The 57,227-nt window shown below is 60.4% G+C and carries 59 protein-coding genes, 1 tRNA gene and 1 riboswitch (2 of these 61 running past the window's edge); of the genes, 34 read left to right on the top strand and 26 right to left on the bottom strand.

Annotated features, from left to right (window positions below; all coding sequences use genetic code 11):
- From hisH to JNM85_04225, 6 genes are all read right to left on the bottom strand, one after another.
- Positions 1-302, bottom strand: partial view of an imidazole glycerol phosphate synthase subunit HisH gene (gene hisH / locus JNM85_04250; protein MBL8087267.1) — the 5' portion only. Its footprint begins 484 nt before the window's first position; only the first 302 of its 786 coding nucleotides appear in the window; its start codon is at positions 300-302; its stop codon lies off the left edge, out of view.
- Between the two features lie 1,299 nt (positions 303-1,601).
- A complete protein-coding gene (locus JNM85_04245) occupies positions 1,602-2,726 on the bottom strand; it encodes a DegT/DnrJ/EryC1/StrS family aminotransferase (protein MBL8087266.1) in 1,125 nt (374 codons plus the stop codon).
- An 8-nt stretch (positions 2,727-2,734) separates the two neighbouring features.
- Positions 2,735-3,382 (bottom strand): N-acetyltransferase, encoded by a 648-nt coding sequence (locus JNM85_04240; protein MBL8087265.1) that lies wholly within the window; start codon positions 3,380-3,382, stop codon positions 2,735-2,737.
- A 4-nt stretch (positions 3,383-3,386) separates the two neighbouring features.
- On the bottom strand, positions 3,387-4,346 hold the full coding sequence (locus JNM85_04235; protein MBL8087264.1) for a Gfo/Idh/MocA family oxidoreductase: 960 nt from the start codon (positions 4,344-4,346) through the stop codon (positions 3,387-3,389).
- Complete coding sequence (locus tag JNM85_04230) at positions 4,343-5,671, bottom strand: nucleotide sugar dehydrogenase (protein MBL8087263.1); 1,329 nt, start codon at positions 5,669-5,671, stop codon at positions 4,343-4,345. Before JNM85_04230 ends, JNM85_04235 begins: the two co-directional genes overlap by 4 nt.
- 70 nt (positions 5,672-5,741) lie before the next feature.
- Entirely contained in the window at positions 5,742-6,515 is a 774-nt protein-coding gene (locus JNM85_04225; GenBank protein MBL8087262.1) for a hypothetical protein, read from the bottom strand.
- A 74-nt stretch (positions 6,516-6,589) separates the two neighbouring features.
- Here JNM85_04225 and JNM85_04220 point away from each other — a divergent pair, with 74 nt between their 5' ends.
- Complete coding sequence (locus JNM85_04220; GenBank protein ID MBL8087261.1) at positions 6,590-8,143, top strand: menaquinone biosynthesis decarboxylase; 1,554 nt, start codon at positions 6,590-6,592, stop codon at positions 8,141-8,143.
- 5 nt (positions 8,144-8,148) lie between these two features.
- On the opposite strand, the gene JNM85_04215 is transcribed toward JNM85_04220, so the two are convergent.
- Positions 8,149-9,354, bottom strand: a complete 1,206-nt coding sequence (locus tag JNM85_04215; protein MBL8087260.1) for a DNA-processing protein DprA — start codon at positions 9,352-9,354, stop codon at positions 8,149-8,151.
- Positions 9,355-9,441: 87 nt separating this feature from the next.
- Between JNM85_04215 and JNM85_04210 the strand changes: the two genes are divergently transcribed.
- The 10 genes from JNM85_04210 to acpS all read left to right on the top strand — a co-directional run bounded on the left by JNM85_04210 (position 9,442) and on the right by acpS (position 21,297).
- Entirely contained in the window at positions 9,442-12,519 is a 3,078-nt protein-coding gene (locus JNM85_04210) for an alpha-mannosidase (GenBank protein ID MBL8087259.1), read from the top strand.
- 2 nt (positions 12,520-12,521) lie between these two features.
- Positions 12,522-13,637, top strand: a complete 1,116-nt coding sequence (gene hemW, locus JNM85_04205; protein MBL8087258.1) for a radical SAM family heme chaperone HemW — start codon at positions 12,522-12,524, stop codon at positions 13,635-13,637.
- Between the two features lie 180 nt (positions 13,638-13,817).
- Entirely contained in the window at positions 13,818-14,501 is a 684-nt protein-coding gene (locus JNM85_04200; GenBank protein MBL8087257.1) for a PEP-CTERM sorting domain-containing protein, read from the top strand.
- 92 nt (positions 14,502-14,593) lie between these two features.
- On the top strand, positions 14,594-16,150 hold the full coding sequence (locus JNM85_04195; GenBank protein MBL8087256.1) for a family 20 glycosylhydrolase: 1,557 nt from the start codon (positions 14,594-14,596) through the stop codon (positions 16,148-16,150).
- Positions 16,135-16,827, top strand: coding sequence for a 7-cyano-7-deazaguanine synthase QueC (queC, locus tag JNM85_04190; protein ID MBL8087255.1), 693 nt, complete (start codon positions 16,135-16,137; stop codon positions 16,825-16,827). Before JNM85_04195 ends, queC begins: the two co-directional genes overlap by 16 nt.
- A complete protein-coding gene (locus JNM85_04185; protein ID MBL8087254.1) occupies positions 16,824-17,516 on the top strand; it encodes a 7-carboxy-7-deazaguanine synthase QueE in 693 nt (230 codons plus the stop codon). Before queC ends, JNM85_04185 begins: the two co-directional genes overlap by 4 nt.
- A 31-nt stretch (positions 17,517-17,547) precedes the next feature.
- On the top strand, positions 17,548-18,330 hold the full coding sequence (locus JNM85_04180) for a hypothetical protein (protein MBL8087253.1): 783 nt from the start codon (positions 17,548-17,550) through the stop codon (positions 18,328-18,330).
- The gene (locus tag JNM85_04175) at positions 18,305-18,928 is read left to right on the top strand and encodes a hypothetical protein (GenBank protein ID MBL8087252.1); all 624 of its coding nucleotides are present in this window, start codon (positions 18,305-18,307) and stop codon (positions 18,926-18,928) included. The genes JNM85_04180 and JNM85_04175 overlap by 26 nt, the downstream gene beginning before the upstream one ends.
- An 18-nt stretch (positions 18,929-18,946) precedes the next feature.
- Positions 18,947-20,935: a 4Fe-4S dicluster domain-containing protein gene (locus JNM85_04170; GenBank protein ID MBL8087251.1), complete on the top strand. Its 1,989-nt coding sequence runs from the start codon at positions 18,947-18,949 to the stop codon at positions 20,933-20,935.
- Positions 20,932-21,297, top strand: coding sequence for a holo-ACP synthase (gene acpS, locus JNM85_04165; GenBank protein MBL8087250.1), 366 nt, complete (start codon positions 20,932-20,934; stop codon positions 21,295-21,297). The genes JNM85_04170 and acpS overlap by 4 nt, the downstream gene beginning before the upstream one ends.
- Here acpS and JNM85_04160 read toward each other — a convergent pair.
- The 5 genes from JNM85_04160 to JNM85_04140 all read right to left on the bottom strand — a co-directional run bounded on the left by JNM85_04160 (position 21,270) and on the right by JNM85_04140 (position 26,039).
- A complete protein-coding gene (locus JNM85_04160; GenBank protein MBL8087249.1) occupies positions 21,270-22,643 on the bottom strand; it encodes a deoxyribodipyrimidine photo-lyase in 1,374 nt (457 codons plus the stop codon). The genes acpS and JNM85_04160 overlap by 28 nt on opposite strands.
- 81 nt (positions 22,644-22,724) lie before the next feature.
- Positions 22,725-23,315 (bottom strand): PEP-CTERM sorting domain-containing protein, encoded by a 591-nt coding sequence (locus JNM85_04155; protein ID MBL8087248.1) that lies wholly within the window; start codon positions 23,313-23,315, stop codon positions 22,725-22,727.
- 47 nt (positions 23,316-23,362) lie between these two features.
- Positions 23,363-23,896, bottom strand: coding sequence for a hypothetical protein (locus JNM85_04150; GenBank protein MBL8087247.1), 534 nt, complete (start codon positions 23,894-23,896; stop codon positions 23,363-23,365).
- 2 nt (positions 23,897-23,898) lie between these two features.
- Complete coding sequence (locus tag JNM85_04145; GenBank protein MBL8087246.1) at positions 23,899-24,510, bottom strand: YceI family protein; 612 nt, start codon at positions 24,508-24,510, stop codon at positions 23,899-23,901.
- 95 nt (positions 24,511-24,605) lie between these two features.
- Positions 24,606-26,039: a tyrosine phenol-lyase gene (locus JNM85_04140; GenBank protein MBL8087245.1), complete on the bottom strand. Its 1,434-nt coding sequence runs from the start codon at positions 26,037-26,039 to the stop codon at positions 24,606-24,608.
- A 407-nt stretch (positions 26,040-26,446) separates the two neighbouring features.
- Here JNM85_04140 and JNM85_04135 point away from each other — a divergent pair, with 407 nt between their 5' ends.
- From JNM85_04135 to JNM85_04105, 7 genes are all read left to right on the top strand, one after another.
- Positions 26,447-27,325, top strand: coding sequence for a DM13 domain-containing protein (locus tag JNM85_04135; GenBank protein MBL8087244.1), 879 nt, complete (start codon positions 26,447-26,449; stop codon positions 27,323-27,325).
- 29 nt (positions 27,326-27,354) lie between these two features.
- Positions 27,355-27,795 carry a hypothetical protein gene (locus tag JNM85_04130; protein MBL8087243.1) on the top strand — a complete coding sequence of 147 codons (441 nt, stop codon included), beginning with the start codon at positions 27,355-27,357 and terminating at the stop codon, positions 27,793-27,795.
- A 64-nt stretch (positions 27,796-27,859) separates the two neighbouring features.
- The gene (locus JNM85_04125) at positions 27,860-28,396 is read left to right on the top strand and encodes a sigma-70 family RNA polymerase sigma factor (protein ID MBL8087242.1); all 537 of its coding nucleotides are present in this window, start codon (positions 27,860-27,862) and stop codon (positions 28,394-28,396) included.
- 51 nt (positions 28,397-28,447) lie between these two features.
- The gene (locus JNM85_04120) at positions 28,448-28,675 is read left to right on the top strand and encodes a hypothetical protein (GenBank protein ID MBL8087241.1); all 228 of its coding nucleotides are present in this window, start codon (positions 28,448-28,450) and stop codon (positions 28,673-28,675) included.
- A 40-nt stretch (positions 28,676-28,715) separates the two neighbouring features.
- Positions 28,716-29,072 (top strand): hypothetical protein, encoded by a 357-nt coding sequence (locus tag JNM85_04115; protein MBL8087240.1) that lies wholly within the window; start codon positions 28,716-28,718, stop codon positions 29,070-29,072.
- 123 nt (positions 29,073-29,195) lie between these two features.
- Positions 29,196-29,384 carry a hypothetical protein gene (locus tag JNM85_04110; GenBank protein ID MBL8087239.1) on the top strand — a complete coding sequence of 63 codons (189 nt, stop codon included), beginning with the start codon at positions 29,196-29,198 and terminating at the stop codon, positions 29,382-29,384.
- Between the two features lie 256 nt (positions 29,385-29,640).
- A complete protein-coding gene (locus JNM85_04105; protein ID MBL8087238.1) occupies positions 29,641-30,252 on the top strand; it encodes a hypothetical protein in 612 nt (203 codons plus the stop codon).
- A gap of 1 nt (position 30,253) precedes the next feature.
- On the opposite strand, the gene JNM85_04100 is transcribed toward JNM85_04105, so the two are convergent.
- Positions 30,254-31,225, bottom strand: a complete 972-nt coding sequence (locus JNM85_04100; protein ID MBL8087237.1) for a hypothetical protein — start codon at positions 31,223-31,225, stop codon at positions 30,254-30,256.
- Between the two features lie 266 nt (positions 31,226-31,491).
- Here JNM85_04100 and JNM85_04095 point away from each other — a divergent pair, with 266 nt between their 5' ends.
- Entirely contained in the window at positions 31,492-33,666 is a 2,175-nt protein-coding gene (locus JNM85_04095; GenBank protein ID MBL8087236.1) for a redoxin domain-containing protein, read from the top strand.
- A gap of 260 nt (positions 33,667-33,926) precedes the next feature.
- Here JNM85_04095 and JNM85_04090 read toward each other — a convergent pair.
- Positions 33,927-34,002, bottom strand: a tRNA-Ala gene (locus JNM85_04090).
- Between the two features lie 72 nt (positions 34,003-34,074).
- On the opposite strand from JNM85_04090, the gene JNM85_04085 reads away from it, so the two are divergent.
- Positions 34,075-35,136 (top strand): acyl-CoA/acyl-ACP dehydrogenase, encoded by a 1,062-nt coding sequence (locus JNM85_04085; GenBank protein ID MBL8087235.1) that lies wholly within the window; start codon positions 34,075-34,077, stop codon positions 35,134-35,136.
- Here the strand turns inward: JNM85_04085 and JNM85_04080 are convergent.
- The 11 genes from JNM85_04080 to JNM85_04030 form a co-directional block, all read right to left on the bottom strand.
- Positions 35,133-35,564, bottom strand: a complete 432-nt coding sequence (locus JNM85_04080) for a biotin/lipoyl-binding protein (protein MBL8087234.1) — start codon at positions 35,562-35,564, stop codon at positions 35,133-35,135. The genes JNM85_04085 and JNM85_04080 overlap by 4 nt on opposite strands.
- Positions 35,565-35,574: 10 nt before the next feature.
- Entirely contained in the window at positions 35,575-36,876 is a 1,302-nt protein-coding gene (gene mtaB, locus JNM85_04075) for a tRNA (N(6)-L-threonylcarbamoyladenosine(37)-C(2))-methylthiotransferase MtaB (GenBank protein ID MBL8087233.1), read from the bottom strand.
- Positions 36,877-36,883: 7 nt separating this feature from the next.
- Positions 36,884-37,630 carry a methyltransferase domain-containing protein gene (locus JNM85_04070; protein MBL8087232.1) on the bottom strand — a complete coding sequence of 249 codons (747 nt, stop codon included), beginning with the start codon at positions 37,628-37,630 and terminating at the stop codon, positions 36,884-36,886.
- Between the two features lie 25 nt (positions 37,631-37,655).
- Entirely contained in the window at positions 37,656-38,474 is an 819-nt protein-coding gene (locus JNM85_04065; GenBank protein MBL8087231.1) for a helix-turn-helix transcriptional regulator, read from the bottom strand.
- 156 nt (positions 38,475-38,630) lie between these two features.
- Positions 38,631-39,794 carry a homogentisate 1,2-dioxygenase gene (locus JNM85_04060; GenBank protein MBL8087230.1) on the bottom strand — a complete coding sequence of 388 codons (1,164 nt, stop codon included), beginning with the start codon at positions 39,792-39,794 and terminating at the stop codon, positions 38,631-38,633.
- Positions 39,795-39,836: 42 nt separating this feature from the next.
- Positions 39,837-40,559 carry a hypothetical protein gene (locus tag JNM85_04055; protein ID MBL8087229.1) on the bottom strand — a complete coding sequence of 241 codons (723 nt, stop codon included), beginning with the start codon at positions 40,557-40,559 and terminating at the stop codon, positions 39,837-39,839.
- Entirely contained in the window at positions 40,556-41,125 is a 570-nt protein-coding gene (locus JNM85_04050) for a sigma-70 family RNA polymerase sigma factor (protein MBL8087228.1), read from the bottom strand. The genes JNM85_04055 and JNM85_04050 overlap by 4 nt, the downstream gene beginning before the upstream one ends.
- Positions 41,126-41,249: 124 nt before the next feature.
- On the bottom strand, positions 41,250-41,822 hold the full coding sequence (locus JNM85_04045) for a hypothetical protein (protein MBL8087227.1): 573 nt from the start codon (positions 41,820-41,822) through the stop codon (positions 41,250-41,252).
- On the bottom strand, positions 41,815-44,031 hold the full coding sequence (locus tag JNM85_04040) for a UvrD-helicase domain-containing protein (protein ID MBL8087226.1): 2,217 nt from the start codon (positions 44,029-44,031) through the stop codon (positions 41,815-41,817). Before JNM85_04040 ends, JNM85_04045 begins: the two co-directional genes overlap by 8 nt.
- 12 nt (positions 44,032-44,043) lie before the next feature.
- Positions 44,044-44,898, bottom strand: coding sequence for a hydroxymethylglutaryl-CoA lyase (locus JNM85_04035; protein ID MBL8087225.1), 855 nt, complete (start codon positions 44,896-44,898; stop codon positions 44,044-44,046).
- On the bottom strand, positions 44,895-47,207 hold the full coding sequence (locus JNM85_04030; protein ID MBL8087224.1) for a hypothetical protein: 2,313 nt from the start codon (positions 47,205-47,207) through the stop codon (positions 44,895-44,897). The genes JNM85_04035 and JNM85_04030 overlap by 4 nt, the downstream gene beginning before the upstream one ends.
- Positions 47,208-47,369: 162 nt before the next feature.
- Positions 47,370-47,434, top strand: a riboswitch (S-adenosyl-L-homocysteine riboswitch).
- Between the two features lie 57 nt (positions 47,435-47,491).
- On the opposite strand from JNM85_04030, the gene JNM85_04025 reads away from it, so the two are divergent.
- The 13 genes from JNM85_04025 (at position 47,492) to infA (ending at position 56,187) form a co-directional block, all read left to right on the top strand.
- Positions 47,492-48,907 (top strand): adenosylhomocysteinase, encoded by a 1,416-nt coding sequence (locus JNM85_04025; protein MBL8087223.1) that lies wholly within the window; start codon positions 47,492-47,494, stop codon positions 48,905-48,907.
- 128 nt (positions 48,908-49,035) lie between these two features.
- Positions 49,036-49,878 carry a PEP-CTERM sorting domain-containing protein gene (locus JNM85_04020; protein MBL8087222.1) on the top strand — a complete coding sequence of 281 codons (843 nt, stop codon included), beginning with the start codon at positions 49,036-49,038 and terminating at the stop codon, positions 49,876-49,878.
- A gap of 333 nt (positions 49,879-50,211) precedes the next feature.
- Positions 50,212-50,391 (top strand): 30S ribosomal protein S14, encoded by a 180-nt coding sequence (gene rpsN, locus JNM85_04015; protein ID MBL8087221.1) that lies wholly within the window; start codon positions 50,212-50,214, stop codon positions 50,389-50,391.
- Positions 50,392-50,425: 34 nt separating this feature from the next.
- Entirely contained in the window at positions 50,426-50,821 is a 396-nt protein-coding gene (gene rpsH, locus JNM85_04010; GenBank protein MBL8087220.1) for a 30S ribosomal protein S8, read from the top strand.
- 14 nt (positions 50,822-50,835) lie between these two features.
- Entirely contained in the window at positions 50,836-51,399 is a 564-nt protein-coding gene (gene rplF, locus JNM85_04005; protein MBL8087219.1) for a 50S ribosomal protein L6, read from the top strand.
- A gap of 14 nt (positions 51,400-51,413) precedes the next feature.
- Positions 51,414-51,767 carry a 50S ribosomal protein L18 gene (gene rplR / locus JNM85_04000; protein MBL8087218.1) on the top strand — a complete coding sequence of 118 codons (354 nt, stop codon included), beginning with the start codon at positions 51,414-51,416 and terminating at the stop codon, positions 51,765-51,767.
- A 19-nt stretch (positions 51,768-51,786) separates the two neighbouring features.
- A complete protein-coding gene (rpsE, locus tag JNM85_03995; protein MBL8087217.1) occupies positions 51,787-52,344 on the top strand; it encodes a 30S ribosomal protein S5 in 558 nt (185 codons plus the stop codon).
- Positions 52,331-52,624: a 50S ribosomal protein L30 gene (gene rpmD / locus JNM85_03990; GenBank protein MBL8087216.1), complete on the top strand. Its 294-nt coding sequence runs from the start codon at positions 52,331-52,333 to the stop codon at positions 52,622-52,624. The genes rpsE and rpmD overlap by 14 nt, the downstream gene beginning before the upstream one ends.
- A gap of 2 nt (positions 52,625-52,626) precedes the next feature.
- Positions 52,627-53,067 (top strand): 50S ribosomal protein L15, encoded by a 441-nt coding sequence (gene rplO / locus JNM85_03985; GenBank protein MBL8087215.1) that lies wholly within the window; start codon positions 52,627-52,629, stop codon positions 53,065-53,067.
- On the top strand, positions 53,064-54,425 hold the full coding sequence (gene secY, locus JNM85_03980) for a preprotein translocase subunit SecY (protein MBL8087214.1): 1,362 nt from the start codon (positions 53,064-53,066) through the stop codon (positions 54,423-54,425). Before rplO ends, secY begins: the two co-directional genes overlap by 4 nt.
- A gap of 54 nt (positions 54,426-54,479) precedes the next feature.
- Entirely contained in the window at positions 54,480-55,127 is a 648-nt protein-coding gene (locus JNM85_03975) for an adenylate kinase (protein ID MBL8087213.1), read from the top strand.
- A complete protein-coding gene (gene map / locus JNM85_03970) occupies positions 55,124-55,873 on the top strand; it encodes a type I methionyl aminopeptidase (GenBank protein ID MBL8087212.1) in 750 nt (249 codons plus the stop codon). The genes JNM85_03975 and map overlap by 4 nt, the downstream gene beginning before the upstream one ends.
- 62 nt (positions 55,874-55,935) lie before the next feature.
- The gene (gene infA, locus JNM85_03965) at positions 55,936-56,187 is read left to right on the top strand and encodes a translation initiation factor IF-1 (protein MBL8087211.1); all 252 of its coding nucleotides are present in this window, start codon (positions 55,936-55,938) and stop codon (positions 56,185-56,187) included.
- A gap of 12 nt (positions 56,188-56,199) precedes the next feature.
- On the opposite strand, the gene JNM85_03960 is transcribed toward infA, so the two are convergent.
- Positions 56,200-56,499: a hypothetical protein gene (locus tag JNM85_03960; protein MBL8087210.1), complete on the bottom strand. Its 300-nt coding sequence runs from the start codon at positions 56,497-56,499 to the stop codon at positions 56,200-56,202.
- 71 nt (positions 56,500-56,570) lie between these two features.
- On the opposite strand from JNM85_03960, the gene JNM85_03955 reads away from it, so the two are divergent.
- Positions 56,571-57,227 carry the 5' portion of a glycosyltransferase family 4 protein gene (locus JNM85_03955; protein MBL8087209.1) on the top strand. It continues 420 nt past the right edge of the window, so only the first 657 of its 1,077 coding nucleotides appear in the window; it begins with the start codon at positions 56,571-56,573; its stop codon lies off the right edge, out of view.

Genomic DNA, 57,227 nt, shown 5'->3' with positions numbered 1-57,227 from the left:
CGATCGAATGCGCCAACCCCCGGCAGAATGATCTTCGATGCGCTGGCGATCACGTCCGGATCGCGCGTGATATCGGACTCGTGGCCAAGACGCCAGAGCATGTTCTTGATCGAGCCAAGATTGCCCATCCCATAATCCACGATGGCGATCATGATCGGTTTGAGGATACCGCCGCTAAGCGGTTTGCGCACCTCGGCCGCAAGCGCATCGGTACGACATGACGAGATAGACCGCGTACATTGAAGCGTAGACCCAGCCGTACGTCTCCATGGTGTACACGGGATCGTGAGTTCGCACGCCATTGGTAAGCGTGATGGCCACGAACAGCAGCAGGACGAGTTGCCACACGAGATCCCAGCGTTGCTTCTCCGCTACGATCAAGGTTCGGCTCAATGGACTGGCGATGAAGGCGAGCAAATAGTACGGCGTTAGGGCTTGGATGAACGGCACCGCCTGCACCCACCTTTGACCGAAGATCAGAGGGACGATGTAGGGCGCGGTGAGGTAGAGCAACGCAAACAGCGGAATCGACACGGCGAGCAGACGCTTGGCGGTATTGGTCCAAAGGGCACGACACTCGCCATGCTCGACAAACGCGATACTCGCTCGCTGTTTGAAGACGTCGGCGAAAGCGGCCGCCACGACTGCCAACGGAGCCGCGAAGATCATCTGTGTGAAGCCGAACCGGCCCAGCACCTTGTCGCCAAAAGCTGCGTTCAAGAAGAACGTGGGGAGGCTCAGCGAGACTGCGTTCACCAAATCCGCGGGGACCGAAAACTTGGGGAAGTCGCTATACCGCTTCATCATGTGGCGCATGCGGTCGAAGCGGATCTCACGGAACCGATGGGCGTCCTCGCGTCGCGCCTGCCGAAAGAACAGATAAGTGGCGATCCCCTGTCCCAACACTTCCCCGAGGATGAGCCCGCCGCCAACGACCTTCTGAAATCCAAGCGCGGCCTTACCAAACAGGGTCAGCGTCGAGCGCGTGACCTTGTTACGGGCGAGCCGAGCGTACTGCTGCTTGCGGTTGAACCAGTAGTTGAACGACTGATAGGCCGCGTTGGTGATCAGCATCATCGGAACCAGGTACAGCCAGGGGCCGATGGCGGGCGACTCCAGCAGGGCCACAATCTGGCCATGAAAGAGCACGATCCCCAGTAGCAAAATGAGACTCGCGACCGTACTGAGTAGCGCGCTGACCGCAAAGATGTTGACCGCATCTTCGTCTTCCTCAGGGAGCATAATCGCCAACTCGTAGCGGCCCGAGACGAGGACACCCAGAGGGCTGACGATACGCGTGAAAAGGTTGAGCAGACCGAACTGCGTCTCGGAATAGAGCCGAGCCAAGATCGGCATGAAGAGCACCGGCAGGACCTGGGCGATCCCCGTCCCCGTCATCAGAGTGAGGACGTTCTTGGCGAACTCGGATCGAGGGCCGACCTTGGCCATTCTAACCGCACCCAAGGCTAACTTGACCTTGCGCTGTTCCGGTGCGGTGAACCTCATAATAGTAGCTTGGACGCAAAGTCAGGGCAAAGTAAACAGAAACTAGTCAAAAGAATTCAATGGCTGCGCACGGCAGCCATTGAATTCGAGCTGCGTCAGCCCAGAAGCGGCCGTCGAATCGAATCGACGACTCGCTGCTGGGTCGCTTCTTCGATGGTCGGCCAGATCGGCAGACTGAGCACTTCGGTGCTGTACTGATCGGAAACGGGAAGTGGTCCCACCGGCAGATCCTTGTACACCGGGAGCTTGTGCAGTGCCACCGGGTAGTAAACGAACGATCCGATGCCGTCATCCGCCAATCGCTGCTGGACCGCGTCGCGTCGGCCACCCTCGATCCGGATCGTGTACTGGTGGAAGACGTGGTTGGTGTACTCCTCGACCGTCGGGGCGAGGACGCCATCGATGCCTGCGAGCGCGGCACTATATCGCTCTGCGGCTCGGCGTCGCAACGCATTCCACTCGTCGATGTAGCGGAACTTGACGCGGAGGATCGCCGCTTGGATCTCATCGAGTCGCGAGTTGACGCCTACGACCTCGTTGTAATACTTCTTGCGAGCGCCGTGGACGCGTAGCATGCGCACGGTGTCGGCCACCGCCGCATCGTTGGTGATGAACATGCCGCCATCGCCGAATGCGCCAAGGTTCTTGCTCGGGAAGAAGCTGAATGCGCCACCATCGCCGATCGCGCCGGTCTTCTTGCCTTTGTACTCGCTGCCAAAGCTCTGCGCGCAGTCTTCGAGCACCTTGAGGTTGTGCTTCTTGGCGATCTCCATCAGCGGGTCCATATCGACCGAGTGGCCGTACAAGTGGACCGGCAAGATCGCCTTGGTCTTGGGCGTGATCAGCGCCTCGATCTTGCTGACGTCGATGTTGTACGTGCGTGGGTCGATGTCTGCGAACACCGGAGTCGCGTGGAAGTGGCTGATCGCTTCACCAGTGGCAAAAAACGTGAACGGAGTGGTGATCACCTCGTCGCCCGGCTTCAGCCCCAAGGCATGGATTCCGAGGATCAGCGCATCGGTTCCTGAGTTCAGGGCGACCGCGTGATCGACTCCCATGTAATCGGCGACTTCTTGCTCGAACGCCTTGACATTCGGGCCCATGATGAACTGGGTGTTGTCGATGACGGAGGTAATCGCCTCCATCAGCTCGTCGCGGATGAGGGCGATTTCAGGCTTGAGGTCGAGAACGGGGATTTTGGTAACTGCTTCGGTGCTCATAGTGGTGGTTAGGGCGTTTGCTTCGGAAAGCGGCGGACGATCGAGTCGTCTTCGTAGAGTCGGTACTCGTCACCGGTCGAATCCGTGGCCGACTGGTACTTCCGTCCTTCGGCATCGGTGAGTGTTGCGCCGGTGAATTCAATTCGGTCACCGTACGCGCTCATATAACCGAGCGGCCGGGCCGGGGCCCCTGCGACGATGGTGAAGGGCGGGACGTCACGGGTTACGACCGCTCCCGCGGCGACAAACGCGCCTTCATGGAGGGTTACCCCGCAGACGATGGTGGCGTTCGCACCGATGCTGGAGCCGCGCTTGACCAAGGTGGTGGCGTAGTCCGCACTCGTGTTGCGTGGGAACTCGCACCGGGGCGTCCGGACGTTGGTGAAGACCATCGACGGTCCACAGAACACAAAGTCCTCGAGGATCACGCCTTCATAGAGCGAGACATTGTTCTGTACCTTGCACCGATTCCCGATGACGACGTTGTTTGCCACGAGCACGTTCTGACCGAACACGCAGTTCTCACCAATCACGGCTTTGGCGCAGACGTGGCTGAAGTGCCAGATTTTGGTTCCGGCCCCAATCTGGGCACCGTCATCGACGATGGCCGTCTCGTGGGCGAAGTAGGGGGTTTGTTCAGGTGCGAGAGTCGCCATAGTTTTATCCTTGGGTCACGACCGAGCGCGGTGCGGTGGGGGAAGCTTGCTCTAAGATTCTGACGACCTGGGCCGCGCTGTCTCCATCGCTATTGGGTCGAGTGCCGTTCTGGCAGCAATCGAGGAAATGTTCTAGTTCAAGCTTGAGGGGTTCGCCTGCCCCCCGGAAGACCTCTTCCTGTCCTTCGTCCACATTCTGGAGGTTCGCGTCGATCCGCTTGCGGCTGAGCACGGCCGCTTGCTCGAGTTCGTTGTAAGTGAGCATCCCTTCGGTGCCGATGACGATCGTCTGGCGTCGCAGTTCCGGCCAGAGCCACGAGCAGTGGAGGTGTGATTGCACCCCGCTGTCGAACCGCACGTGGAGGTAGAAGTCGTCTTCGATGCCGTCGGTCAGCGTCGCGAGCCCGGAGCCCGTGACCGATGTTGGAACCGAATCGGCGAGGAACATCGCCACCGCGACGTCGTGGACTCCCAAGCTCCAGAGCACATTTTCGACGGCGCGGGCGCGACCGAGATTGAGCCGCTCTTGGTGGATCGAGACGAGGTCTCCGATAAGCCCTTCCGATATAGCGCGTCGCAGGTACTGAACGGCCGGTTGGTAGAGCAACAGATGGCCGACCATGAGCACCCGGTCATGCTCCTTCGCCAGGGCGCACAGTCGGTCCGCGTCGGTGCTGTTCAGAGTCAGCGGCTTCTCCACAAAAGCGTGTAGCCCCGCTTCGATGCACTGAGCGGCGACGGCGGCGTGAGTTTCTGCAGGAGTCGCGATCGTGACCGCATCGAATTGCCGATTGGCCAGCGCCTCGGCGACGTCCCGGTACGTTGGGATTTCTGGATAAGTCGCGTTCATGGCCGCGCGGGTCGCTTCTGACCCGTCCAGAATCCCGCCGAGAACTTCGAGACCGTGTAGCGTGCGCACGATGTTTTGGCCCCACTTGCCTGCGCCGATCGCGAGGAGCTTCACAGTCGCACCACCTTGGGGTCGGCGATGTTCTTGCAGGAGTTGCGCGTATCGAAAACGAGCTTCGACTGGGCAACGATGTTGGCGTAGTCTACGTTCGCGTGCTGGGTCGTGACGATGACGAGGTCGGCGTCGGCGACGAGGCTGTCGGTGTAAGGCGTGGTCTTGATCGCCAGTCGGTCGTGCGTTTCGAACTCCTCAACCCACGAGTCCACGACGGTCACCTGTGCGCCACGTCCGACGAGCAACTGGTACACGTCAATGGCGGGCGACTCGCGCCAGTCGTCCAGATCGGCCTTGTAAGCGATCCCCATCATCACAATCTTCGAACCGCGCATCGGTTTGCCGGCATCGTTCAGGACGCGTGCGGCTTTGTCCACGGTGAATTCCGGCATGGAGCGGTTCATGCGGCCCGCGAGGGCGATGAATTCGGTACTGAAGTTGTATTCCTTCGCCTTCCATTCCAGGTAGTGCGGGTCGATGGGGATGCAGTGTCCGCCGACTCCGGGGCCAGGATAGAACGGCATGATGCCAAAGTCCTTGGTGTAGGCCGCGTCGAGCACTTCCCACACGTTCACATCCATCCGATCACACAGCTTGGTGAGCTCGTTCACCATCGCGATGTTCACCGCGCGGAAGGTGTTCTCGTACACTTTGCACAGTTCGGCGGCCTTGGCGCATGAGACGGGCACGACGTGCTTGATCGTCGCTGAATAGAACGCGACTGCGACTTCCAGGCTCTCTGGGCCGACACCGCCGACGACCTTGTGGGTGTTTTTGGTCGTGTACCGCTTGTTGCCGGGATCGACCCTCTCGGGTGAGTGGGCGAGGAAGAAATCTTGATTCACGCGCAGACCGCTTGCTTGCTCCAGAATCGGGAGCATCACTTCTTCGGTCGTGCCCGGGTACGTGGTCGATTCCAGGCTCACGAGCTGACCGGGGCGCAGCTTAGCGGCGACTTCCATCGTGACCGATCGCACGTACTGAAGGTCCGGCGCCAGGTTCTTGTCAAGCGGCGTCGGGACGCAGATCACGATCACGTCGCACTCAGGCAATCGGTCGTAGCAGGTAGTGGCGGTGATGAACCCTTCGCTCACGAGTTGCTTCAGCTCGGCGTTGTCGACGTCGCCGATGTAGTTGTCGCCCGCGTTGACGCGGCCCGCGCGGATCGGATTGTGCTCGATCCCGAGGACCTTGAACCCGACCTTCGCCTTCTCGACTGCGAACGGAAGCCCGACGTAGCCGAGACCGACGACGGCAACGACCGCCTCCTTAGTCTGGATGCGATGCAGCAGCGGTGACGACGAAGTGGTAGAGGGAGTGCTCATAGCGGGGTATTCGGGTTGCAGATCGCAACCCTTCGCCCCTAAGAATACCCGGTGAGTCCCCTTCGTCGAACTAAAGGTTTAGGAGGTCGCGGTTCTTGATTTCGTCCACGATGGGGACCGCCCGGACGCGGTTCTTGGGGAGGGTCGGGCCTTCGGGTAGGACGAGTGCGCCAGCCGGATCCGGCGTTAGGATGCGAAAGCTTGCGATCATCCGATCAAAAGTCTCTTGATAGTCCTCCAACTGACGTAACGGCGCCCAGAATCCGATATCGACCACGCAATCCTCCGTCGCAGCCAGATACCGCTCGACGGCGAAGCGGACGGTCTTGCCGGTGATCGCCTTGCGGTCGGCGGTGTAAACGAGACGGATCATCGGCCCGATGGGTGTGCTGACGGGCTCGTCGTCCAACGCAAATGCCTGCTCGATGCTGTACCGCTTCTCGGCGGCTTTGCGTACCGCACCAAGAGCGCTGCCCCGGCTGGGGTGAACGAAGACCTCGGCGTAGGCATCGACCCGCAGGGTTCGCGCACTGAGCGTGTCAAAGATGCGTAAGTCTGCGTAGTTGAAGGGGACCCGGAACTTCGTCATGCCAGAACTTGCGGGCATTGCGACGATCATCCAGTTTAGGAGGATGTCGGGCTCTCGCCAGCACCACGTCCGGGGGCATTGCATGGCGACGCCAGATTGCGGGACGCGAACTTCGGTCCACGCGGGCGTGGGCTCGTCGGTCGCCACATCAACTTTGGAGAAACCCCGCTCCGTCGCCACGTCTTGCTCTTGGCATCCCGCGGCAGACATCAGCAGCGCCACCACTGCGCAACCCATCCAGGATCTCAGCTTCACATCCTTGATCTTCGGCTTGGCGCGCCCCCACGTGCAGACGGGCGGGGTCCGACTTCCGTAAACTGAGGTGATCTATGGCCTACCGTGACTTTCAACACTTCCTGGAGACCTTGGAATCCAACGGCGAACTGAAGCGGATCACGGAACCGATCAGCCCGTACTTAGAGATCACGGAGATCGCCGATCGAGTGATGAAATCGGACGGTCCCGCGCTACTGTTCGAACAGGTCGTCGGGCCGCCCCACCGATGCGGCACCCCTAACCCTAAGAGTGCGGTGATGAACTACGGCTCGATCCATCCCGAGCACGCCCCGTCCGGTAGCGTCCGCTACGACATGCCCGTCGCGATCAACACGATGGGGTCGCGCCTCCGCATGTCCATGGCGCTCTCGTCTGACGACTTCGAGGAGCACGCCGATCGACTGCGAAAGCTGCTGCAGGCACCAGCGAACATGCCACGCGGACTCGGTGAGAAGCTGAAGATGGCGCTCGAACTGGGTGGCGAAATCAAGACGGTCGGGCCGAAGACGGTCTCGACCGGGGTCTGCCAAGAGGTGGTGATGCAGGGAGATGAGATCGATCTCACCAAGTTGCCGATCCTCACGTGCTGGCCAGAAGATGGGGGGCCGTACGTCACGCTGCCGCTCGTATTCACGCACGACCCGAACACGGGCAAACGGAACGTGGGCATGTATCGGGTTCAGTTGTATGACCGGAATACGTGCGGGATGCACTGGCAGATGCACAAGACCGGACAGCGCCAGATGGAAGACGCGGCTGCCGCGGGGAAGAAGCGATTCGAGGTGGCAGTGGTGCTGGGCGGCGATCCGGTCTACAACTTCTGCGCGATCTCGCCGTTACCACCGGGTATCGACGAGATGCTCTTCGCGGGATTCTTGCGCCGCCAGAAAGTCGAGCTGGTGAAGGCGAAAACGGTCGGTGTTATGGTCCCCGCCGATGCCGAGATCGTACTGGAAGGGTACGTCGATCCGACCGAGAAGCGCCTCGAAGGTCCCTTCGGCGACCACACCGGCTACTATTCACTGGCAGAGGACTTTCCGGTGCTGCACGTCACGTGCATGACCATGCGCAAGAAGCCGGTGTGGCCCGCGACGATTGTGGGCGTCCCGCCGATGGAAGACGGCTGGATGGGTAAGGCGGTCGAGCGAATCTTCATGCCAATGATTCAGCTCACCGTCCCCGAGATTCTCGATATGAACCTCCCGGTGGATGCATGCTTCCACAACATCGCCTTCGTGAAGATCAGGAAGAAGTACCCTGGCCACGCCTACAAGGTCATGAATGCGATCTGGGGTTTGGGGCAGCTCTCGTTCACCAAGATGGTGTTCATCTTTGATGAAGACTGCGATGTCCAGAACGTGGGGGAAGTGCTGTTCCGGCTCGGCGCGAACTGCGACCCGATGCGCGACGTACTGCACTCACGTGGCCCGATCGACCAGCTCGATCACGCCGCGACCTACGAAGGGTTCGGCGGCAAGATCGGGTTCGATTGCACCCACAAATGGCCGGGCGAGAACGGATTCCACCGTGATTTCCCGAAGCTGATCCGCATGAGCGACGACGTGAAGGCGCGGGTAGACGGTCTCTGGTCCAAGCTCGGGCTGTAGGCCAGCTACGCAGACTGAGGGGATAAGCCGGGCCCGACGGGCACGCGCTGAGGGACGTCTTCTTCACCAAAAAACTCTGCGAGCGACCCGTCCGGGCAGTGGGAGCGCCGCAACGACTCGAGGACGCCCGCGCGGAGGGACTCGACTTCCAGCGAAGTGGGGAGCCCGACTGCGCCCATCGCCAGGAATGCAGCGGTGCCGGATCCCGGCTGCGCGGTAGGGGGCGAATGGACCAGCAAGGGGCACAGCCTACGGCGTAAGGCTTCGCACGCACCATGCCACGTTCCGCCCGCGCCGTGCCGCACTGCTACCAGAATTGCCGCTTCCGAGGCGGCGTAGACGAGCACATTCCTCTCCATCGCCCCCGCCGTACTGAACGCCGTGGAGGCGGGCCAGAGGGTAACCTGCACCACGCCCTCCCGTAGGGTGGCGTGATCGAATCCGCATGGCAAGATCTCGACTGCGTGGCACCGGGATAGTGATTTGCGCGCACCCGCCCGCCCATCCGCCGAGACCCCCTCACGACCACTCTCGCACGCACCCAACCCTGCACTCGTATCGTGGTCACCGGCGCAGAGCGCTCCTAGCACAGCTTCGCGGTCTGCTCCCGCCGCTCCGCCCGAAATGACGACTGCGCCGAGCCCGGCCGCAGCCGCGCCTGCCGCGCGCGCGAACGCGATCTCTGCGGCGCTGAGCTCGCGGGAGCCAACGATGGCAATGCCGCTCCACCGCTCCGCCTCGGACACTCCACCTCCGAGCGAAGTGAGGTCCCCGCGCGCATACATCACGGGAGGGGCCGCGGAGCCCAGCCCACGACAAGTACTGACCACACCCGACGTACCAAAGCCACCAAGCTCCCCGAACACACCGCCCGGGCCACTCCCAGCACTCGCCCTTCGCGTACCAAGCCAGCGTGCAGGGTACTGGGGGCAGAGCTGCGTGATACACCCGCCCGATTCCACTAGGGAGGCCGCCCATTCCCACCGATCTGTGAGCATCAGGACCGCTGCCTCTTCCCAAAGGTACGACTGGCGGCACCGCTCGGCAAGCGTGTGCGCCCATGACGAACCGGCGCTGCGTCCTCGCCCCGCCCCTGCGCGTAGATTCCCCAGCACCGTACTCGCACGCGCTACGGCCGCTGGGCTACGCGAGCCTGTCACCCCGGGGCCTCCGCGCAAATACAGCGTGGCGCACGCCACCTTCACCGCCATCCTAGCGTCCACTCAGTTAATATACACCAATCTCCCACTATTCGCCATTCCGTTTTGGACACGAATCAGTTAGAATGGGACCGTCCCATGCTGAAGCACCCGAGCTTGACCCTTGGCCGCGCGACCCTGTGGTACCGCGACCAACTCCAACCCAGCCTAGAAATCGCCCGCGCCCCGCTGACGGTCGAATTCTGTCCCACCGCGCACCCTGACCAAGAGGCGGCCGAGCGGCTTGGCCCCTGGGAGCCCATCGAATCTGGGTTCGAATGGGGCCCGGCCTACCGAGAAGCCTGGTTTCGCATCCGTGGCACCGTGCCCACCGAGTGGGTTGGCGGCGAGGTGTGTGCCCAGCCCGAGGTGGGAGGCGAGCGGACCCTCTGGGTGGAGAACGTTCCGGAGTGCGGCATCGACCGCGAACACCCGATCGTTCGGCTCTATGACACCTGCGCCGGGGGTGAATCCGTCACCCTGACGATCCAGTCGCATGCGGGCGGGAATCACATCCGGGTCGCGGGCAAGGTGCCGCCCCGGCTCGAAAAGACCGAGAAAGTCGGTGCATGCGAGCTAGTTCGAATTCACACTGAGCTCCAGCCGCTCGTGTACGACGTCGATTTCATCTTGAGCCTCCTCAAGGAGATCCCCGAGACCGACCCTGGGTACTCCGCAATTCTGCGCGCGCTGAACCACTGTTGTAATCTCTGGGCCGAAGAGGGCGACGCGAGCATCGCCCGGTGCCGCAAGACCCTCAAGGACGCACTGGGAAGCCTCAATTCTGAGCTTAAACACACGATCACCCCGCTCGGGCACGCACACCTTGATACCGCGTGGCTTTGGCCGCTCCGCATCACCCACCTGAAGATGGCGCACACCGCGAGCACCCAGCTGCGCAACATGAAGCGGTACCCGGAGTACGTTTATGTGCACTCCCAGGCGAGCCAGTACGAGTGGATCGAGAAGGAGTACCCAGCTCTCTTCAAGCGGATCCAGGCCGCCGCCAAGGAAGGACAGTGGGAGACGATCGGGTCGATGTGGGTCGAGGCCGATTGCAACCTCACGGGTGCCGAATCGCTGGTTCGGCAGTTCCTGTATGGTCGGCGGTACTTCAAGCAGCACTTTAGCCAGACGAACGAGGATATGTTCCTGCCCGACGTCTTCGGCTACTCGGCCGCGCTCCCGCAGATCTTGACCAAGTTCGGGATTCAGAACTTCCTCACCCAGAAGATCAGTTGGAACCAGTTCAACAAGTTCCCCCACAACACGTTTTGGTGGCAGGGGATTGACGGGAGCCGGATCTGGACTCACTTCCCGCCCGCCGACACGTACATCGGCAGTTGCGAACCACAGGAAATGATTAAGAGTGTCCGGACCCACCGCGACCAAGCCCGTAGCGACCACTCGATGTACTTGTTCGGGTGGGGTGACGGCGGTGGTGGTCCGACTGAGCGGCACCTGGAGCTCTTGCGCCGCGCACGTACCGCGCCCTATTTGCCCGACATCGAGACCCGTAAACACGCCGTCGACTTCTACAAGGACGCGAAGGCAAAGAGCAAGGATCTGGCGACGTGGGTCGGCGAGCTGTACCTGGAGCTCCACCGAGGAACCTACACCAGCCAAGCCGAAAACAAGCGGGCAAATCGCGAGTGCGAGTTCCTCATGCGGGACGTCGAGCTGCTCGCATGCTTCCAGCCCGACTATGCGGCCCATTATCCCCAAGAAGAGATCGAGCGGCTATGGAAGTTGGTGTTGCTGAACCAGTTCCACGACATCATCCCAGGCTCCTCGGTGGCGGAAGTGTACGAAGATAGCGACCGCGATTATGCAGAAATCCGGGCTGGAGCACGCGCCCTGATCGAGCGGTTCTTAAAGGCACTTGCCGCACGGATGGAGCGGCCAGAGGGTCGCCCCATCGCGATCTTCCACAATAGCGAAGTCCCGGCTCAAGCGAGCCTACCGTGGCCGCACGACGCGGTCCCGGGTAGCTTGGAGATCGGAGCCGACCGGTACCCGGTGCAAAAGACCGATGACGGACAGCTCATCTTCGATACGCCGTTCGAAGCTCTCGGCGCGGTCGTCGTCGGGAACCTTTCGGATGCTCCCCCGAGCCTGCGGTCGCGGCTCAAGGTCGGCCCGCGCAAGCTGGAGAATGACGAATTCAGTGTCAAGTTCGACAGCCAAGGGAACATCACCAGCATCACTTCGCTTGACGATAACCCGATCGAATTCATTGCGTCGGGCTCGCTCGCGAATGTGTTCCAGCTGTTCGACGACCGCCCGCAGTTCTGGGACGCCTGGGACGTGGACGTGTACGCCTACGAGACCGAGACCAACCTGACGCGGTGCGACTCGTTCGAGGTGGTCGAGCGCGGTCCGGTTCGTGCGGCGGTCGAGGTCGTCCGTCGCTTCGGCAAGAGCACCATCCGCCAGCGGATCAGCGTCGGACCGACGCCCGGCATCCGATTCGATACATGGGTGGATTGGCACGAAGACCACAAGATGCTCAAGGTGGCGTTCCCGATGAACGTCAACACGCAGCGAGCCACATTCGAAATTCAGTTTGGCCACGTCGAGCGACCGACCCACTCCAACACGAGTTGGGATCTCGCCAAGTTCGAGGTTTGTGCCCAGAAGTGGGCCGACCTCAGCGAAGGGGGCTACGGCGTCGCGCTGCTGAATAACGGCAAGTACGGCCACGACGTGCAGGGCAATACGCTGCGTCTGTCGCTGCTCCGATCGCCCAAGGCTCCGGATCCCGATTGCGACATGGGCGAGCACTTCTTCAGCTACGTTTTGCTACCCCACTACGATCAGGTGATTCACTCGCAGGTGGTCGCATCTTCGTATGCGTTCAATGCCGAGCCGCGCGTCGTCGAGTTGGAGCCGGGCAGCGGAGCGGATGGCGAAGTCCCGCCGTTCGTCCACGTTTTCTCGCGAAGCATCGTCGTGGAATCGGTCAAGAAAGCGGAGGATAGCGATCTGATCGTCGTGCGGCTGTACGAGTGCCACAACTCGCGCGGAACGACCGAGATGAGTCTGGCCACCGGAGTCAAGCGGGCGCGCCTCGCGATGCTCGACGAGACGCCGATTGCGGACCTAGAGTTGGAGGACGGCGTGATCCGCTTCGACTACACTCCGTTCGAGATTCTCACGTTCCTGATCGAGGTGTAACCATGTCTGCCCCCGTCGCTGTGTACGTCCACACGCCGTTCTGCCCGAGCAAGTGCGGCTATTGCGACTTCAACAGCTACGCGATGACGGGGGAGATCGTAGAACGGACGGTTCAGGCGATCCGATCGGAAATCGTGCGCTCGCCATGGCGCGGCCGCCCGGCGAAGACCATCTTCTTTGGCGGGGGGACTCCCACCTTCTTGTCCGAGGCCCAGATCACGGGCTTGCTTCAGGTGGTGCTTGAGGTTCACCCACCGATCGAAGGGTGCGAGATCACCAGCGAAGGGAACCCGGGGACCGTGGACATCCCCAAGTTCGAGGCGATGCGTGCGGCTGGGTTCAACCGAATCAGCCTCGGAGCGCAGAGCTTCCAGCAGGAAGATCTCATACGGCTTGGGCGAGTCCACGAAGCGAGTCACGTGGGCCGGGCCGTCGCGGCCGCGCGACGCGCGGGGTTTACCAACCTCAATCTCGACTTGATGTTCGCCCTGCCCGGGCAGTCGCTTGGCTCGTGGCGGCGCAATATCGAGACGGCGCTTGCACTGGAGCCCGAGCATCTGTCGCTCTACTGCCTCACCATCGAACCGAACACCCGCTACTACAAGCTCCAAGTGCGTGGGATGCTGGACCTGCCCAGTGACGAGGTGCAGGTCGCGATGTACGACGCGGCGGTGACGCTCGCCGCCGAGCGCGGGTACGCGCAGTACGAGATCAGCAATTTCGCCGAGCCGGGCACGGAATGCGCTCACAACCTGTGCTACTGGCGCGGCGAAGAGTACGCGGGCTACGGGCCCGGGGCGGTCGGATGCATGTCGGATGGCGATGCGCGGGTGCGATACACCGTCCTCAAGCAGCCCGAGAGATACTGCGAAGCCGTCGAAGGGGGGCACCCCACTGCGTTCGAGCACGAGCGTCTGACCCCCGAGATGGAGCGATTCGAGCGAATCATGTTGGGACTCAGACTCAACGAGGGGATGGACCTACGAACGGTCGAGATTGCCCCGTCGGCGCTCCGTAAACTGTCAGAACGGGGATGGGTCGCCATCTCCGATACGCGCGCGGTTTTGACCCCCGAGGGCCGGCATTTTTGCTCCGCCGCATGCGCAGAACTTGCCTAAATCCCGCAACATTACGGGCAGCGAGCGAGTGCAGATTCGTCGCTCTTCGTATACAATGAGATCAGAGTTCGCGTGAATACGTATTCACGTCAATTCTGACCCGGGCAGTGCCGTAATCATCGCTGAATGCTAATTGGGCATTCGCTCTGCACAGTTTCCGGGGAGTGCAAAGGAGCAAAAATGAAAAAACTGATCTTGACCGCAGCCTCTGCGGCACTTGCAATGGGTAGTGCGTTTGCAGTTAACTACTCCGATTCGACCACCGACGTGGTGGGCACGTTCGCGGGATTCAGCCACTTGAACATCGCGAGCATGGACGTCACCAACGACCTGTCCTCGATCACGTTCAAGTTCAACCTAGTTGGCAACATTCAGTCGACCGACTGGGGCAAGTACTGCGTCTTCATCGACCGAGCATCGGGCGGAACTACCAACAGCAACGGCTGGGCCCGACCGATCGGCATGGCCGCTGGTGCAGAAAGCTGGCTCGGCTCTTGGGTGAACTCGGGCGGTGGCTTTGAGGCCTACAACTTCGGCGGTAGCTGGGGTCTCGCGGGCGCGACGTATCTCTCGACCCCGGGCATGACTCAGTCGATCAGCGCGAACTCGGTTTCGCTCAAGCTGAACCTGGCCACGATTGGCCTCACACCGGGCATGACGATCTGCTTTGATGGCATTACCACGGCAGGCGGCGGCGGCGACGGAGCGGTCGATTCGTTGAGCAACTCCGGCCCGCAAATCGGAAACTGGCCTGACTACAGTCAGGTTGGTTGCCAGACTTACAAGCTCGTTCCGGAGCCCGCATCGTACGCCGTAATGGCGCTCGGTCTTGCCGGTATCCTCCTGCGACGCAAGAAGGGCTAACAGAGTCCGACTCCTATCGTAAACCGTTGGGTCCCGCGACACTCGTCGCGGGACCTTTCGCATTTCTGGGGCCGTTCCTTCACAATGAAGGCATGCAACTTCGAATGTGGATGGTGGACATCGCCCGCGAGCAGTCGCCCACCCTCGATCGGCTGTACGAGATGGCTGCGCTCAGCCTGGACTCCGGCTACAACGCGCTGGGTCTGTACCTGGAGCATCGGTTTGCCTATCCCAGCACGCCGTGGACGCACGGTGACGGATGTGTCACCCCTGACATGATCCGGAGCCTACAGAGCGAGTTTCCGAGCCTGGAGATCGTCCCCTTCATCAATCTGCTCGGCCACTTCGAAGGTTTCATCTATACGGAACACGGCAAGCAATACCGGGAAGAACTGTTCTCGGGGCTGCAGGCGTGTCCCGCCAATCCCGACTTTGTGCGTCTCGCCGAGCAGATCATCGACGACACGCTCAGCATCTTTGACTCCCACCTAATCCACATTGGCGGCGACGAGACGGCTCAGCTTGGTGCGAGCCCAGCCAGCGCGGCGAGGATCGAGCAACTCAAAGCGGAGCGACCGGGTGTCGAAGACGGTAAGGCGTTGCTCTACGGTGCGCACTTCGGGCCGCTGGCCGAGCGAGTTTCTCGTGCAGGCAGGCGACCGGGCGTCTGGGGCGACATGTACTTGGAGCATCCTCTGGCCCTCGATGCGATGCCCAAAGAGACTCTCATTTTCGATTGGCAGTACTTCAACGGTCTGAAGCAGAGTTCGCCGAAGTTTGTCGAGCGTGGCTTTGAAGTCGTCGGCTCGCCCGCGATCCAGACTTACAACGCCTCTTGGATGCACGTCGTGCCGAGCGAGACCAACGTCAGGGAGGTGGCCGCGGACGTGCAAGAGATGGGGCTCCACGGGGTGTGCGTCACCACATGGGAGTGCGGTCTGATGGGCTCATACGACACGCTCTTTCCAGCGCTGAAGGCGTGCGGCGACATCCTCAATGAAGAGCGGATAGAGCGCATCACCGACGGAGCGAGCTTCTTCGCTGCGTACGATAGTGTGTCGCCCGAGTCCGGTCGTTGGGCGCGGCTGATGTCCGACGGCCTCGCGAACTGCGGCGGCACCTTCACACCGAGCAAGATCCGCAGTTCGCTGAAGGTGCGGCTCCTGCTCAATGCCAACCCGTTCCTTGCCTGGATGCACCACGCCGACGAACTTTGCGGCGAGGTGGGAGACCAAGCCTTGCGGGTGTGCGAAGAAGCGCTGCTGACGGCACCGGGCGAGGCCGAGCAAGGCGTGACCGTCTTCGTGCGCAGCGCGATCGAATTTGTCCGTATGGCCGAGATGGCACGCAAGGAGTACGCAGCCGGACGCACCGAAGCGGCCGTCGCCAAGCTTACGGCATCGCGCACGGTCTTCGATGAGCTGTCCCGTGTCGCCCGGCGCACCCACGCCCGAGTTGGCGGGAGCCTCGCCGATATCGAGCGGTGCCGCGTCGCCAAGGAGCACATCGAGCGCGTCATGAAACAAATTCGGCAGTACGGCGACGGATCACTGGGCTACTTGCCCGCGTTCGAGATCATCACTCACCCCAAGTTCATGCCGCACGACCAGGCGTGCTGGTGGCTCATCAACAAATGGGCGAATCAGTAAGGCGCGCGGTGGTCCTCCTCAGCGGGGGGCTCGATTCAGCGACAGTCCTGGCGGTGGCTCGGGATGCCGGGTACGAATGCCACGCACTCACGATCAGTTATGGACAGCGCCACGCGGTTGAACTCCGTGCCGCCGAGCGTGTGGCCGAGGCTCTGGGGGCTGCCAGTCATCGACTGTTTGAGATCCCGCTTGCCCAGTTTGGAGGCTCGGCGCTGACATCCGAAGTCGCCGTCCCGAAAGACCGTACCGACGACGCCATGAGCGCAGAGATCCCGGTGACATACGTCCCCGCTCGCAACACGGTCATGCTGAGCGTGGCGCTGGGATTGGCGGAGATCCTTGAGGCTTGGCACCTATTTGTCGGAGTGAACGCGGTCGATTACAGCGGCTATCCGGATTGCCGGCCCGAGTTCATCGAGGCGTTCGAAACACTGGCGAATCTCGCGACGAAGGCGGGCGTTTCTGGCCAAAGGATGACGGTGCATGCGCCCCTCATCGCCATGACCAAAGTCGAGATCATCCAGCTCGGTCAGCGGCTCGGGGTCGATTACGGGATCACCCATTCGTGTTATGACCCCATCGGGGAGCGCGCCTGCGGCCGGTGCGATTCATGCCTCATCCGCAAGCGAGCTTTCGAATCGCTCGGTCAGAGGGACCCGGTGCTTGTGGGATCATGAGCCGCCTGCGCATCGCGGAAATCTTTGAAAGCGTTCAGGGCGAGGGCGGCCTGGTGGGGATGCCGAGCGTATTCGTTCGGGTGAGCGGTTGCAACCTCCGATGCCACTGGTGCGACACACCCTATGCCAGTTGGGACCCGACCGGGCCAGTGCTGGAACTCGACTCCATCTTGGAGCAGGTGTGCGGCTTTCCAAGTAGGTACGTCGTGCTCACCGGGGGGGAGCCCATGCTGTTCGACCCGATCGTGGCGCTCGCAAGTGAGCTGAAAGCAAGGGGATTCCAGATCACCATCGAGACCGCCGGAACCGTCATGCGCGAGCTTGATTGCGATCTCATGTCCATCAGTCCGAAACTCGCAAATTCGACGCCCGAGGGACCCTGGCGAATCCGGCATGAGCAGACGCGCTTCCAACCCGATGTTGTCCGCGACCTGATAGGTCGCTACGACTATCAGCTCAAATTTGTGGTCGCTCCCGAGACTCAGGAAGCGGACGTGATAGAGATCGAATCGACGCTCCGATTGCTCGGGGACGTTGAGCCTGGCAAGGTGATGTTGATGCCCGAAGGCGTCGAGTCATCGCGGCTCACAGAGGGGATGCGCGCGCTCGTTCCCCTGTGTATCGCCAGAGGGTGGCGACTCTCGCCTCGCATGCACATCGAGCTATTCGGGAATACTATGGGAACGTGAACATCGAACCCGATGTTTCCACTGATTGCCTATGAACTCCACTCGCATCTTCTACTTCGCGCTGGCGGCAGCCCTCCTTGCAGGCTGCAACTGGAAAGACGGCGCAAAGGATATGGGCAACGCCAAGATGCCGCCCGCCCCAGACGGCTACTTCCTACCCAAGAAGTCGAGCGCTTCCGCGGGACTCGCGGGTAGCCGCGGTAGCTCGGGGGTTGTGGCCACCGAAGCCACGATGGATAAGTTCCTAGGCGAGTGGAAAGCGACCATTCGTGTGCCCGCGGGTGCGGGTGCCAACATCGGGCAGGTTCTGGCCGCGCAGGAAGCGGCGATCTCCAAGTACGGCGCAGTGATCCTGAACCTCAAGAAAGACGGTCTGTACACGCTCAACATGCTGGGTGTGAAGCTGGCTGGCAACTTCCGGATCGTCAGCGGTTTCTTGGAACTGAACCCGATTACGATCATGGGAGTGACCCTTGATGAGGCGCGCGCAAAGACGCCTAAGGGGCCCGACGGCCAGGACATTGTCGGCGTGGAACAGTATGCCCAGCCGCTCAATTTCGAACTCATCACCGATGGGACCGAGTTCAAGTTTGACCAAGGCCAGTCGTCGACGGAAATGATCTTCCGCCGAACGGGCGGAGCCCCCGCCGCCGCGAGCAATATCGTGCCCTCCGATACGATTCCAAGCGACATCGAGGGCGCACCCTCCTCCGACTCGCTGAGTGGCGCGGACAAACAGTCGAAGGCCGAGCTTCCCAAGGCGACGGAGAACCTTCCCGGAGCGCAAAGTGCCCCAGAAACCGGGCGTCGGTAGCCCGTGGCCTAACTCCGCTCGATGCGCCATCAGCCTAAGCTACGATGGTGCGGACTACGGTCACCTCGAAGTGGTGGTCCCCCTGCTAGAGCGTCTGCACTTGCACGCAACGTTCCTTCTGGAACCTGCTGCCGCCCTTGAGCAGCTCGCACGCTGGCAAGCTCTCCCTGCGCTAGGGCACGAACTTGGGCTCATGGGCTTTGAACCCGAGGGTCGTAGCTTCTTCGACGAGGCGTTTGGTAGGTCAGCAAATGTGGTGGCAGCCGAGACTCCGACCTACAGCCGCGAGGTGGCCGAGTTCGTGCGTGTGCCGCACGACGGATTTAACTTCGTCGATACGTTGAGCCCCAAGCGGCTTGCCGCGGTAAACACCGATGGCATGGACGCCACGATGCTGACCGCGGTGGCGCACCGAGCTCTCGAAGAAGGTGCATGGCTCATCTTTGCGTTCGAAGGGATCGGCACCGGTGAGGCCGGAATTGACCGCGCCGACCACGCGACTCTCCTCGAATGGATTGCGGATCGCAAAGACGAAATCTTGGTCGCACCGATCGGCCAAGTGGGCAAAGTCGTCCGCGACCCCGCGCATCCTCGTTGATCAGATAGAATTCGATTCGTGCAACCGACTCGAGCCGAGTTCTTGCACATGGGCAGTGGCCACAAGGTCGTGTTCTATGTGCTCATCCTCAGCGCATGCGCCTATGCGGCATGGCGGTTCTTTGAGCGTGCGCGGTACTGGCGTCATGGCAAGCCCATCGATTGGAAGCCAACGCCCGTTCGCAACATCGTGAGCTACATTCTTGGCCAGCGAAAGGTCATGAATGCGCGGCCCAAATCCGGCGCGCCGATGCACCTGTTCATTTTCTACGGGTTCGTCTCACTCTTCATCGCCACCACCCTGCTCGGCATCAACACCTATTCGCCGTTCAAATTCCACGTCGGCACGTACTATCTGATCTACGAGGGGCTTTTCGATTCGCTCGGACTGTTCCTGATCATCGGCGTCGTTTGGGCCCTCGCCCGGCGCCACGCCTTTCGACTTTCGGTCATCAGTCATGGGTGGAAAGATCTGTGGGCTCTCTATCTGCTGTTGGTCTTGGGTGTGACCGGATACGTGCTCGAAGCGGCCCGTATCCGCAACAACCCGCAGACTTGGGACTGGGTCTCGTGGGTCGGGTTTTCGATGTCCAAGGCGATGCCCGATGTTTCGGCGTCTACATACGTTGCCCTTTGGTGGTTCCATGCGGCGCTGGTCATGGTGTTCATCGCGGGTCTGCCGCACATGCGCCTAAAGCATATCGTCATGGCGATCGCAAGTGCGGCCGGAGCTCCCGCAAAGCCCATGGGTCAGCTCGCGCCGATCTCGATGGAAGAGGTCGAGGAGACGGGCAAGATCGGAGTCGAGATGCCCAGTGAGTTCTCTCGCTGGCACCTGATGTCACTCGATGCGTGCATGGAGTGCGGCCGCTGTACGGAAGTCTGCCCCGCCAACGGCGCGGGCAAGAAGCTTAACCCGAAGATGATCGTTCAGGACATTCACCATGCGATCACCGTGGGGGAGGCCGTCGCTCCCCGCGTGAGCGAGGAGTCGCTGTGGGCATGTACGACCTGCAACGCGTGCGTGGAAGCCTGTCCGGTGCTGATCCGTCACGTCGATCTCATCGTCGATACGCGCCGCAACCTGGTGGCCGAGGGCAAGCTGAGTGGGACCGCTGCGACCGTCCTCCGACAGACCGCCTCGACGGGGAACGCATGGGGGACCCCCGCCAACGAGCGTGAATCGTGGATGACGGGTTTGGATGTCCCCCTAGCCCGTGAGAAGAAACAGTTCGATGTTCTCTTCTGGGTTGGCTGCGCGGGTGCGACCGACCCGGGCGCGGTCCGAACGACCAAGGCCATGGCCGAGCTTATGGCTAAGGCGGGCGTGAACTACGCATGCTTGGGCCAAGAAGAGACCTGCACGGGCGACCCCGCGCGCCGCATTGGCGACGAGTTTCTCTTCCAAGAGAAGGCCATGACGAACGTCGCCGTCTTTGCGCAGTACGAGTTCAAGCGGATTGTCACCGCCTGCCCGCACTGCTTCAACACCCTGCTCAATGAGTACCCGCAGTTCGACGGCAAGTACGACGTCGTACACCACTCGCAGCTTCTCCGCGAGTTGATTGAGGCGGGCAAGCTCAAGTCCGCGAGCCCGCTCAAGGGGGACGTCACGTACCATGACCCGTGCTATCTGGCCCGCATCAATGACGAGAGCGACGCCCCCCGAACGGTTCTCGGGGAAAGCACCTCGCTGAACGGCGGCGCGCCCATCTTGGTACAGATGGTCACCCAGAGCACGAATCGCAAAGCGATCGCCGAGCCCGAGCACCATGGACGCAAGACGTTATGCTGCGGTGCGGGCGGCGGCCGGATGTGGATGGAAGAAGAGCCCGACCAGCGACCGAGCACCCGGCGCACCGAGGAGCTTCTGGCTACCGGCGCGAAAACTGTGGCCGTCGGTTGCCCGTTCTGCCGCATCATGCTCGACGCCTCGATCAAGCAGGTCACCGATGACGAGATCAATCTAGTGGACATCGCCGAGCTCATGAGGGACGCAAATCGATGATCCTCGGTATTGGCGTTGACGTAGTAGAGATTGACCGGATTGCGGCTGCAGCGGAGCATCCCAGGTTCGCCTCGAGGATATTGACGGTTCTGGAGCTCGAAGCCCTTGCCCAAGAGCCCGACCGGGTGCGGTTCTTGGCCGGGCGTTGGGCCATGAAGGAGGCGATCAAAAAAGCTTGCCCATGGCTGCACTCGTGGCATGCCGCCGAGATCACCCGTGGTACTCACGGCGAGCCCCGAGCGCATGTGTTCGGGATCGACCATTCGGAGCGCGTCCACGTTTCGCTCACCCACGAGCGTGGGCTTGTGGTCGCCATGGCGCTCCGCGAGCAGTACTATGACGTCGCGCGGCTGAGCATCTGAATCGCTCGTTTGCGCTGGGCTCCGTGGTCCACGATCGGACGGGGGTAGCGCTGCGCCCCGGCCGCAAGAAGATCGAATGAGGAGAGATTTGCCGGTTCATGGATTTGCTGATCCGACAGACCCTGCAACTCGGGAACCCAGGCGCGAATGAACTCCCCTTTCGGATCGAACTTCCTGCTTTGGAGGGTGGGATTGAAGATGCGGAAGTACGGCTGAGCGTCGGCCCCTGTGCCCGCGCACCACTGCCACCCGCCGTTGTTCTGGGCTAAGTCAAAGTCGAGCAGCAATCGGGCAAAGTACGCTTCCCCGAGCCGCCAATCGAGGAGTAGATCTTTCGTCAGGAACGACGCGGTGATCATGCGGAGCCGATTGTGAATCCAGCCGGTCGCCTTGAAGCAGCGCATGGCCGCATCCACGATGGGGTAGCCGGTTTGCCCTTCCGTCCAAGCGTGGAACAGTTCCAGGTTCTCTTCCCACCGTACGCTATCGAACTCGTGCCGGAAACACCGGTCCACCACGTGCGGGAATTGGCCCAAGATCATCTGATAGAACTCGCGCCAAATGAGCTCGCGGGTCCATGACCTGGCTCCTGCGCTCGATCTCTCCATGGATGCGCGGAAGCATTCTCGAACTGAGATCGTGCCGTGCCGCAGGTGGATACTCAGACCGCTCGTCGCTTCGGCGGCGGGTTCATCGCGTCGGTCGGCGTAGTCATCAATCTTCCGTAGAAAGCGATCAAGCGTGACTCGGGCATGGGCGGCTCCGGCGAGCACCGGCACGGTCGGGGGCCGGAAGCCGATGTCTTCAAAGCTGCGCAGTTCGGTCCCGGGCACGTCCAATCGATCGGCGGGCCACCACCGATTTTGGTGGACTGGTCGCTCGGCGATGTCGCCGGACGTGCATGCGGCGAGCCACGCCTTGCTGTATGGGGTGAACACGCGAAATGGGGTGCCGCCGCCGCTCAAGATCTCTTCGGGTGCAAGAACGAGGTGATCTTTGGATAAGACGAAATCGATCGCGAGCGATGTCAGTGCGTGGGCCACCTTCCGGTCACGCTCGATTGCGTAAGGCTCCCAATCGCGATTCGTGACTACGCGTTCAACGCCCAGCATGGTCGCAATGCGAGGGATCTCGACTACTGGGTCGCCATGGGCCACCAAGAGCCGCGACCCCGAGCGGCGCAGCTCGGAGTCCACTTCGGCGAGCGAGTCGAGCAGAAACTGCACGCGTCGGTCGTCGCGATCCTGCAACGCGCGAAGGATGTTCGTATCGAAAACGAAGCAGACTGCCACCCGCTGCGAGTGGGCCGTTGCCAGCGCGAGCGCGGCGTGATCGTGCAGACGCACATCACGCCTTAGCCAAACCAGCGCAGAGGACCCTGGCACGCCAGGTTCTACGGCGTGCAGCAAGCAGACCTCCGCACGCAGTTAGCGTTTCAGACGTCGTCTCAGCAACAATCCCGCTCCGACCGCAAGAGCCGCGAGCGTCCCGGGTTCGGGTACCGGCTGGATCGACAGATAGAACTCGGTCGTGTTGTTGTTGTCCGAGAAGAAGTTGTCCTGCGCGGTACAGAAGATGTACTGTGCGCCCGCCGGGATGGTTAGGACGATGCCGTTGGCCGTCCCGGTGTTGTTATCGACCTGGAAATCCTCGGCGATGTCCGTCGAGAAGCCACCGATCTGGGTGTTCGGGCTGACCCAATCAGGCCCGGCATCGATCGCACCAGGAATACGGTTCAGATTGTTCGGGCCGAGCAACGCGGAGCTCGAACTAAAGACACAGCTCAGTCCATAGTCGGTCGGGGTAGGACCGCCCAGGTGGTTCCATGAGCCAGCCCGCTTGAGCAGGACGGTCTGCCCCGCGAAGAATCCGTTTGCGTTCAAGTTGATTGCATTGGCAGCGAACGGTGCCTCACCAAACGCGCGCAGGTACGTCGCGGGCGAGTTGACCAGAAAAAGCGTCGCGGATGCTGACCCAATCGTCGCGATCATCGTGAAGCCGAGGGTGATTGCTCTCATACCCTTGATCGGTCTGCACCGCCCAAGATGTGACGGAAGTTCTCGTGCTAAGGGGCAAGAATTGCGTTGATCGCCGCAGAAATCTCTGGTAAAGCCTCTTCGCTGGGGTCGACGAACGTTTGCGTGACCTTGCGGCCCTTCACGACGTAAACCACTGTTTTCCACCGCTCGTGCTCTTCGAGCTTGTAGTTTTTCATCAGGACCTTGAGCTTGACCGGGCGGCTGAGGAACGCCATGGCTTGGGGTTTCCAGGCGTCGGCCCAGCCCCGAAGCCGCGCGATGCTCGCCTTGTCATTGGCCTCTTGGTTCGCCTCGACGAGGAAGGTGTGCAGCGACTCTTCGGGAGCCGCTGCATCGATGGCGTCGATCGTGGTCACGATCTTCTGGAGCGTCTTGGCGCCGCTCCCGTGTGTCCACACGTACACCATCGGCTGGATGGTGTACTCGCACACGGGGCACATGTTGGTGTCTGCGTAGTCGCCGTTGATCCAGTACGGCTCGAAGGGAGAGACGCTATCGCCCACAGCGAGCCCAGGTGCGGGCAGAGCGGCGATGAGAGCGGCGGCCAAGAGACTTGTCATGGTTACTTGGGGGCGACGCCGATGGTCGCGAGGTCGATCTCGATCGTATCGCCGATGAGGTCCGTGCTCAGATCGGGGCTAACCTTGTAGTCCGATCGCTTGATCGAGAACTTGCTGACGATCTTCAGCAGGTCTCCATCTCTGCGCAAGCCGCCGCGCTTCTTGATCATGTTCGGCAGATAGCTCACCGATGCGTTTGCAGTGAGCGAGCGCGTGACGTCCTTGATCGTGAAATCGCCGCTAACCCGCGCGTTCCACTGACCCTCGCCAGTCTTCTTCACCCGGTCGATTTTGGTCACAACGAAAGTCATGGTCGGGTATTTCGCTACTTCCAGGCACCAATCGCCATGCATGGCTCCGGTCATATCGGCGCTGCCGAGGGTCACAGAACTTGCGTCAATTACGATCTTGCCCGTGGATTTCTCGGGCTTGGCAGGGTCGAAGACGATTGAACCGGACACGCCATTCGCATGACCACGCACGGGCTCCAGCAACGAATCGATTTTCAGGCTAAGGCCACTGACACCCTTCGGGTCCTTCATATCGAAGGTCAACGGGGGTGCGGGTTGAGCCAGGAGGGTTCCCGCGACGAGGAGAAGCGTGAGTGTTTTCATAGGAGATAGAGGCATTATCCTCTACGAATGCTTGACGTAGCAATTAGATTCCCCGTTCCGGCGGAATGTTGCCCTGAACCGGTCATGAAATGCCGCTAATCCAGTGGCTCGAACCTCGCTTGGAAGAATCGCAGGCTCTCGGGTTCGTACACCATCTCCAGTCCCTTTGGCTTGTTCTTGGACTGGAAGACGCTCAGAACCGATTCGGCCGTGACGTCCATGTGCGCCTGGGTGTAGACCCGCCGTGGCAAAGTCAGCCGAACGAGTTCTAGTTTCGGCGCGTGATTCAGCCCGGTTTTGTGATCGCGGCCCGCCGAGACGATCCCCCGCTCCATAGACCGCACGCCACTGTCCAAATACAACTCGGCGGCGAGAGTCTGGGCTGGGAAAGCTTCCTGAGGCATATCGGGGAAAAACGCGCGGGCATCAAGGTACACCGCATGGCCCCCGATGGGGCGCACAATGGGCACACCCCACTCGATCAGCAGTTCGCCTAGATACTCGACTTGGCCGACGCGCGCACGCATGTGGTCGTCTTGAACAGACTCGACGATGCCGCGGGCCATGGCTTCCATATCGCGCCCGGCCATACCGCCGTACGTATGGAGCCCTTCGTACACGACCACGAGATTGCGCGCCTTTTCGGCGAGAACGTCATCGTTCAGCGACAGCCAACCCCCAATGTTGACGAGCGGATCCTTCTTGCCACTCATGGTCCCGCCGTCCGTGTGCGAGCAGAACTCGCGGAGGATCTCGGCGACCGAGTAGTTGGCGTAGCCCGGCTCACGTTGTTGGATGAAGTACGCGTTCTCGACGGCGCGGGTGGCGTCGAGCATGATCGGCACTCCGTACCGGTTGCAAAGCAGCCGGGTCTCTCGCAAGTTCGCCATGCTCACCGGCTGCCCTCCCGCCATATTCACTGTGGCCGCTAAGCTCAGGTAAGGGATCTTCTCTCGCCCATGCTCCTTGAGGACGGCCTCAAGCTTGTTCAGATCGACATTCCCCTTGAATGGCAGTTCGGCCGTAGGATCGTGTGCTTCGTCCACGATGACATCCATGAACGTCGCGCCCGCGTGCTCCTGGTGGAACCGCGTAGTCGTGAAGTACATGTTGCCTGGGATCACGTCGCCCGGCTTGGTGGTGATCTGGCTCAGAATGTTTTCTGCGCCGCGGCCCTGGTGGGTAGGGATCAGGTGGTTGTAGCCATAGTACGTGTGGACCGTGGACTCGAGCTTATAGAAATTTCGGCTTCCGGCGTACGCCTCGTCGCCGAGCATCATCCCCGCCCACTGCCAGTCGCTCATAGCACTCGTCCCCGAGTCGGTGAGCAGATCAATGTAGACGTCGTCCGAAGGGATCAGGAAGGTGTTGTAGCCAGCGGCGGCAAGCACCTCTGCACGGTGCTCGCGCGTGGTCATCCGGATGGGCTCGACCATTTTGATCTTGTAAGGCTCGGCCCATGAGCGACGGCGGTGCTGCTGGCCCGCGGTCGAAACTGGATCGTGATGGGATCGGTTTGCGGTAGCCATGCATAAATTGTGGCATTCTTGCGCATATCTTGGGGCGCAACGAAACCTGGCCTGGACCGTGGGGTCTAGGCCAGGTGGTGCAAGCTAAGAACTGCGCTTAGCCGCGTTTCTTGCGGCGCACGAGCATCCCGATCGACGCTAGAAGCAGAAGCCCGGTGGTGAACCGAGGTTCCGGCGCAATGACGGTGCCAATGGCAACGATCGTTGCCGAGCCTAACCCGGACATCGCAACCAAAGAACACACAGCACACAACCGCAGTTGAATAGTGTGCAGGGCACTTCACGGGTTGGTCAGCGAGATTGCATGTTCTTGGTCGTTCCCGAACCAGCGAGCCATTTTTGAACCTAGCCAAACAATCTCTCAATATTCTTGGAGTCGTTTTGCACCCATCGAACCTTCCGATGACATGCAAGCCAAAACCAAGCATATTCTCCTCGCGGTGGGCGCACCCGCAGTCGTCCTCGGCTGGTACGCATTCCGCCCCGAGCTCGCCTTCGTCAACAAACACGTCCAAGAGTCGCTCCCGGTCTCGAGCAGCCAAGCGATCCAGCAGCTCGGTAAGGGCATGTTCGCTTCGTATGCTCACGAGACGACTGGCATGGCCGAGATCCTCCGGGTGGACGGCAAGCCCATACTGCGTCTTTCCAACTTCAAGACTTCGAACGGGCCCGACGTTCACGTCTTGCTCACCCGCAGCGACGACCCGAAGATATTCGACAATGGGTCAGCCCTCGACCTCGGTGTGATCAAGGGTAATGAAGGCGACCAGAACTACACACTGCCCAACGGCACCATGACCGACCAATACGAGTCTGTCACGATCTGGTGCAAGCGGTTCAACGTCAGCTTCGGTGGGGCGAAGATCGAGCCGACCGCGAAGCCCATCTCCTTCAACTCAAGTCAGACGTCCTTCCAGACCATCAGCGCCGAGATCCGGGTCACCTCCGGCTCCCTCCGCGGGGGCGGATTTGCAGGCCTCTTCGAGGCCAACAACGGTCGAGTGCTGAGCATCAGCGAGTTCAGACCCAAAGGGCTCAAGGCGGCGGACGTGTACCTGGTCAAGGCCGAACGCCTGGGCAAGTCGTACGATTTCAACTCGCTCACGAAGGTCAAGCTCGGTACCTGGAAGGCAGGCAAGCGCACCCAGCAGTTCGCCGTCTCAAAGGAGATCGATGCGTGGCTCTACCGCAGCGTGATCCTCTTCAACCCGGAGACCCGCAAGCCGATCGCAACCGCGTCGCTTCGCTCGGACCAAGAACGCACCAAGAAGGCTTCTCTTCTCTAACCGCATTCGCTCAAATCAAGGAAACAACCATGAAAACCCTCAACACACTCATCGTCGCTCTGGCCTTTGCCACATTCGCCACCCCGGCCGCCATGGCCCAAGACATGAAGACCGGTCAAAGAATGGATCAGCACGGCATGACCATGGCCAAGCCGGTGACTTCCGGCGCGTTCCACGGCGTGGAAGTGAACGGAGGGACCGTCTCGTTCAGCATGGACAAGGGCGTTGGGATGCTCTCGGTCAGCAAGGACTTCGCGCTCCCCAAGAGCCCCGCCCCGCACTGGCAGATCGTGGACGCCAAGGGCAACGTGTACTTGCTCAATCAGTTCCGCATCGCGGGCGACAAGACAAACCTGACGATCCGGTTACCCAAGTACATCACGAGCGTCGCAAAGGTCCAGGTCTGGTGCTCTTACGCCGAGGTCGTGCTTGGCGAAGCGAAGTTCGACAAAGTGGTCATGGTTCACTAAGTCCGCGCGCGCCGCTTGGCTCGTCCTTCCTAGCGAGGGGCGAGCCACAGACCTTTCAAATCTCATGACCCTGTTTCGACAAAAGGCCAGCCCGAAACCCCGATTCGAGTCGGTTGTGGAATCGGATCTACCCGTGCTCTACCGACTCGCCCAGGCGCTCACCGGCAATCAGACCGACGCCGAAGACTTGGTGGCGCAGACGCTCTACCTTTCCGCCAAGGCGTGGCACGCCTTTGATGGTCGGCACCCGCGTAGCTGGATGATCAAGATCATGCGCAACGAACACCTGAGCTCGGTCCGCAAGAAATCTGCGAGCGCGACGGTAGCGCTGGACGACGTGGCCGAGCCGAGCGCCGAGGGGTTTTGGGAAGCCATCGACTGGCGCGCCATCGGCGAGTCAGTGATCGCTGAGCTCGCGCAGATTCCCGAAGAGTACGGATTTGCGGTCGCCCTGTGCGATATCGAGGAGATGAGCTACGAAGAGGCTGCCGAGGCGATGAACTGCCCGGCGGGAACGGTGCGTTCGCGCCTGTACCGGGGGCGAAACATGCTTCGCGCCCGACTCGTCCGCCGATTGGGTGAGACCACCGACTTTGCCTGAGGAACTTGGATGAAGCAAACACACGATCAAGAAGGACCCCCGTGCCGACACATGGAGAAGATGCTCCACCAGGCCGCCGACGGCACCGGCCGAGGTTGGCAGCGGTGGTACGCGTTGGCGCACGCCGCACGCTGCCCGCGCTGCGGCCGGTTCCTGGACCGCCTACGCGAGACGCTGACCCAGCTACGGGCGACCCGCAACCGACCCATGCCAGAGGACCTCAGCGCCCGGCTGAAGGAAGGCAAGTGGCGCGATGCGTTGGACGAGGACGCGGGGTGATAGTTAGGGAGGGGTACAGAGCGGTGGAGGAGAGCGTTTCTTGGCTCTGCCTCACGTCGTTGGCTACCACATTCGTAGCGATATCGATCAGCGTATCGGTGGTGCATGCACGGCTTGCCGCGGCGGCGGCGACCAACGTTACATTGCTTTCATTGCTTGCTGCGCTACATCGTGTGGCGTATGTAAATTTCCAACGCTGAGCTTGTACTGGCCGGACGACTCGCTATCGCATTTTAGGTCGGTCGAGGCGGTGCCACTGGAGCGGCATGATTTGATGCTTGTCCCGTCCGACCTAAAGGGCAATGGATCAGAGCTCCAGTACTGGAGTTGCAACAACGAGCTTGCGACTTCTGCGCCGGATTCGTGGATTCGAGAAATCGTAGCTCCCAAAGCCTGATACTGCGTTTCATCCGAATCGCTGAGCGACATGCGAAGTGTTGACAAGAGCGAAACAACCACCAACCAACTGACGTGATAAGAAATGTAGATCCAGAAGCTATGGGATCTGCAGGAGGCAACTATGCCAAGAGACATCCAGTCAGACAATGAATATGCTACCGTCAAGGTCACCTCTGGAACTCACAAGGATACAGGGGAGACAACCACTGACTTCATTATAGTGGACAAGGAGGCCGGAGGACACCATCATGTCGTGATCACCGAAGATGGCAAGACCGTTCACAACGAGTTCACGCAAGACAAGAAGTGAGTGTTATTCACTAGCGCTCTGCAAGGGGCGTAACACGCTCCCCCGTAGCTCTTTGAGCAGGGGGAAGCGTGCTACTATTTCACACGGTGTGCTTAGACGCGTGGGGCCTCCGCAAGCAAAATCCAATTCGCAAAATTCGATGCCAACGGTTTGTCGATCATTTCACTGACTTCGATGGGCTCGTGTACGTAATAAAGCGCTCCGATCCCAACAAGCGTACAAGGATTCGTGGGTCTCATCGCAGAATTGATCAGTAATGAGACATTCTATTGGCTTCTGCGTTGTAGTGGCTCTCGTCGTTGCTGGGTGTCAACAGAAGGCAGCCGAGCCCGTGATGGGCATTCTCGGCGACCAGGCACCCACCTTCTCTCAGGATAGGTGCAAGACGCTGGGCGCATTCGTTATCGGCCCATGGGTGATAAAGGACACCTCGGGGCTGGGGGACAGCAAGAATCGGCGCGAGGTCGCCTCGGGTTCGGAAGTCGGCAGCGGCAAGAAGTTCGACTTCAATGCGGATGGCTCATTCACGTTCGTGAATGGTCCCTACACGTTCCAAGGCGTGTGGACTGACCAAGACAAGACCGTCGCGCTGGACTCCAAGATGCTGAACAACAAACCGCTGGCCGCGGCGATCAGCGAGATCCGACACCGCGCCTCCAGTGGCCGCCAAGGTGACATCGCGAACGACATCTTCATTGATTGGGCGGAGCAAGAGCTACCTGGCATGTCGTCGATCGAGTTGACTGACAACTTTCGAGACTTGCGTTTTACGTCTGATAAGTCCACGGACATGCCAGGGCAAGAACTCAAGCTGCCCACCATGTCGCCGTCGCTGCTGCGCCTAGGCCCGGTCAAGCCCGCCGAGTAACTTACCTTCTGGCTCTGCGTCTCCGATAGGTCGTAATCGCAAGGCACCCCAGGCCGAGCGTGAGGTTCGTGTCTGGCTCCGGCACCGCGAGGTTCACCTCACGGATGGAGTACCCCGCGCGGTGGGTCCGCAGGTCCAGATCGGCCGTATGCGAGTAATCCGATGTGGAAAAGATCTCGAACGGGCCTTGGTCGTTCTGAGCGGTGACCGTCATCTTGTAGTCCAGCCCGATCACTTCTCCGGTTGGTACTTCGACGATGTCCTGTATGTTCTCCACGTAGTGCTGGTCCCAAAGGAAGTCGTGCCCGTTTGTTGACGTCATCGTTCCAGTCGAATTGGTCCAAGAGCTGTTCCATCCCGCTGCCGACCAACCGTTGTTTGTAGTGAGCGACGTGGTGAGCCCGTTCTTTAGGTTCAAATTGCCATCGGCCAAGAACAGGCTGGTGACGCCCATCGAGCTTTCCAGCGTCATTTCCACCTTGACGCTCGCCCAGACTTTGTCGGACGTCGCGGAGTTCGACGAGGCGTACAAGTACCCGTCGAAAAAGCTAAAGAGATCAATGAGTGTCGTCGCCGTCGGTCCGGTAGCGACCCAGTTGGAGTGAATGCGTATGCTGGCCTCTGCGAAAACGCCGTTCGGTGGTCCACCGCCGGGTGACCATCCGCCCGCCCGGGCGTACGCGCCATCGACCCCAGGGATCGTCGTCATCGCCATGGCGTCGGCGTCATCGTAAGCGACCACCCGCGTGCCGTCCCCAAACCCGGTCGAGCCGCTCTTGGGCACGTAGGCTCGGTTACTCACGCTGGCCGGAATGACGGCTTGCGGAAAGAACAGGCCTGCCGCGGACGGGGTAGAAGACGTCCCCTGATAGGCGGCCTTTGCTTCGGCAATGGCGAAAGGCAAGGCGGTTGCGGTGGCGACCGCTGAAGTCGCGAACAGGCCCAGAACGGACCACCATTTACTTAGTGTCATCCTCTCTTCTCCTTGAACCCCCGCGGCCACGAACTGGACCACAATCTTGCTGGTTCACATCATAGGATATATTAAGTCTGCAATTTTGTCAAATAAGTCACAAAAAAAGTCTTGCGGCTCCGGACCCGCTGGAATGGACATGAGTTCTCACCGAGCCAAGTTTGCTGGCTCATCGAGTGGCCTAGAGCCATAGAGTGCGATACTGCACAGCCACTGCTGGGCGGGTCCCGCGTCCCAGGTAACGTGGATGCAGTTGTGTTTGTGCCATGAAATTTCTATGTGCAGCGTTTCTTGTCCTCGTCTCATCTCTTGCCCTTGCGGACGATCTACCCGGCCACTCGAAGCACGGTTCAGCGTTTGACTCCGGCATGCGGACCCGGCCGTGGGTCATGCAGGGGATTGGCGATACGCCATTCCCGATCACCACTAAGAGCCCGGAGGTGCAAAAGTGGTTTAGCCAGGGGACAGCTCTACTCCATTCGTTCTGGTTCGAGGAGGCCGAGCGGTCGTTCCGTTGGTGCCTGAAACTTGAGCCCGAGAACGCGATGGCGTACTGGGGACTGGCCCGCTGCGGGTTCAATTGGTTCTCGGTAAGGGTCCCGACCTATGATGAGAAGTCGTTTGGCCGATACACAACCTTCTTGAGCGAGGCGGTGCGCCGCAAGTCGCAGGTCACCGAGCGCGAGCGGATGTACATCGAGGCGTGGGAGCAGACTTACGCGCCGGACGTCAAGGAGCGGGCTAAGACGATGGTCGCTGCGCTTCAGAAGATCGTCGTCAAGTACCCCGAAGACATCGAAGCCAAGAGTATGCTCGCCCTGTACAACATCGGTCAGGGGAGCGCATTTGCCAATCAACTGCTGATCCAGCAAGTCCTCGATAAGAATCCGATGCACCCCGGGGCGCACCACGCCAGCATTCACAATTGGGACGGCGTCTCGCCCGAGCAGGCACTGCTGAGCTGCAATCTGTACGGCAAGGCGGCCCCTGGGGTCGGCCACGCCATGCATATGCCCGGCCATATCTATAGCAAGATCGGCATGTGGCACGAGGCGGCGATCGCCATGGATTCGGCGACCCGAACCGAATTGCGGTACATGAACGAGCGGCTTGCGTTGCCGTTTGAGACTTGGAACTATCCGCACAACCGCAACTACCTTTGCTACATCCAGGAGCAGCTCGGCATGGCCAAGGCCTCGTTCCAGGGATCGGCGGACATGCTGGCCGCCCCTCGCGATCCGGAATACAACTCGGACGATTCGGGTGGGATCCGAATGGAGGGCCTCATGGCCACCGTTCGCGCGCTGGTCAAGTACGAACAGTGGGACCGGATTCTAGCCCCGAATGGTGTGGACTGGGGCGGGGAAGGGCCGATTGTGGGTGCCTTCCGCAACCTCGCAGAGGCGTTTGCCTATAACGGAACTGGCAAATCATTCGAGGCGCGGGTGCGCGTGAACAATATCAAAGCGATCGTCGCGGAGATGAAACCCAAGGACGCGCCCGCAAGCGAGCAAGATCTGATGCTTGACGTGATCGACGCGATCGTCACTTTGGGCGAGGGCAAGACGCTCGAGGGCCAGCGCAAGATGCTGAATGCGGCGGAGCTGGAACGTCAGTTGCGTAGCCGAGGAGAGTACACGAACGATCCGCCTGCGTTGCCCTGGCCGGTGATGCGGGTGCTGGGAGACCACTACCGAAAGCAGGGTGAAAATCGACTCGCGATCCAGTGCTATGAAGAGGCCCTACAGACAGAACAGAACGACGGGTTTTCGCTCTCGGGGCTAGCGCTCGCCCACCATGCTCTAGGTGAGGTGGAAAGGGCGACCTACTATGCTGGACGACTCGCCTACGTCTGGTCCCAAGCGGACCCGAATCTGAAGTGGATTGACGAAGTGACCAAACTCGGGCTGAATGCGAAGCCCATCGCGGAAACGCTGCGACCCGAGCGCGTGTACCAACCCAAGCAGCTCGACTGGATCGGACCGATGAACTGGGAACCGTTTGCTGCACCCGACCTGCTAGTGAAGGACCGAAACGGCAAGCCGGTACGCCTCAGCGACTTCCGCGGCAAGAACGTTCTCTTGGTCTTCTTCCTCGGCGAAGCGTGCGTCCACTGCGTGGGTCAGCTGAAGTCGATCAACGATCGGGCGCCGGAATTTGAGAACCTGAATACGGTGATGCTCGCGGTTTGCAGTGCGACTCCGGCCCAGCTGAAGCAATCGACGACGCTGGATCAGTCCGCGATCAAGTTCCTATCGGACAATGCCCACGAGAACGCGCGCAAGTTCTCGTCGTTCGATGACTTTGAGGACATGGAGCTGCACTCGACGATCCTCATCGATAAAAACGGCAAGGTGCGTTGGAAGCGAACGGGCGGTGCGCCGTTTATGAACATCGACTTCTTGCTGAATGAATTGAAGCGATTCAGCGGAGCGAAGTAAAGCCAGGGCTGGGGGACGATCCTCACGCCCTGCTGCGCGATGCCTTGAGCCGTTCGGGTAGTCCGGAGTGCCCTTCAACGTCGCGGCCCGAATCATGGGTGACTCGTTAGAGATGCTCGTTGAGGTGTACGCGCAATCCCAACCAGAAGCAAGGACAGAAGCAGTCCGCTAGGTGCCTGTTTGGGTGCTTATGATTCGGAATTTCACGAACCTGAATCTGGAATTTGAACACTTTTGCAGGTTCAAAAGGGGTAATTCTATGGTGGAGGATAGGGGGCTCGAACCCCTGACCTCTTGCATGCCATGCAAGCGCTCTCCCAGCTGAGCTAATCCCCCACGAGAAGACTTTCAGTATAGCTTCTTGGCGGTCCAGCGGTCAAGCCAGCTGTCCGCAGGTCACAATGGACCATGCCGGTCTCGCGCTTGATGAAAGGTGCCGAGGAGTTCCTCACAAACCAGGTTTCGCCGCTGGCGAACGCCATGGACACGGACTCGGGGCTACTCCACGGCGCGCTGAACGGTTTGTGTGAAGCCGGACTGATCTGCCTGCGCCGGCCCGCAGAATTCGGCGGTCCTGGGTTTGTTGACCGCGATTTTCGGGACTTCCAGGAACTGGTGGCGCGTCACTCCGGGGCGCTCGCATTCCTTCAAACTCAGCATCAAAGCGCGGTCTCGTTGCTGAGCAAGGGCGAGCCGTCCCCTTTGCGTGACCAGCTCCTGCACCAGGCGCACCAGCCGGACGAACTGATTGGGATCGGCTTCAGTCAGCTACGGCGGGCTGGCCCGCCGGTACTGCGCGCCGAGGCGACCGCGGGTGGCTACCGGATCGACGGGCATCTGCCATGGGCGACGGGGTTCGGTATGTTTCGACACCTTCTTTTGGCCGCGGCCCTGCCCGATGGAACTGCGGTCTTCGGCGTCATCCCCTTTGAGTCCGCCCCGGGCGTCCAATACTCCGAGCCCATGCGTTTGGCCGCCATGCAAGCCGCCCAAACGGTCACTGCCGAATTCGACGGTTACCAGCTCGACGCAAGCAAGGTGCTGTTTCTGCGCGAACCGAACTGGATCCACCGCAACGACATGATCAACGTGACGCTGCAAGGTTTCTTCGCCATCGGCTGCGCACGTGCGGGACTCGAATTAGCGATCGGCGGTGCATCGCGCCGAAAATCGACCGATGCGTTGCGCGACCTCGCCTCCCTCGAAGGCGAAATGGCCCAATGCCGAGATCAACTTGGACGGTCGCAGGCCCTGGGCGACGAGACGACCGACGAGCGGTTGCAACTACGCGCTTGGGCCATCGACCTGATGCTGCGGTGTACTTCGGCTGCTATCGTCGCTACCGGCGGCGCGGCGAACAGCACGGACCATGCGGCGCAGCGGGTGTATCGAGAGGCGATGGTCTTCGCCGTATCGGCGCAGACTACCCAGATCATGCTTGCGACGCTCTCGCGCTTGGCTGCGCGCTAGGGGTCGACGCGCACGAGCAAATCGCCCTCGGCGACCTGCTGACCCTTCTCCACCGGAAGCGCGCTCACCGTCCCTGCAAATGGCGCGACGATGGACTGTTGCATCTTCATGGCCTCGACAATCAGCAGCCGTTCACCCTTCTCGACGGTGGCACCCACGCGAGCATGGACTTCCACCACCAGGCCGGGCATCGGCGCGCGTTGCTCGCCGCTGACTTCGCCGCCAGCTTTGAGCTTTCCGGGTAGGGCTTTCTCGATCAGATAGGTTCGACCACGGTAGCTGACGTACGTCTTGCCACCGCTGCGAACGGCCAGAGCCGTGAACGAGCCCTCTGCGGTTCGGACCATCAACCGATCGCCGACCTCCGCCACATGGACGTCGGGTACCGGGTGCAGTTCGGCTTCATTGCCGTCGATGCGAACCTTCATCGGGATCAGTCTACCTATGGCCCAGCGGTGCGCCGACGCGTTCGCCCAAAGCGACCCCATTGCGCACTTCGTCGATCCGCACCCATTGCAGGGTTCGGCTCAGCGCGGCGGGTCCGACGAACCGAACGGTGAGGTAGTGGTCCGAGAGTCCTTCGAGTACGCCGTCGGAGCGGGTTTTCCCTTCGACCAGCACGCGCAGGGTTCGTCCGACGCTGTGCTGAGCATGCGTCTCGGCGGTGGTCTTCGTTTCGGTCATCAGCACTTCGCGCCGACGAGCCTTCTCCTCCGGCGGGATGGGATCGCCCCAAGCGTCGGCGGCGGTGCCGTAGCGCGGGCTGAAGCTAAAGACGTGCGCCTTCAGGAATCCGACCCGTCGGCAGACTTCCACGCTCGATTCGAATCGAGGAGCATCCTCGGTCGGAAATCCAACCATGATGTCGGTGGTCAGGCTGATCCCCGGGACGCGCTGCTGGATCCGCTCGCACAAGCGCAAGTAGTCGTCCTGATCGTACGGTCGATTCATGTCGCGCAGGACGTGGGTGTCGCCGCTCTGCAGCGGGATGTGCAAGTGCGGAACCACCAACCCGTCCGAGATCAAATCGATAAGTTCATCGCTCACCTGCTGCATCTCGATGCTGCTGATGCGGACGCGCGGGATCCCACTCTCTTCGGCAATCTGCCGGACCATGCTCACGAAGTTCGGCCCGCCGCTGCCGGTCTCCGGCCCAAAGCTGCCAATGAGCACCCCCGTCAGCACGATCTCCAGGTACCCCATCTGCGCGAGCTTCTTGGCCTCGGCGAGGACCTCGTCCGCAGGTCGCGAGACCATCCTGGGCCGAGTGTACGGGATGCTGCAGTAGCTACAATAGACACTGCATCCGTCCTGCAGCTTGAGCGTGGCGCGTGTACGGCCCGCAAAGTTGTGGGCATGGGTCGGTTCGGCGACGGGGTGGATCGGCGGCAGCAGATCCGGGAAATGTCGCGCGAACAGCGTGGCCGAGGTCTCTTTCACGGGGTTGGGGACGACCAGGTCCGCTCCGAGCATGGTCTCACTCTTGTTCAACGCCATCTGCGCCGCGCAGCCGGTGACCACCACCTTGGCGTTGGGGTTGTGTCGATTCGCCCGACGGATCACGTAGCGACTTTTACGCTCCGCGTCGCTGGTGACCGAGCATGTGTTCACGACGTAGACGTCGCTCGGCCCTTCGAAAGGGACGATCTCAAACCCCAGCGCCTCGAAACCCTCCAGTATCTTCTGGGTCTCGTACTGGTTGACCTTGCAGCCCAAAGTCGTGAATGCGGCGGTCGGCACGGCCTTATTATGGCGATAGGGTTCCGGGCTTTCGCGCCGTGTAGTGGATCCGATCGCTCCGTTTCCGAGGTCGGTCGAGCGTGTACGAGTCGTACGCCATCAGGTCTTCGAAGCCAGCGTCTCGCAGCAGCTCAATCAGTTCCTCGTGCCGATGTGCCCGTTGGATGTGGACTTCCTGATACGGCTGACCGTCCACCCAGAAGTCCATGTTGACTCGAATGATGCGAGTCCCGGCATCGTATTCGCCCTTCCAGTCGTACTTCACCGCCGACTTCTTGCGGGTGTCCGACTGGTTGAACATCTCGGCCTCGAATGCGTAATCCGTGTTCACATCGAAGACAAACGAGCCGCCTGGCATCAGATGCGCCGCTACCCGATGGAACGCCTTGCGAAGGTGACCGAGATCGGTTATGTAGTTGAAGCTGTCGAAAAATGAGTATGCGGCGTGGAACTTCATCCCGAGGTCGAACTCGGCTGCGTCCATGGCCTCGTAACGAATGTTCAGTCCCGCATCGGCGCACTTCTGCTTGGCGACTTGAATCATCGGCGCGCTTAGGTCTACGCCTGCCATGGCGTACCCCTTCTCGGCGAGCATCTGGGTGACGACTCCGGTGCCGCAGCAGACATCGAGCAGACGCCGTGGCTTCACCTCTTGCTGGAGCAGCAGCAGCTCATAGTACGAAACCCACATGTCGTAGGGCACGCTCGACATGAGCTGATCATAAAAAGGCGCAATGGGTCCGAAGCTAGCCATGCCACCCCATTATGGCGTGGGGTGGTTAGCCAGCCCGATTGCGCAGGCGAATTCGGCACTCGCTGGGGGTCATCGCATAGCGGGCGCGAAACGCGCGAGAGAAGTGGGCGTGGTCGGCAAACCCCGCGGCGAGCGCAATCTCTGAGAGCTTGAACTGCGAGCTGGCGAGCTTCTTATAGGCCCATTCGAGCCGGCGATCGCGGACGTACTCGCCGACCGACATCCCGAAATGCTTCTTGAAGCTACGAGCAAGGTGCGCGGGATGCATCGAGACTTCTTGCGCGAGGCTGTACAGCGACACCGGCATGCGGAATTTCGAGTCGAGAATGCTTCGCGCTTGCTCCACCCACTGCGGCGCCTCGAAGTGAGCCGTCGTCTCGGGACTACGCAGGAAGTAGCCGACCAGTTCGAAGAACGCTGCTCGCACCATGTGGGACGATGCCAAGTCAGGATGCTCAAGCTCCTTGCGCAGGGCCTCTGTGAGGCGTCGCGCTTCCGGGCAATCGACCGAAGCACCGGCAGGGATGCTTTCGCCGATCCCGAAGAGGTTTGGATCGAACTGGATCCCCAGCGAGATGATGTTGCTCTTGGGGGCGGAATGGCTATGCACGACGTTAGCCGGGTAGTAGTACCACGCCCCGGGGAGCGACCAGTGAATCCCTCCGGACTCGTCGACCCAGTGATGGCGTCCGCTCAGGAGGGTTACAAACACCCCGAAGTCATGCATGTGCTCCGGGATCATGCGACCCTTTCTGCGATGCGTGATCGCCGCGACCAAACCGTCTGCCTCTAAGAGGTGCTCGATTTTGCCGTGGAACTTACCTTTTTCAAACTTCTGACACATTCTCGGATTCCCGAGAAGTCACTATCGGGACGCCAATGCGCTTTGTTCCCACCTTCGCAAAGTTGAATAGAAACCACGCATAGTCACGATAAAACTATGCAAATGGTGCGCGATATGAACTTTCTTAAGATTTGACTGCGTCAGTAACCCTCGCTTTTAGCGGCCTCGGGGTTGCCAGCTCTTCCAGTAGTCAGCGTCCTCAATCTTGAGTGCTTCCTCAGTGAGATAGAGCGGGTAGTAAGTATCGAGCATAACGGCGAGCTCTTCGGTCTTCGTCGCTCCGATCGAGGCTTCGACCGCGCCGGGCTGCGGTCCGTGCGGGATCCCGAGCGGATGGATCGTGATCGATCCCTCCTGGATCCCCTTGCGTGAACCGAACTTGTCGTTGCAATAGTACAAGACCTCATCGCTGTCAACGTTCGAGTGGTTGTACGGGATCACGATCGCCTCGGGGTGGAAGTCCAGCACACGCGGGCAGAAGCTGCACACCACAAAGTTGTGCCCCTGGAAGTTCTGGTGGATCGGCGGCGGCATATGGAGCTTGCCGACGATGGGGCCAAACGCGTGAATGCTGAACGCGTATGGGAAGACGAAGCCGTCCCACCCCACGATATCGAAGGGGTGGAAATTGTACAGGTAGCGCGTGTACCGCTTCCGAGCTTTGACCGTCACCCAGAATTCGCCTTTCTCGTCGTACGTTTTCAGTTCGACCGGAGGGCGGATATCGCGCTCGTGGAAGGGAGCGTGCTCTTGGAGTTGGCCGTAGTCGTTTCGGTATCGCTTGGGAATCGTGACTTCGCCGTGGCTCTCAAAGGTCAGCACGCGTACGGGGTACGAATCAAACCGAATCTTCCAGATCGTGCCTCGCGGGATGATAAGGTAGTCACCGGGCTGAAACGGGACGTCGCCGAGCATCGTCTCCAGGACCCCGGATCCATCGTGGATGAACGTGATCTCGTCCGCTTCGGCGTTCTTGAAGAAAGTCTCCATCGGTTCTGCGACGTTGAGTTGATTCCAGATGACGTCGTTGTTGCCCATCAAGGGTACGCGACCCGTGATCATATCGCCATGAGCAGGCATGTTGCCGGTGATGAGGTGGCGATGCCGCAGCGCTTCGTCTTTCAGGAACTTAACTTCGCAGCTCCCGGCGTCCTCCCACCCCGCAACCTCAGTCGGCAAGTTGATGTGGTACGTGAGCGCCATCGGGCCCGAGAACCCGTGGGTGCTGATCAGCTGCTCTGCGTAGAGGCCGCCGTCAGGTTTGCGAAACTGTGTGTGCCGCTGGGGCGGAAGCTGTCCGAGTCGGTGATATCGAGGCATCGTTGCCCACTCTCCTTAAGTTCGAATCTAAGGAGAGTTTACTCAAAGACTCTGCTCTGTCTTGTTCTGGTTGTCTTTGCAGTGCTCGTGCATGTACCGCGTGGCCACCGAGGCCAGATGTTCCCGAGTTGCTTGATCCGGGCCCACCACATAGAAGTTGCAGCCCTGGGCGCAAAAGCCCGTCCCCCGCGCGGAGTAAGTCAACGTCCCGCACGGCAAGACCTTCTGCGGGCGTTGTGTAAACGAAGCTTCCTTGGTGGTCATGTAGATCCGGTACGGCACTCCATCGACTAGGAACTCGTAGCACCCCCAGTCTTGTCCGTAGCTGGTTGTTTGCACGACGGCGGTTGTGCCGAGATCGATGACGGGTGCCATCTTCTGCCCGTGTTTTCGAAGCCACTCTGCGGCCGCCAGCGGATTCGCGGTGGAGAACGATGCCTGCATTGCCGTCTGATTCAGCCTGTCGGGATCGACTCGTGCGTAGAAAAATGCAAAAACCAACACGGCTGCGGCCACGACTGCAACCGCACTCCGTTGAATCCAGTGGACGCGACTCGGACGCGCGACTGCGCTCAATCTTGCTCGAAGGCGATCAATGGGTACATGCTGCGACCGGCCAGCCTTACGAACCAGCGCGATGAACGCTCGGAGGCCGTCCAACTCGGCACGCGCTGCGGGGTCGGTCTCGAGCTGCACTTCTGCCGCCGCACGTTCCTCTTGGCTGAGGCTGCCGTCGAGATAGGCTTGCCAATCGATGTTGCTCACAGCTGCCCTCCCACCGCAGCGGGCGCAAGCCTTCGGCGCAGCATCTCTCGGCCCCGAGAGACTCGGGAGCGAACCGTCCCCACGGGGCAGCTCATCGCGACGGCTGCTTCCTCGTAAGACATCTCCTCGACGTCACAGCACTGGATCGCGAGCCGATACTCTTCTGGGAGCGCATCGAGTTCTTGCAAAACTCTCGCGGCATCCGCACGCCAACTCACTTCGTTCCACACGTTCGTCTTTGCCTCTTCGTCAATTTCGTCTTCGGATAGCACCAGTTCTGGGCGGCTTGATGCCGCACGCAGTGTCATCGCGAATTCGTTCCGCAGGATTCGCATCGCCCACCCACTCAGGTGCTCGCCATCGAAGGAGTCCCATGCCCGGAACGCCTTGTACAGCGTCTGACCCACCAAGTCCTCCGCCTCTTCGGCGGTGCGCGTCAGTCTTCGCGCGACGCGGTACAGACTCGACAGTATGGGTTCGAAGCTGCGTTCAAAGTCGGGTTGGCGACCGCGGCCACCCAGGAATCCGATACCCATCAAAAGCGCAACGAAAGGCGCCAGGCTCAACATGAAGCCGGCTCCCGATCCCGCTTGAGTGGTACCGATGATGTCCATCCGAAGTTGTTTGTTTTTGCTCCGGCACCCACGGGCACCTTCGAGTATCAGAATGCGCACACGACCGCCAGAGTTCCTACGGTCCGCTGATGTACTCGACGCTACGCATGAGGCGGTCGCCGGCACGCTCCTCTTGGCGAACCATCCCGACGCGATCGACGTACCACGTCACGATCTTGAACGGCTGGTCCTTTAGAGTCAGTGTGAGCTCGGATCGGAGCGAGTTGGTCTCGCGTCCGCCGAACGAAATCTTGCCGCTCTCGGTCATCAGCACTCCCGATGCGGTAAACGTGCGATGGGCAATTGTGATCTGACCCTTCCAGGTCATATTCTTGCCTTTGGCCAGGCCCGGAGCAAAGATCGGCAACTCGGGGGCGTAGCGAGTTCCGGCAAGTTCTTCCGCAACGAGCACGCCCGCCTTCCAAGCGTAACGACTTTGTCCCGCGGGGCCCTGCAGGCGGAATCCCGAGGTCCCAGCGACCGAGTCGTTCTGAACGCACTTCAGGGTCTCGACTGAGGACTGCAGCCCGGCGGTCACGGTGTATTTCCACTCGTATCCAACCTCGAGCGGTAGGTAGCTCGTCTTGGGCTGCGAACAACCGGCGACGACGATCGCGGTCAACGCGGCCCCGGCAATGCGCTTATTCACTCACCGCCTCAAGCTTGGCGAAACTCTGTACCAGCTTCTTGACTCCGACGACTCCCGGGAATGCGACGGTCACTTCGGCGTCGGTCTTGAGTGGGCTGCAGGCGATCACGACCCCGATGCCAAACTTGGCGTGGCGCACCTTCTGTCCCACTTGGAAGGGCGGAGTCCAATCTGGCTTCTTAAGTTCGCGCTCAGCGGGTGTCGTCACCGAGTACTGGCCCGAGCGGTCACTCCGGACGGCGGCCTGGGTCGGCGCGCTGCCGCCAAAGCCTGTGCTCGTCACCGAGTCGAGCAACGTTTCCGGGATATCGTCGATAAACCGCGAACGACGGTTGAAGTTCGGTTGACCGTACATGGAGCGTCGACGCGCGTGCATCAGGGTTAGTTCTTCGCGCGCGCGGGTCATGCCGACGTACGCCAGTCGCCGTTCCTCTTCGAGCTCTTTGTCATTATTCAGCGAACGCGAGTGCGGGAAGACCCCTTCTTCCATCCCGACCAGGAACACTCCTGGATACTCCAACCCCTTGGAACTGTGCAGCGTCATCAGCGTCACCGCCTCGCCGCCTTCCTGCAAACTGTCGACGTCCGCAATCAGGGCCACGCTCTCCAAGAACGCGCTGAGCGAGGGCTCGTCGTTCGAAAAGTCATATTGCGTCGTGACGTTGACGAGCTCTTGCAGGTTCTCCAACCGCGCAATGCTCTCGTCATTCCGCTGCGCTTTGAGTTCGTCCTGCATCCCGCTCGCGGCTAAGAGGTGCTTGAGAATCGGGGTGATGGGCCCCTGCTCCATGAGCGTCCGTCCATCTTCGATCATGCCCAAGAAAGTCTTGACCGATTTGAGCACGGCGGGGCGCATGTGGTGCTGATTCTCTTGGTCACGCAAGGCATCCACCAGAGAGAGCCCCCGTTCATTGGCCCAATCGAGCAGTGGCTCCAGCGTCTTCGGTCCGAGTCCGCGAGTGGGGGTATTGATCACGCGAAGCATCGAGATCTGATCGTTGGGGTTTAAGATCAGTCGAAGATAGGCGAGTGCGTCCTTGATTTCCTTGCGTTCATAGAATCGCTGACCCCCCACGAGGATGTGCGGCACCCGCATGGTGAGGAACGCCTCTTCCATGACACGGGACTGTGCGTTCGTCCGGTAAAGAACCGCGAAGTCCGAGAACTTCCGGCGACCGGTACGCACGTCCTTCAGGATCATGTCGGCGACCATCATCGCCTCGTCCTGCTCCGTGCCCGCCTCGCGCAGGGCGATGTCAACACCGTCGCTGTTATCCGTCCAGAGGCGCTTTTCGGCGCGGCCCCGGTTGTGCTTGATCACAGAGTACGCCGCATCGAGGATCTTCTTCGTGCTGCGGTAATTCTGGACCAGCATGATGACCTTGGCGTCCGGGTTGTCGCTGCTGAAGCGCATCATGAGCGAAACATCTGCTCCGCGCCAGGCATAGATCGACTGATCATCGTCTCCGACGATCGTGATGTTTCGGTGCCGGGCGGCGAGGAGCGAGGCCAGTCGGTACTGACTGAAGTTCACGTCTTGATACTCGTCGATCAGCACGTGCAAAAACCGTTCTTGGTACTTCTCTAGCACGGAGGGTCGCTGTTCCAGCAGCTTGACGGCGAGCATGAGGATATCGTCAAAGTCGAGGGCGTTTGACTTCTTGAGCAGCGAATTGTAGGTTGGGTAGATCGAAGCAACGATCCGCTCAAAGAATCCGGTCGCCTCGCGCTCGTACATCTCGGGCGTCTGGAGTTTTTCTTTGGCGCGGCTGATCTCGCTGAGGATTGCGCGCGGCTGGATCGATTTCTCATCGAGGTTTTTCTGCTTGAGAATCTCGCGGACGAGGCTGAGCTGATCGCCGTCGTCGTAGATGACGAAGTTTGGGTCGAGGTCAATGTGCGCGCATTCGATCCGCAGCAGTTTCGCGCAGGTGGAGTGGAAAGTCCCGAGCCACATCTGCCGGGCCATCCCTTCGCCGAGCATGCCGTCGATCCGCTCGCGCATCTCGCGGGCCGCCTTGTTGGTGAAGGTCACGCTCAGGATACGGTTGGGCGGAATGCCCTCGTGGATGAGCCGTGCGATGCGGCAAGTGATGACGCGAGTTTTTCCCGAGCCCGCTCCCGCGAAGATCATCAGCGGGCCACTGCTGTGCTCCACGGCCTCCCTCTGCTGAGGATTCAACGTATCGACATCAAAGGGGGCGGTCATGGGCACCCCAGATTATAGCGGGGATGAGGCCAAAGCGGCGAGCACCGGCTGGCTGGCTTGGCGCAACTTTTCGAGATCGACCCCGGTCGGGAATCCGGACCGTTCGAGAAAGTAAACGAGGTCCTCGGTGGACACGTTTCCACTCGCACCAGGGGCGTAGGGGCAGCCGCCCAAACCGGCGGCACTGCTGTCAAATGCCCGAACACCCATCTCGAGCGCCTGCGCCACGTTCGCGATCGCCGTCCCGCGCGTGTTGTGGAAGTGATAAGCCACGCGGTCAAACGGGATCGAGGGAAGGAGCGCATCGTTCAGCGCCCGCACCTCGGCGGGCGCGGCCACGCCGATGGTGTCGCCGATGGAGATCTCATCGACCCCCATTGCCATGAGCTTTTCACTGACATCAACCACGGCCGAAGGTGCAATTCTGCCCGCGAATGGGCACTCGAACGCGGTGCTGACATAACCGCGCACCCAACCTCCCGGTATCGCCGCCCGAAACTCCTGGATCACATCTGCAAAGACCGCGAGCGACTCTGCAACCGTCATGTTGATGTTCTTCTGCGTAAAGGCGTCGCTGGCGGCGGTGAACACGGCGATCCGATCGACTCCGAGTTCCAGCGCACGCTGCAGTCCCCTGGCATTTGGGATGAGCGCCGAGTACTTGCCGCCCGGCGGAAGCTGGGGCCACAGCACCTCGGCATCGCCGAGCTGAGGGACCCACTTGGGCGACACAAAACTCGTTGCCTCGATCTCGGTCAGTCCGGCATCCCGCAACCCGCGAATAAATGTCAGTTTTAATTCAGTCGAGATCGGGGTCGCCTCATTTTGCAAGCCGTCTCGCGGGCCGACTTCGATGATGCGGATCATAGGGTCGCCCGGGCGCGGATGGGCTCACCCGTCCAAACCTGAGTCACGCTCTTTGTTTTCATCTTGATGCCGTTGAGGATCACCTTCTCAAAACTTCCGTACACCACGAACTGGACTCTCAGCGGGCCGTAGCCGTCGTCCACGAGCTCAGTGGTCAGCTCGAGCGTCTTGCCGCGGGCAGTGGCTCGCACCTGCACCCGGCTACGCTCACCTCTTTCATACGCCAAAGTCTCGCCATCGTCGAACGTGTAAGTGATTTCAGAACTGCCCGACTTGATGAACACGTGGAATTCGACGTCACGCAGGTCCTTCTCGGCAGTCGTGCGCATACCCGGCAGACAAGGAATGATGGCCCCATGGCGGAAGTAGAGCGGGCTCAACCGCCCCCCCTGCTTCGGCAGCTTCACGCGACCGGGGTTCACCCACTCTCCATTGCGGGCATCGAACCAAGCCTTCTTCCCGGGCAGGGCCACGGAGCGTCCGAAGTTCTCGTCCATGCACGGTGCCTGCAGGATCGCGTCGCCGACCAGGAACGCGTCGTCCGAGATCACGCGTTCGGTGAAGTGATAGATCACGGGTCGCAAGACCGGGTCACCCGTCTCGGTGTGATTCACAAAGACGTTGTACAGATACGGCAAGAGTTTGTATCGCAGCCGTATGTAGTGCCGGATCGTTTCCAGCGCTGGCTTGCGGAAGACCCAAGGCTCCTGGGGGCGGTTGAACGCGACCGAGTGGATGCGGAAGAACGGGAAGAGGAATCCGGCTTTGACCCAATCGACCATGAGCGCCTCGTTGGTATCGTGCATGAACCCGCCGACGTCAGGTCCATTGAACGGAATACCGCTTAGCCCCAGATTCAGTGTGCAAGGAATCGAGCCCCGCAAGTACCAGCGGGTCGAAAGGTTGTCGCCGGTCCAAATGGCAGCGTACCGACTCGTGCCGATGAATCCCGAGCGGCTCAGCAGGAATACGCGCTCGTCTGGACTCGCAGACTGGAACGCCTCTCGTGTAGCCATCTGCATGCCGAGAGCGTACTGGTTGTGCATCGCCTCATGGGGGAGCGTTCCCCTGCGGAAGCGCATCGCCATCGGATCAATCGCGCCCGTGCTTGGGTCGTTCATGTCCAGCCAAGCGCCCGCGAATCCAAGCTTCTTGCACTCGGCGGCATGTCCAGCCCACCAAGAGCGGCCCTCGGGCATGGTGAAATCGGGGAAAACGGTCAGGCCAGGCCACACGAAACCGATGTAGTCCTTTCCTTGAGGGTTCTTGCAGAAAACGTCGGCTTTCAGTCCGCTGTCGTAGACGCCGTATCCGGGATCTTGCTTCACGCCCGGGTCGAGGATCGGCACGATACGGCGACCCTTCTTGACCAGCGCGGCGAGTCCCTTTTGAACCCCTTGGGGCCAGTGCTCCTTGGCATACGTGAACACCCGGTAGCCGTCCATGTAATCGATGTCGAGCCACAGGCCGTCGTTGGGGATCGCGTGCTCGTCCATTTTCGCGTCGAGCCAGGTCAGGTCCTCTTCGCCTTTGTAACCCCACTTGCATTGGTGGTAACCCAGCGCCCAGGTCGGCGGCAGTGGCGTACGACCCACCAAGGTCTGAAGCTTGCGGGTGAGCTCTTGGAGAGACGGCCCGAGCAGAATCCAAAGCGATGGCAATCCGTCTTCGCTGCCGATGACGACCCGGCGGTTGTCATCCTGGTCGTTGAAGAAACTGGCGTCCGAACCGCAGTCCGCGAACGTGGCGTACGGGTTGTGGTAGAGCAGACCCACGAAGTTGTCGCCCGATTGAACGATCAGGTACGGGACCGACACATAGTAAGGATCGAGCGGCTGCTCGTCCCACTGGGCATGGTTGAAATCGCCGAGTGCATCAGTATTCCAAAACCGCGTGCGACGGTGACGGTGGTCCAGGGTTGGGAATGTCTTCTCACCCAGACCGAAGTAACGCTGCTTGGCATCGTAGGCGAAGCAGAAGCACGAGGCCTTGCCCATGAGTCCGAATCCGCCCCGACGATCGGACTTCAATACAACTTCGCCGTGGGCATTCGTCAGCGTGAGCTTGAACTCCGAGTCGATGCTCAGGGACGCGGTGCCTGTGCCCGCGTTAGGCAGGTCGAGCGGCGCGAGGCAAAGGTTCTCAGTCCAGAGGTCGGAGTGCGCGAGCTGTACATTCCAGATGTCGCCCTCGTAGGCGTCGATCTGCGCAGTACACTGGGCGTCCCCGACGCGGACGGTGGATCGCTTTGCGTCGTACGCGTCTGCGAACTCAAAATTGGCTGGGTGAGGAGTCTTGGTGAAGTACATCGGGGCCTCGTTATTTTGGCCTAGTCTTGTGCCCCAATGCCGGGATTCTCTGCAAAGCTGATTGAATTACTAGGTTCAGAAAGTACGTCGATGATACGGGGGAAATTGTGCTCTTGCTCCGTGGGGGTGGGGCCCGCCGACCAGGTTATGGAATAATAGAACCGCTGAGGAGCGCTGCGATTCATGCGTGGAACCAGGCTCAGCTACAGAAACGGCGCTCGCAAGACCTTTTGGGCCTTGCGGGCGTTTTCCGTTCGGGGCTCAAACTCTCACAGGAGCCACGAATGAACAGCACCGAAAACCCGATCAAGACCGATTTTTACGTCGCCGACCTAGGTCTCTCCGAGTGGGGCGCAAAGGAAATGCGCATCGCCGAGACTGAGATGCCCGGCCTCATGGCTATCCGCAATGAGTTTGCCGCGAGCCAGCCGCTAAAGGGCGCGCGCATCGCCGGTTCGCTCCACATGACCATCCAAACCGCTGTTCTCATCGAGACGCTTCGTGCCCTTGGTGCCGACGTTCGGTGGGCCAGCTGCAACATTTTTTCGACGCAAGACCACGCTGCCGCGGCCATCGCAGCGGGTGGTACACCGGTTTTTGCGTTCAAGGGCGAAACGCTCGACGAGTACTGGGAGTTCACCCACCGAATCTTGGAGTGGTCGGACGGCGGCACACCCAACATGATCCTCGACGATGGTGGCGACGCGACGATGTTAGTGCTCCTCGGCAGCGACGCAGAGAAGGACATTCACGTCCTAGACAAGCCGACGAGCGAAGAAGCCGAAGCACTGTTCGCGTCGATCAAGCGAAAGCTGGCCGTCGATCCCACTTTCTACAGCCGCACCAAGGCGGCGATCCAAGGGGTGAGTGAAGAGACGACCACCGGCGTCCACCGCCTCTATCAACTGCAGAAGGAAGGCAAGCTTCCGTTCGCCGCGTTCAACGTGAACGACTCGGTGACCAAGAGCAAGTTTGACAACCTGTACGGTTGCCGCGAATCGCTCGTGGATGGCATCAAACGCGCGACCGACGTGATGATCGCGGGCAAGATCGCCGTCGTGTGCGGCTATGGCGACGTCGGTAAGGGCAGTGCCCAAGCGCTGCGTGCGCTCAGCGCCCAAGTCTGGGTGACCGAGATCGATCCGATCTGTGCCTTGCAGGCGGCGATGGAAGGCTATCGCGTCGTGACCATGGACCAGGCGTGCAACGAAGCCGATATCTTCGTGACCGCGACCGGCAACTACCACGTCATCACCCACGACCATATGGCGCGCATGAAGGATCAGGCGATCGTGTGCAACATCGGCCACTTTGACAACGAAATCGATGTCGCCTCGCTGGAGAAGTACCAGTGGGAAGAGATCAAGCCGCAGGTCGATCACGTGATCTTCCCCGACGGTAAGCGGATCATCCTGCTCGCCAAGGGTCGACTGGTGAACCTCGGCTGTGGTACCGGTCACCCTTCGTACGTCATGAGCTCCAGCTTCACAAACCAGGTGATGGCGCAGATCGAGTTGTGGACCAAGCGCGGTGAGTACGCCCCCGGCGTGTACGTCCTGCCCAAGCAGCTGGACGAGAAGGTCGCACGCATGCAGCTGACCAAGCTCGCCGCGACGCTCACGACCCTTCGCCCCGATCAGGCGGACTATATCGGCACCCCGGTCGAGGGGCCGTACAAGCCCGACTCGTACCGCTACTAATCGAAGCTCAACATCCCCGCATCCAAATCTTGGACCGCGGGGATGTTGATTTGTGACGCGCAAAAGTTGTATTTTTTGGCCGAAAGCTTCGTCACAATTTCCAGGGCCGGCACCGATAGGGGGTGATCATGAAGAAATTGCTTGTACTCTTGCTCGCCACTTCAGCCGCTGCGATGTCGAATGCCCAGCTCTACGGTGTTGGGGCATCCACTGCAGGCTACACCTTCTACCAAATCAACACCACGACCGGTGCGGCCACTGGCCTGTTCAACTTCGTGGTACCGAACTCCATAAACGTTGCTCACCTCACTTACGTACCGACGACCAACAAGTTCCTGACCATTGCTCAGTACTCTGCATTCAGCTCGCAGCTCGTTGAGCTTGACTTGGGTGCGTCTACGGCGACTTTGGTCTCGACCGGTGTCCCCAACAACAGCATGAGCACTCCCTACTTTGAGGGCATCGAGTACATGGCCTCGCTCGGTGGCGTGGCGATCTCGTACGGCCCTGGCGGCTTCTATACGGGCACCATCGGTCTGTTGAATCCGGTTGGCTACGGATTGCTCAATACGACGAGCCCCCTCCTTGCCGACGGCGACACCCTGTTTATGGATGGAACCGGCGCGCTGAATTCGCTTGACACGAACAACCCTACCGGCGGATTCATGCGCAACAAGCTCGGTGGCCTCTTCGGGTCGCCCACCGCAACCGGTTATGGCGCGAATATGTTCAGCGCGGGTGACTCCGACCTGGCGTGGAAGTCTGATGAGGGTCGACTGTTCCTCACTCAGGGCTTTAACCTGGCAGAAGTGAACGCCGCTAGCACGGTCATCACTCCGATCGGCTTCTACGGCACTGCTGGTTTGGCCGTTCCGATCACCGGCATCGCCGCAAAGGTGGTTCCAGAGCCCGCGACCTTCGTCGCGCTCGGCATCGGAGCTGCGGCCATGCTGTTGCGACGTAAACGATAATCCCCATCTCCATAGCAACAAGTGCATCCCGGGCGGCCGTCAGGCCTGACCGGGATGCTATCTTTGGGGTGCCGACTGGTTGCGCTTCGCGGGGCTGAGAAGGTATCCTCAGTGATTCGGGTGCGTCCTTGCGCCTCAAAATTCAAACAACTTAGCCACCAACGCAGTGCGGACACCAAGCCGCAAACCGTTGGACAACGGCGGGAGAAACAGTACGAAATGGCAAAACAATGCCTGATTGAGAAGCAGAAGCGCCTGCAGGCGCGTTACGATCGCTACCTTGCTGAGGTCGCCGAAGCTGAGAAGCTTCCTAAGGCTGAGCGCGACGAGGCCATGAAGGTCATCGAAGCTCGCCGGATCAAGAACCGACTCTTCAAGACGCGCGTGTACAACCGATGCGTGGTTACGGGCCGCGCCAAGGGCAACATCCGCTACTTCGGAGTTTGTCGTCAGGTTTTCCGAGAGATGGCCCACCGAGGCCTTCTACCCGGCATAACCAAGTCGAGCTGGTAAGCCGACGCGAACCGATCCTTAGGAGGATTTCTGTATGCATTCCGATCCTATTGCGGACCTCTTGACCCGTATTCGCAACGGCGCTATGGCCAAGCTGACCACGGTCGAGATACCTCACAGCAAAATCAAACTTGAAGTCGTGAAAATCCTTGAGCAAGAAGGCTTCTTGAAGAGTCACGAGATCACCACCGAGAGCAAGTTCCCGGTGATCAAGGTCCACATCGCGTACGACGCCAAGCGCAAGCCCATTTTCCGAAAGCTTCGCCGCGTCAGCACGCCGGGCCTGCGCGTTTACCAGGGCTCAAAGGAGCTCAAGCCGATGCGAATCGGTTTGGCCACCCGAGTCCTCACGACCAGCCAGGGAGTCATGACCGACCGCGAAGCGCGCAAGCGCGGCGTGGGCGGTGAAGTCCTCTGCGAAATCTACTAAGGAGGCCAAGCACAATGTCACGAATTGGACGATTACCCATCACCATCCCGGACAAGGTCACCGTAGACATCGCGGCGGACAATCTGGTCACCGTCAAGGGCCCCAAGGGCGAGCTGAAGATGCAGATCGCACGCGAGCTGAACTTGACGCAGGAAGGCAACACGCTCACCGTGGACCGACCCAACAACCAGTACCGCTTGCGCGGACAGCACGGCTTGGCTCGAACGCTCATCCAGAACATGGTCGATGGGGTTACCAACGGCCACGCCAAGACTCTGGTGATTCAGGGCGTCGGCTACCGTGTTCAGGCTCAGGGCCAAGGCCTTCTGCTGAACATGGGCTACTCTCACCCGGTCGAGATCCCGGCTACCCCCGGCATCAACTTCGAGATCGTGCAAGAGGAAAAGGGCCGTCTGCAGATGATCAAAGTTTCTGGCATCGATAAGGCCATGGTTGGCCAAATCGCCGCCGACATCCGTAAGGTGCGCAAGCCCGACCCATACAAGGGTAAGGGTATCCGCTACCAGGGTGAAGTCATCAAGCTCAAGGCCGGTAAGCGAGCGGCCGCGAAGAAGTAAGGAGGTAACTGAGAATGGCAAAGCAAACTCGACGAGAGCTACGCATCGTTCGCCACGCTCGTGTGCGCAAGAAAGTCCTCGGTACCGCCGAGCGCCCGCGACTGGCCGTGTTCCGCAGTCTGAAGCACATCTCTGCTCAGGTCATCGACGACACCACGGGGACGACCCTGGTGGCCGCCAGCAGCCTAGAGAAGGACCTGAAGACCCCCGGCAACGTCGGTGGTGCTAAGAAGGTCGGCGAAACCCTCGCCGCACGTGCGAAGGCAAAGGGCATTCAGGCAGTGGTCTTCGACCGCGGTGGTTTCCAGTACCACGGCCGAGTCGAAGAGCTGGCCAAGGGTGCCCGCGACGGAGGCCTGGAGTTCTAATATGAAAATGGCTAACAGAATGACCGGTCGCCGCGAAAGCAGCCGCAACCAAGAAGGCCCGCAGCTTGATGTGCGTGTCGTCCGGTCAAACAAGGTGTTCAAGACCCACAAGGGTGGTAAGACAGCTAGCTGGAGCATCCTCGTCGTCGTAGGCGACAACAAGGGGAGCGTCGGCGTCGGTCTCGGTAAGGCGCGTGGCATCCCGGATGCCATCCGTAAGGCCGAGGAAGCCGCCCGAAAGTCGATGTTCAAGATCCCGATGATCGGATCGACGATCCCGCACGAGATCACCGCGAGCCACGGCTCCGCGCAGGTCATGCTCCGCCCGGCTTCGCCCGGTACCGGGGTCAAGGCAGGCAGCGCCGTTCGAGCTTGCCTCGAAGCGGCGGGTGTGCACAACGTGCTCGCCAAATCGATCGGCAGCCGAAACTCGATCAACATGGCCTATGCCACGATCGCCGCATTCAAGGCACTTCAGGTGCCCGAAGAGGCGGCCGCTGCTCGCGGTATCGAAGCCAAGCGACTCGTGCCCTGGCTCGCCAAGGCCCGCAAGGAGGAAGAGGATGCTGCGCATTAAGCTGATCAAGAGCACCATTGGCAACACCCCGCGCAACCGTGCGACGGTGGCTGGCCTCGGCCTGCGAAAGACCGGTTCGGTCGTTGAGCACAACGACACCCCGGAAATTCGCGGCATGATCCACCACGTCAAGCACCTGCTTCACGTCGAAGAAGTCGAAGGTACCGTCACCAAGTCGCAAGGTCCCAAGAAGGGGCCGATGGCGGCGAAGTCGGCGGCGGCCGCAGCTCCGGCGAAGGCAAAGCGCACGACGAAGAAGAAGTCTGAGGAGGCCGAATAACCATGGCACTCGAGAAATTGCGATCCCCCAAGGGCAGCACGAAGCGCAAGCGCCGTGTCGCTCGCGGCATCGGCAGCGGCATGGGCAAAACCGCCACCCGCGGTACCAAGGGTCAGAAGGCACGACGCCAAATCAAGCCCTGGTTCGAAGGTGGACAGACCCCCATCTCACGCCGACTTCCGGTCAAGAAGGGTTTCCGAAATGTAAACCACAAGGAATACACCATCGTGAACCTGGACGACCTTGAGAAGCACTTCGAGAAGGGCGCGACGGTCACCCCGGAAACGCTCCAGGAGAAGGGCATCATCGGTGCGATCAAGGACGGCGTCAAGATTTTGGCGTTCGGCGAGATCACCAAGGCGCTTAAGGTAAGCGCACATAAGTTCAGCGCGGTCGCGGAAGAGAAGATTACCAAGGCCGGCGGAGGTATCACGAAACTATGAGCTTCATGGGTGGCGGAGATTTTTCGGGCGGAGGCGACAAAAGCCTCAAGATGAGCTTGGCGGATACAGTCCGTCTTGCGTGGGCCGATCCTGATCTTCGCTCCCGGCTCAAGTTCGTGTTCTTCATCTTTGCGGTGTACGCGCTCGGAATCCACATTCAAGTGCCGATTCCGGGCGTGGATCCCGCTCAGTTGGAGCGGTTGCTCCAAAGCAACCAGTTTTTGAATCTGGTCAACGCGATGGGCGGTGGCGGTCTGCGAAAGATTTCGATCTTTGCGCTCGCCTTGAACCCTTACATCACGGCCAGCATCATCATGCAGGTGCTTCAGTCGGCCTTCCCTGCGTTCAAGCAGGAAATGAAGGAAGGCGGCGAGTACGCGCGGAAACAGATGAACAAGCGAACTCGCATGCTCGCGCTGCTTCTGTGTGGATTCCAGGGCTGGGGACTTCTGCAACTCATCAAGCAGACCGGTTCCATCCCTGCCTCTAGCCAAACAGTCCCGATGTTCCTGATGGTCATCGCGTTTTGGACGGCAGGAAGCATGTTCTTGCTATGGCTTGGCGAGCAAGTGAGCGAGCGAGGCATCGGCAATGGCGTCTCGATCCTCATCTTCGCGGGCATTATCATCTCGTTCCCGTACTATGCCGGGCAGGTCGCTTTTGGCGTCCAGACGGGTACGACATCGATTTTCCAAGTCGTGCTGGTTATGCTGATGTTCGCGCTCATGACTTGGTTCGTCGTGCTTTTCACCATCGCACAGCGACGAATCCCGATTCAACACATGCGCCGACAAATGGGCACCAAGGCGTTGGGTGGTCAAACCAGCTACCTGCCGTTCTCGCTCAACATGGTCGGCGTCATTCCGATCATCTTCGCGGTGTCATTGGTTTACATGCCTCAGCAGTTTGCAAGCATGATCCCGGTGGGCGCACCGATGCATAACTTCTTCGAAGGCCTCGCCAAGTTCACGACTCCGAACCTCCACACCTGGACAGGTGTGGCCGGTGTCTTCTTCTACATGGCGCTGATCTTCTTCTTCACATACTTCTACACCGCGATTCAGTTCAACGTGGAGGACATCGCCGACAACTTGAAGCGTGGCGGCTCGTTCATACCGGGCATCCGCCCGGGTAAGCAGACGAAGGACTTCCTGGACTCCGTCATCTCCCGCATCACCTTTATCGGTGCGTTGTTCCTCTCGATCGTCTCGGTGAACCAGTACCTCGTTCCCCTGCTGATCAATATTCAGCAGATTCAGCTGATCTTCGGTACCTCGCTGCTCATCATGGTCAGCGTCGCCCTGGAGACTATGCGTCAGATCGAGGCAAACCTGCTGATGAAGCAGTACGGGCAGTAACACGGTGACGGTTGGCCTGCAGTTTGCGGTGCAGCAAGATCGAGGTAACTATTGATGAACCTAATCTTGTTCGGCCCGCCTGGCGTAGGCAAAGGCACGCAATCCGAACTGCTGGACTTGCGACTCGGGATCAAGCCGATTTCGTCTGGCGTCATCTTTCGACAGGAAATTGAAGCGGAAACCGACCTTGGTCGATTGGCAAAGCGCTACATCGACCAGGGGCGCCTCGTCCCAGACCACGTGACCATCGAAATGATGGCCAAGCGCATGCGTAGCCCGGACCTGCAACGGAAGGGGTTTGCCCTGGACGGATTCCCGAGGACGCTTCCACAAGCGGAGAAACTCGACACCATGCTCGACGAGATGGGGGTTGAGATCACCCGTGTGATCAGCTTCGAAGTCCCCGATGAGACTCTCGTGAAGCGGCTCAGCGGACGGATGGGTTGCACTCGTTGCGGTGCGATTTACCATCGCGACAACAAACCGCCCAAGCGGGACTGGGTGTGCGATGTGTGTAACAGCGAATTGTTTGTCCGCAGCGACGACCAGCCCGAAGCGATCAGGTCGCGCCTGCAAGTCTTCCACGATCAAACTCAACCGATCATCGAGTATTACGAGCGGACACGCAATGTGCTGCATATCGACGGTCGGCAGGACCCCGAGGACGTCTATCATCAGGTCATCGGAGGTCTTGGTTCTTGATCCTGCTGAAGTCGGCCCCCGAAATCCAAACGATGCGCGAAGCAGGTCGGATTCTCGCCCGCACCCTGCGCGCAATGAACGAAGCGATCGTCCCCGGCAAGACGACGCCCCTGGACCTTGATGGCATCGCGTATCGACTCATCACTGAAGCGGGCGCGCGGCCCAGCTTCCTCGGCTATCGCAACTTTCCCAACTCGGTTTGCATCAGCGTGAACGAAGCGGTGGTACACGGAATCCCCAACGAAGTCCCTCTCCAGGAGGGAGACATCGTTGGATTGGATCTGGGCGTGCACCTGAAGGGGTTCCATGCCGATAGCGCGTGGACCTACCCGGTCGGCACCATCGCGCCCGAGGCCCAGCGGCTGCTGAATGTCACCCACGAATCGCTCAACCAAGGGATCGCCAAGGTGAAGCCCGGAGCCCGCATCGGCGAGATTTCTGCCGCAGTACAGAAGTACGTCGAATCGAACGGCTACGGCATCGTGCGCGAACTGGTCGGGCACGGGATCGGCAAGTCGCTCCACGAAGAGCCCAGCGTCCCGAACTTTGGTCGGCCCAAGGACGGCCCGGTGATGCGCGCAGGAATGACATTCTGCATCGAACCGATGGTGAACGAAGGCACCGGGCGGGTACGAGAGCTCGCCGATAAGTGGACGATCGTCACCGCGGACGGGAAGCGATCTGCGCACTTTGAGCACACCATCGTCGTGACGAAGGACGGCGCGGACATCCTGACCGTTGAGTAGGCGGCCTATTCGGTCATAATGGAGTCAAGCGATGCGCCAGGGGCACTCGCGTCAAAGAACTTATGCGAAAGTACAAGAAACCGAAGGAACAGTCTGACAAGGAAGAAGGGATTGAAATGGAAGGTGTGGTTCTGGAGAACCTGCCCAACGCCCGGTTCCGTGTAAAGGTGGACGACGGTGGATTTGAACTCCTCGCTCACGTGAGCGGCAAGATGCGCATGCACTGGATCCGCATCCTGCCCGGCGACCGAGTGAAAGTCGAAGTTTCACCGTACGACCTGACCCGAGGCCGAATTGTTTATCGATTCAAATAATCGAGAGCACGTTTAGTACCACTGCGATGAGGTCGCAGTCTCGGACTTCTGAGGTTTGTACTTTTGCGGGCGCTCCACTTCAACCTTGGGTCGACTAGGATCGGAAGGGGCGACGCTCCCACCCCGCTCGCGAAGATTCGCTTTCATTTCCCGGCCAAGCCCTTTAGGATCCGATGCGTTGGTCTCAGCTGTGCGGTTGTTTAGCCTCATCTGTTCCCACAATCCGCTGCTTGCCAAGTTAATGAAGATTCCGACCGAAGCGAGAATCACCGCGGCAACAACCAGAAACACAGGGACTTTTCGTTTTCTCATGCACGCACCAGAACCTATTATAGGTTACAACGGAATCCGGAAGTCGGATGTTCCCGGGCGCAGGTCGCGAAATGGAGCATAAACCGGTCGTCGCGCTCGACGCTTCGCTCGCAGGCGGCACTTCCACCGGTGACTCGCGCTACTGGACCGGGCTCATCCGTGCGCTAAGCCAACTCGATACGGGGCTGGATATTGTGCTCTTAACCAATGGCGAACCGCACTTCGAACTGCCGGGTCCGCATGCTCGGGTGGTCGCGCTTCCCGCCGCCTCGCCCCGTTGGTACAGCCTTATCGGCTGGCCCCTCGCCGCCAAGCGTGCGAGGGCCGAGGTGTTCCACACGCAGTACTCGCTCTCGCCGCTGATCGACCACGGTGGGGTTACCACCATCCACGACGTTTCCTTCTTTGTCGGGCCGGAATGGTTTCGGCCCCGCGATCGGCTGCTGCTGACCCGCTCCATCCCGAGCACTGTCCGTCGCGCAGCAAGGGTCATCACCGTCTCCGAAACGAGCCGACGCGAGATCGAGCACTTTATCCCCGCGGCGATTGGGAAGACGGTGGCCATTCCGAACGCTCTCGACGACGGATTCGCGCCTCCGAGCCGGGAAGTCGCTCGGACCCAGGTCCAGGCCGACTTCGGGATAGATCTCCCCTATGCCCTCACGGTCGGGACTCGGTGGCCGCGCAAGAACATGGACCTTGCGGTCCAGGCGGTCTTGAAACTTGAG

Source organism: Chthonomonas sp. (genome assembly GCA_016788115.1).
Taxonomy (GTDB): Bacteria; Armatimonadota; Fimbriimonadia; order Fimbriimonadales; family Fimbriimonadaceae; genus UBA2391.
Note: the sequence above shows the minus strand (reverse complement) of the source record. Positions and strands in the feature narration are given on the sequence as shown.

Coding starts and splice junctions, on each gene's coding strand:
- JNM85_04100 (MBL8087237.1), bottom strand. CDS start 31,225: ATGACACTAAGTAAATGGTGGTCCGTTCTGGGCCTGTTCGCGACTTCA.
- JNM85_04200 (MBL8087257.1), top strand. CDS start 13,818: ATGAAAAAACTGATCTTGACCGCAGCCTCTGCGGCACTTGCAATGGGT.
- rpmD (MBL8087216.1), top strand. CDS start 52,331: ATGCTGCGCATTAAGCTGATCAAGAGCACCATTGGCAACACCCCGCGC.
- JNM85_04095 (MBL8087236.1), top strand. CDS start 31,492: ATGAAATTTCTATGTGCAGCGTTTCTTGTCCTCGTCTCATCTCTTGCC.
- JNM85_04080 (MBL8087234.1), bottom strand. CDS start 35,564: ATGAAGGTTCGCATCGACGGCAATGAAGCCGAACTGCACCCGGTACCC.
- JNM85_04180 (MBL8087253.1), top strand. CDS start 17,548: ATGAACTCCACTCGCATCTTCTACTTCGCGCTGGCGGCAGCCCTCCTT.
- rplO (MBL8087215.1), top strand. CDS start 52,627: ATGGCACTCGAGAAATTGCGATCCCCCAAGGGCAGCACGAAGCGCAAG.
- queC (MBL8087255.1), top strand. CDS start 16,135: ATGGGCGAATCAGTAAGGCGCGCGGTGGTCCTCCTCAGCGGGGGGCTC.
- JNM85_04105 (MBL8087238.1), top strand. CDS start 29,641: ATGAGACATTCTATTGGCTTCTGCGTTGTAGTGGCTCTCGTCGTTGCT.
- JNM85_04185 (MBL8087254.1), top strand. CDS start 16,824: ATGAGCCGCCTGCGCATCGCGGAAATCTTTGAAAGCGTTCAGGGCGAG.
- JNM85_04020 (MBL8087222.1), top strand. CDS start 49,036: ATGAAGAAATTGCTTGTACTCTTGCTCGCCACTTCAGCCGCTGCGATG.
- JNM85_04065 (MBL8087231.1), bottom strand. CDS start 38,474: ATGTGTCAGAAGTTTGAAAAAGGTAAGTTCCACGGCAAAATCGAGCAC.
- JNM85_04215 (MBL8087260.1), bottom strand. CDS start 9,354: ATGGCGGTGAAGGTGGCGTGCGCCACGCTGTATTTGCGCGGAGGCCCC.
- JNM85_04245 (MBL8087266.1), bottom strand. CDS start 2,726: ATGAGCACCGAAGCAGTTACCAAAATCCCCGTTCTCGACCTCAAGCCT.
- JNM85_04240 (MBL8087265.1), bottom strand. CDS start 3,382: ATGGCGACTCTCGCACCTGAACAAACCCCCTACTTCGCCCACGAGACG.
- hemW (MBL8087258.1), top strand. CDS start 12,522: ATGTCTGCCCCCGTCGCTGTGTACGTCCACACGCCGTTCTGCCCGAGC.
- JNM85_04145 (MBL8087246.1), bottom strand. CDS start 24,510: ATGAAAACACTCACGCTTCTCCTCGTCGCGGGAACCCTCCTGGCTCAA.
- JNM85_03975 (MBL8087213.1), top strand. CDS start 54,480: ATGAACCTAATCTTGTTCGGCCCGCCTGGCGTAGGCAAAGGCACGCAA.
- JNM85_04150 (MBL8087247.1), bottom strand. CDS start 23,896: ATGACAAGTCTCTTGGCCGCCGCTCTCATCGCCGCTCTGCCCGCACCT.
- JNM85_04140 (MBL8087245.1), bottom strand. CDS start 26,039: ATGGCTACCGCAAACCGATCCCATCACGATCCAGTTTCGACCGCGGGC.
- JNM85_04230 (MBL8087263.1), bottom strand. CDS start 5,671: ATGAGCACTCCCTCTACCACTTCGTCGTCACCGCTGCTGCATCGCATC.
- acpS (MBL8087250.1), top strand. CDS start 20,932: ATGATCCTCGGTATTGGCGTTGACGTAGTAGAGATTGACCGGATTGCG.
- secY (MBL8087214.1), top strand. CDS start 53,064: ATGAGCTTCATGGGTGGCGGAGATTTTTCGGGCGGAGGCGACAAAAGC.
- JNM85_04025 (MBL8087223.1), top strand. CDS start 47,492: ATGAACAGCACCGAAAACCCGATCAAGACCGATTTTTACGTCGCCGAC.
- rpsE (MBL8087217.1), top strand. CDS start 51,787: ATGACCGGTCGCCGCGAAAGCAGCCGCAACCAAGAAGGCCCGCAGCTT.
- JNM85_04060 (MBL8087230.1), bottom strand. CDS start 39,794: ATGCCTCGATATCACCGACTCGGACAGCTTCCGCCCCAGCGGCACACA.
- JNM85_04070 (MBL8087232.1), bottom strand. CDS start 37,630: ATGGCTAGCTTCGGACCCATTGCGCCTTTTTATGATCAGCTCATGTCG.
- JNM85_04195 (MBL8087256.1), top strand. CDS start 14,594: ATGCAACTTCGAATGTGGATGGTGGACATCGCCCGCGAGCAGTCGCCC.
- rpsN (MBL8087221.1), top strand. CDS start 50,212: ATGAAGGTCATCGAAGCTCGCCGGATCAAGAACCGACTCTTCAAGACG.
- JNM85_04120 (MBL8087241.1), top strand. CDS start 28,448: ATGGAGAAGATGCTCCACCAGGCCGCCGACGGCACCGGCCGAGGTTGG.
- JNM85_04135 (MBL8087244.1), top strand. CDS start 26,447: ATGCAAGCCAAAACCAAGCATATTCTCCTCGCGGTGGGCGCACCCGCA.
- JNM85_04085 (MBL8087235.1), top strand. CDS start 34,075: ATGCCGGTCTCGCGCTTGATGAAAGGTGCCGAGGAGTTCCTCACAAAC.
- rpsH (MBL8087220.1), top strand. CDS start 50,426: ATGCATTCCGATCCTATTGCGGACCTCTTGACCCGTATTCGCAACGGC.
- rplF (MBL8087219.1), top strand. CDS start 50,836: ATGTCACGAATTGGACGATTACCCATCACCATCCCGGACAAGGTCACC.
- JNM85_03960 (MBL8087210.1), bottom strand. CDS start 56,499: ATGAGAAAACGAAAAGTCCCTGTGTTTCTGGTTGTTGCCGCGGTGATT.
- JNM85_04110 (MBL8087239.1), top strand. CDS start 29,196: ATGCCAAGAGACATCCAGTCAGACAATGAATATGCTACCGTCAAGGTC.
- JNM85_04220 (MBL8087261.1), top strand. CDS start 6,590: ATGGCCTACCGTGACTTTCAACACTTCCTGGAGACCTTGGAATCCAAC.
- infA (MBL8087211.1), top strand. CDS start 55,936: ATGCGAAAGTACAAGAAACCGAAGGAACAGTCTGACAAGGAAGAAGGG.
- JNM85_04035 (MBL8087225.1), bottom strand. CDS start 44,898: ATGATCCGCATCATCGAAGTCGGCCCGCGAGACGGCTTGCAAAATGAG.
- JNM85_04030 (MBL8087224.1), bottom strand. CDS start 47,207: ATGTACTTCACCAAGACTCCTCACCCAGCCAATTTTGAGTTCGCAGAC.
- JNM85_04130 (MBL8087243.1), top strand. CDS start 27,355: ATGAAAACCCTCAACACACTCATCGTCGCTCTGGCCTTTGCCACATTC.
- rplR (MBL8087218.1), top strand. CDS start 51,414: ATGGCAAAGCAAACTCGACGAGAGCTACGCATCGTTCGCCACGCTCGT.
- JNM85_04155 (MBL8087248.1), bottom strand. CDS start 23,315: ATGAGAGCAATCACCCTCGGCTTCACGATGATCGCGACGATTGGGTCA.
- JNM85_04210 (MBL8087259.1), top strand. CDS start 9,442: ATGCTGAAGCACCCGAGCTTGACCCTTGGCCGCGCGACCCTGTGGTAC.
- JNM85_04125 (MBL8087242.1), top strand. CDS start 27,860: ATGACCCTGTTTCGACAAAAGGCCAGCCCGAAACCCCGATTCGAGTCG.
- JNM85_04040 (MBL8087226.1), bottom strand. CDS start 44,031: ATGACCGCCCCCTTTGATGTCGATACGTTGAATCCTCAGCAGAGGGAG.